The sequence below is a fragment of the Chryseobacterium sp. T20 genome (assembly GCF_047345655.1).
In the GTDB taxonomy this organism is placed as follows: Bacteria; Bacteroidota; Bacteroidia; order Flavobacteriales; family Weeksellaceae; genus Chryseobacterium.
This window is the reverse complement of record NZ_JBLFDU010000003.1, coordinates 112,877-170,547: the sequence shown is the minus strand read 5'-3', so window position 1 is coordinate 170,547 and position 57,671 is coordinate 112,877. Positions and strand designations below refer to the sequence as shown.

49 protein-coding genes, 4 tRNA genes and 1 riboswitch (1 of these 54 cut by a window edge) are annotated in these 57,671 nt (G+C 36.5%); of the genes, 31 read left to right on the top strand and 22 right to left on the bottom strand.

Annotated elements, in window-relative coordinates:
• The 19 genes from ACMA47_RS09345 to ACMA47_RS09255 form a co-directional block, all read left to right on the top strand.
• Positions 1-277, top strand: the 3' portion of a protein-coding gene (locus ACMA47_RS09345; protein ID WP_413929572.1) for a DUF6660 family protein. 47 nt of this gene lie to the left of the window's left edge; only the last 277 of its 324 coding nucleotides appear in the window; its start codon lies beyond the left edge, outside the window; it ends in the stop codon at positions 275-277.
• A gap of 147 nt (positions 278-424) precedes the next feature.
• The gene (locus tag ACMA47_RS09340) at positions 425-4,786 is read left to right on the top strand and encodes a CusA/CzcA family heavy metal efflux RND transporter (RefSeq protein ID WP_413929571.1); all 4,362 of its coding nucleotides are present in this window, start codon (positions 425-427) and stop codon (positions 4,784-4,786) included.
• Between the two features lie 82 nt (positions 4,787-4,868).
• A complete protein-coding gene (locus ACMA47_RS09335) occupies positions 4,869-6,098 on the top strand; it encodes an efflux RND transporter periplasmic adaptor subunit (RefSeq protein WP_413929570.1) in 1,230 nt (409 codons plus the stop codon).
• Between the two features lie 131 nt (positions 6,099-6,229).
• Entirely contained in the window at positions 6,230-7,111 is an 882-nt protein-coding gene (locus tag ACMA47_RS09330) for a bestrophin family protein (RefSeq protein ID WP_413929569.1), read from the top strand.
• Positions 7,112-7,127: 16 nt separating this feature from the next.
• Entirely contained in the window at positions 7,128-8,024 is an 897-nt protein-coding gene (locus tag ACMA47_RS09325; protein WP_413929568.1) for a cation diffusion facilitator family transporter, read from the top strand.
• Between the two features lie 17 nt (positions 8,025-8,041).
• A complete protein-coding gene (locus ACMA47_RS09320; protein WP_002983024.1) occupies positions 8,042-8,461 on the top strand; it encodes a Fur family transcriptional regulator in 420 nt (139 codons plus the stop codon).
• Between the two features lie 45 nt (positions 8,462-8,506).
• The gene (locus tag ACMA47_RS09315) at positions 8,507-10,489 is read left to right on the top strand and encodes a heavy metal translocating P-type ATPase (protein WP_413929567.1); all 1,983 of its coding nucleotides are present in this window, start codon (positions 8,507-8,509) and stop codon (positions 10,487-10,489) included.
• Between the two features lie 856 nt (positions 10,490-11,345).
• Complete coding sequence (locus ACMA47_RS09310) at positions 11,346-11,708, top strand: hypothetical protein (RefSeq protein WP_413929566.1); 363 nt, start codon at positions 11,346-11,348, stop codon at positions 11,706-11,708.
• Between the two features lie 210 nt (positions 11,709-11,918).
• Positions 11,919-12,194, top strand: a complete 276-nt coding sequence (locus ACMA47_RS09305; RefSeq protein ID WP_413929565.1) for a YHS domain-containing protein — start codon at positions 11,919-11,921, stop codon at positions 12,192-12,194.
• Positions 12,181-12,858 carry an SCO family protein gene (locus ACMA47_RS09300; RefSeq protein ID WP_413929564.1) on the top strand — a complete coding sequence of 226 codons (678 nt, stop codon included), beginning with the start codon at positions 12,181-12,183 and terminating at the stop codon, positions 12,856-12,858. The genes ACMA47_RS09305 and ACMA47_RS09300 overlap by 14 nt, the downstream gene beginning before the upstream one ends.
• Before the next feature lie 187 nt (positions 12,859-13,045).
• On the top strand, positions 13,046-13,720 hold the full coding sequence (locus tag ACMA47_RS09295; RefSeq protein ID WP_413929563.1) for a superoxide dismutase: 675 nt from the start codon (positions 13,046-13,048) through the stop codon (positions 13,718-13,720).
• 4 nt (positions 13,721-13,724) lie between these two features.
• Complete coding sequence (locus tag ACMA47_RS09290; protein ID WP_413929562.1) at positions 13,725-14,093, top strand: hypothetical protein; 369 nt, start codon at positions 13,725-13,727, stop codon at positions 14,091-14,093.
• A gap of 184 nt (positions 14,094-14,277) precedes the next feature.
• A complete protein-coding gene (locus ACMA47_RS09285; RefSeq protein ID WP_413929561.1) occupies positions 14,278-15,108 on the top strand; it encodes an MbnP family protein in 831 nt (276 codons plus the stop codon).
• A complete protein-coding gene (locus ACMA47_RS09280; RefSeq protein WP_413929560.1) occupies positions 15,101-16,150 on the top strand; it encodes a cytochrome-c peroxidase in 1,050 nt (349 codons plus the stop codon). The genes ACMA47_RS09285 and ACMA47_RS09280 overlap by 8 nt, the downstream gene beginning before the upstream one ends.
• 11 nt (positions 16,151-16,161) lie before the next feature.
• Positions 16,162-17,109 carry a transporter gene (locus ACMA47_RS09275; protein WP_413929559.1) on the top strand — a complete coding sequence of 316 codons (948 nt, stop codon included), beginning with the start codon at positions 16,162-16,164 and terminating at the stop codon, positions 17,107-17,109.
• Between the two features lie 92 nt (positions 17,110-17,201).
• A riboswitch (cobalamin riboswitch) is annotated at positions 17,202-17,387 on the top strand.
• Positions 17,388-17,495: 108 nt separating this feature from the next.
• Positions 17,496-19,529, top strand: coding sequence for a TonB-dependent receptor plug domain-containing protein (locus ACMA47_RS09270; protein ID WP_413929558.1), 2,034 nt, complete (start codon positions 17,496-17,498; stop codon positions 19,527-19,529).
• Positions 19,526-20,659, top strand: a complete 1,134-nt coding sequence (locus ACMA47_RS09265) for a YncE family protein (RefSeq protein WP_413929557.1) — start codon at positions 19,526-19,528, stop codon at positions 20,657-20,659. The genes ACMA47_RS09270 and ACMA47_RS09265 overlap by 4 nt, the downstream gene beginning before the upstream one ends.
• 14 nt (positions 20,660-20,673) lie before the next feature.
• On the top strand, positions 20,674-21,867 hold the full coding sequence (locus ACMA47_RS09260) for a cell surface protein (protein WP_413929556.1): 1,194 nt from the start codon (positions 20,674-20,676) through the stop codon (positions 21,865-21,867).
• 36 nt (positions 21,868-21,903) lie between these two features.
• Positions 21,904-24,162 carry a DUF5074 domain-containing protein gene (locus tag ACMA47_RS09255; RefSeq protein ID WP_413929555.1) on the top strand — a complete coding sequence of 753 codons (2,259 nt, stop codon included), beginning with the start codon at positions 21,904-21,906 and terminating at the stop codon, positions 24,160-24,162.
• A gap of 165 nt (positions 24,163-24,327) precedes the next feature.
• Here the strand turns inward: ACMA47_RS09255 and ACMA47_RS09250 are convergent, their stop codons facing one another.
• From ACMA47_RS09250 to ACMA47_RS09205, 10 genes are all read right to left on the bottom strand, one after another.
• Positions 24,328-25,116 (bottom strand): T9SS type A sorting domain-containing protein, encoded by a 789-nt coding sequence (locus tag ACMA47_RS09250; RefSeq protein ID WP_413929554.1) that lies wholly within the window; start codon positions 25,114-25,116, stop codon positions 24,328-24,330.
• A gap of 224 nt (positions 25,117-25,340) precedes the next feature.
• Positions 25,341-26,114 (bottom strand): T9SS type A sorting domain-containing protein, encoded by a 774-nt coding sequence (locus ACMA47_RS09245; protein WP_413929553.1) that lies wholly within the window; start codon positions 26,112-26,114, stop codon positions 25,341-25,343.
• A 301-nt stretch (positions 26,115-26,415) separates the two neighbouring features.
• Positions 26,416-26,487 (bottom strand) — tRNA-Glu (locus ACMA47_RS09240).
• A 63-nt stretch (positions 26,488-26,550) separates the two neighbouring features.
• Positions 26,551-26,622, bottom strand: a tRNA-Glu gene (locus ACMA47_RS09235).
• A gap of 82 nt (positions 26,623-26,704) precedes the next feature.
• A tRNA-Glu gene (locus ACMA47_RS09230) sits at positions 26,705-26,776 on the bottom strand.
• A gap of 10 nt (positions 26,777-26,786) precedes the next feature.
• Positions 26,787-27,041, bottom strand: a complete 255-nt coding sequence (gene rpsT / locus ACMA47_RS09225; protein ID WP_002983073.1) for a 30S ribosomal protein S20 — start codon at positions 27,039-27,041, stop codon at positions 26,787-26,789.
• A gap of 66 nt (positions 27,042-27,107) precedes the next feature.
• The gene (locus ACMA47_RS09220) at positions 27,108-27,428 is read right to left on the bottom strand and encodes a hypothetical protein (protein WP_034694584.1); all 321 of its coding nucleotides are present in this window, start codon (positions 27,426-27,428) and stop codon (positions 27,108-27,110) included.
• A 446-nt stretch (positions 27,429-27,874) separates the two neighbouring features.
• Positions 27,875-29,926 carry a DNA/RNA non-specific endonuclease gene (locus ACMA47_RS09215; protein ID WP_413929552.1) on the bottom strand — a complete coding sequence of 684 codons (2,052 nt, stop codon included), beginning with the start codon at positions 29,924-29,926 and terminating at the stop codon, positions 27,875-27,877.
• A gap of 438 nt (positions 29,927-30,364) precedes the next feature.
• Positions 30,365-30,439, bottom strand: a tRNA-Glu gene (locus tag ACMA47_RS09210).
• 60 nt (positions 30,440-30,499) lie between these two features.
• Positions 30,500-31,786 carry an N-acetylmuramoyl-L-alanine amidase family protein gene (locus tag ACMA47_RS09205; protein ID WP_413929551.1) on the bottom strand — a complete coding sequence of 429 codons (1,287 nt, stop codon included), beginning with the start codon at positions 31,784-31,786 and terminating at the stop codon, positions 30,500-30,502.
• A gap of 53 nt (positions 31,787-31,839) precedes the next feature.
• On the opposite strand from ACMA47_RS09205, the gene ACMA47_RS09200 reads away from it, so the two are divergent.
• The 3 genes from ACMA47_RS09200 to ACMA47_RS09190 all read left to right on the top strand — a co-directional run bounded on the left by ACMA47_RS09200 (position 31,840) and on the right by ACMA47_RS09190 (position 35,405).
• Positions 31,840-34,425, top strand: coding sequence for a putative LPS assembly protein LptD (locus ACMA47_RS09200; RefSeq protein ID WP_413929550.1), 2,586 nt, complete (start codon positions 31,840-31,842; stop codon positions 34,423-34,425).
• A gap of 144 nt (positions 34,426-34,569) precedes the next feature.
• Positions 34,570-34,950, top strand: a complete 381-nt coding sequence (locus ACMA47_RS09195; protein ID WP_034694591.1) for a RidA family protein — start codon at positions 34,570-34,572, stop codon at positions 34,948-34,950.
• Positions 34,950-35,405 (top strand): hypothetical protein, encoded by a 456-nt coding sequence (locus ACMA47_RS09190; protein ID WP_034694594.1) that lies wholly within the window; start codon positions 34,950-34,952, stop codon positions 35,403-35,405. Before ACMA47_RS09195 ends, ACMA47_RS09190 begins: the two co-directional genes overlap by 1 nt.
• A gap of 70 nt (positions 35,406-35,475) precedes the next feature.
• On the opposite strand, the gene ACMA47_RS09185 is transcribed toward ACMA47_RS09190, so the two are convergent.
• Together ACMA47_RS09185 and ACMA47_RS09180 are read right to left on the bottom strand one after the other, a co-directional pair.
• Positions 35,476-36,045, bottom strand: coding sequence for a GNAT family N-acetyltransferase (locus ACMA47_RS09185; RefSeq protein ID WP_413929549.1), 570 nt, complete (start codon positions 36,043-36,045; stop codon positions 35,476-35,478).
• 175 nt (positions 36,046-36,220) lie between these two features.
• A complete protein-coding gene (locus ACMA47_RS09180; RefSeq protein WP_413929548.1) occupies positions 36,221-37,750 on the bottom strand; it encodes a trypsin-like peptidase domain-containing protein in 1,530 nt (509 codons plus the stop codon).
• Positions 37,751-38,090: 340 nt separating this feature from the next.
• On the opposite strand from ACMA47_RS09180, the gene ACMA47_RS09175 reads away from it, so the two are divergent.
• Entirely contained in the window at positions 38,091-39,452 is a 1,362-nt protein-coding gene (locus tag ACMA47_RS09175; protein ID WP_413929547.1) for a rhodanese-related sulfurtransferase, read from the top strand.
• Between the two features lie 71 nt (positions 39,453-39,523).
• Positions 39,524-40,099, top strand: coding sequence for a 5-formyltetrahydrofolate cyclo-ligase (locus ACMA47_RS09170; RefSeq protein ID WP_413929546.1), 576 nt, complete (start codon positions 39,524-39,526; stop codon positions 40,097-40,099).
• On the opposite strand, the gene ACMA47_RS09165 is transcribed toward ACMA47_RS09170, so the two are convergent.
• Together ACMA47_RS09165 and ACMA47_RS09160 are read right to left on the bottom strand one after the other, a co-directional pair.
• Positions 40,048-40,629 carry a hypothetical protein gene (locus ACMA47_RS09165; protein WP_413929545.1) on the bottom strand — a complete coding sequence of 194 codons (582 nt, stop codon included), beginning with the start codon at positions 40,627-40,629 and terminating at the stop codon, positions 40,048-40,050. The genes ACMA47_RS09170 and ACMA47_RS09165 overlap by 52 nt on opposite strands.
• Positions 40,613-41,794 carry a hypothetical protein gene (locus tag ACMA47_RS09160; RefSeq protein ID WP_413929544.1) on the bottom strand — a complete coding sequence of 394 codons (1,182 nt, stop codon included), beginning with the start codon at positions 41,792-41,794 and terminating at the stop codon, positions 40,613-40,615. The genes ACMA47_RS09165 and ACMA47_RS09160 overlap by 17 nt, the downstream gene beginning before the upstream one ends.
• Positions 41,795-41,977: 183 nt before the next feature.
• On the opposite strand from ACMA47_RS09160, the gene ACMA47_RS09155 reads away from it, so the two are divergent.
• On the top strand, positions 41,978-42,307 hold the full coding sequence (locus ACMA47_RS09155) for a hypothetical protein (RefSeq protein ID WP_034694620.1): 330 nt from the start codon (positions 41,978-41,980) through the stop codon (positions 42,305-42,307).
• A 377-nt stretch (positions 42,308-42,684) separates the two neighbouring features.
• Here ACMA47_RS09155 and ACMA47_RS09150 read toward each other — a convergent pair whose 3' ends face one another.
• From ACMA47_RS09150 to rmuC, 4 genes are all read right to left on the bottom strand, one after another.
• Entirely contained in the window at positions 42,685-43,452 is a 768-nt protein-coding gene (locus ACMA47_RS09150; protein WP_413929543.1) for a TrmH family RNA methyltransferase, read from the bottom strand.
• Positions 43,453-43,472: 20 nt separating this feature from the next.
• Positions 43,473-44,264, bottom strand: coding sequence for a type II CAAX prenyl endopeptidase Rce1 family protein (locus ACMA47_RS09145; protein ID WP_413929542.1), 792 nt, complete (start codon positions 44,262-44,264; stop codon positions 43,473-43,475).
• 90 nt (positions 44,265-44,354) lie between these two features.
• Positions 44,355-45,194, bottom strand: coding sequence for a LytTR family transcriptional regulator DNA-binding domain-containing protein (locus ACMA47_RS09140; protein ID WP_413929541.1), 840 nt, complete (start codon positions 45,192-45,194; stop codon positions 44,355-44,357).
• 12 nt (positions 45,195-45,206) lie between these two features.
• Positions 45,207-46,712, bottom strand: a complete 1,506-nt coding sequence (rmuC, locus tag ACMA47_RS09135) for a DNA recombination protein RmuC (protein WP_413929540.1) — start codon at positions 46,710-46,712, stop codon at positions 45,207-45,209.
• A 222-nt stretch (positions 46,713-46,934) separates the two neighbouring features.
• Here rmuC and ACMA47_RS09130 point away from each other — a divergent pair, with 222 nt between their 5' ends.
• The 5 genes from ACMA47_RS09130 (at position 46,935) to ACMA47_RS09110 (ending at position 54,614) form a co-directional block, all read left to right on the top strand.
• A complete protein-coding gene (locus tag ACMA47_RS09130) occupies positions 46,935-47,609 on the top strand; it encodes a response regulator transcription factor (protein ID WP_413929539.1) in 675 nt (224 codons plus the stop codon).
• 2 nt (positions 47,610-47,611) lie between these two features.
• Positions 47,612-48,976, top strand: a complete 1,365-nt coding sequence (locus ACMA47_RS09125; RefSeq protein WP_413929538.1) for an ATP-binding protein — start codon at positions 47,612-47,614, stop codon at positions 48,974-48,976.
• 146 nt (positions 48,977-49,122) lie between these two features.
• Positions 49,123-50,397 (top strand): TolC family protein, encoded by a 1,275-nt coding sequence (locus ACMA47_RS09120; protein WP_413929537.1) that lies wholly within the window; start codon positions 49,123-49,125, stop codon positions 50,395-50,397.
• A 3-nt stretch (positions 50,398-50,400) separates the two neighbouring features.
• A complete protein-coding gene (locus ACMA47_RS09115) occupies positions 50,401-51,516 on the top strand; it encodes an efflux RND transporter periplasmic adaptor subunit (protein WP_413929536.1) in 1,116 nt (371 codons plus the stop codon).
• On the top strand, positions 51,516-54,614 hold the full coding sequence (locus ACMA47_RS09110) for an efflux RND transporter permease subunit (RefSeq protein WP_413929535.1): 3,099 nt from the start codon (positions 51,516-51,518) through the stop codon (positions 54,612-54,614). The genes ACMA47_RS09115 and ACMA47_RS09110 overlap by 1 nt, the downstream gene beginning before the upstream one ends.
• 64 nt (positions 54,615-54,678) lie before the next feature.
• On the opposite strand, the gene ACMA47_RS09105 is transcribed toward ACMA47_RS09110, so the two are convergent.
• The 3 genes from ACMA47_RS09105 to ACMA47_RS09095 form a co-directional block, all read right to left on the bottom strand.
• The gene (locus ACMA47_RS09105) at positions 54,679-55,560 is read right to left on the bottom strand and encodes a DUF4062 domain-containing protein (protein ID WP_413929534.1); all 882 of its coding nucleotides are present in this window, start codon (positions 55,558-55,560) and stop codon (positions 54,679-54,681) included.
• A gap of 60 nt (positions 55,561-55,620) precedes the next feature.
• A complete protein-coding gene (locus tag ACMA47_RS09100) occupies positions 55,621-56,376 on the bottom strand; it encodes a DUF5995 family protein (protein ID WP_413929533.1) in 756 nt (251 codons plus the stop codon).
• A gap of 72 nt (positions 56,377-56,448) precedes the next feature.
• Entirely contained in the window at positions 56,449-56,703 is a 255-nt protein-coding gene (locus tag ACMA47_RS09095; RefSeq protein ID WP_413929532.1) for a hypothetical protein, read from the bottom strand.
• Positions 56,704-56,958: 255 nt separating this feature from the next.
• Between ACMA47_RS09095 and ACMA47_RS09090 the strand changes: the two genes are divergently transcribed.
• Positions 56,959-57,126 (top strand): bacteriocin-like protein, encoded by a 168-nt coding sequence (locus tag ACMA47_RS09090; RefSeq protein WP_413929531.1) that lies wholly within the window; start codon positions 56,959-56,961, stop codon positions 57,124-57,126.
• A gap of 35 nt (positions 57,127-57,161) precedes the next feature.
• On the opposite strand, the gene ACMA47_RS09085 is transcribed toward ACMA47_RS09090, so the two are convergent.
• On the bottom strand, positions 57,162-57,632 hold the full coding sequence (locus ACMA47_RS09085) for a YciI family protein (protein ID WP_413929530.1): 471 nt from the start codon (positions 57,630-57,632) through the stop codon (positions 57,162-57,164).
• Positions 57,633-57,671 lie beyond the last annotated feature (39 nt).

Here is a 57,671-nt window from a genome sequence, read left to right as displayed (position 1 = left end):
ATTGATGCCATGTGAAGACACGTCCCATCCTCTGAATTCAGGAGATAATAAGATTACATTAAGTATTCACGGTGTTCATTCTACAGAAAAAGGAGATATCTGTTCTCCACTGTGTGCATGCAGCTGTTGTCAGATAACAGTTTCAGCATTTAAAATGGATCCTTTATTGGAAATTCCAGAGCAGATTCCCGCTTATTTTTCAAAGAAGATCCTGTTCCACAAAAACGACTTTGCCTACCAGGTTTACGACCCAATCTGGCAACCTCCTAAAATTTAATTTTATTGACTTTTAGAAAGCTTTTGCTTTCTGATTTTAAACTGTGCTTGAAACTTTGCAATACCATTGCAGAGGTTTTCAGGATATTTTTGCTGCAGTATTTTATACTGTGTGCATTCACTTTTCAATAAAAATTAAATATCAATCGTGTTAGATAAAATCATAAAATTCAGTATCAAAAACAAGGTGATCATTGGTTTGATGACATTGGTACTGATCATCTGGGGAACATGGAGTGCCACCAGATTACCAATAGATGCTGTGCCGGATATTACCAACAATCAGGTGCAGATCATTACCGTATGTCCTACACTGGCAGGGCAGGAAGTAGAGCAGTTGGTTACCTTTCCTATTGAGCAGAGTATTGCCAATGTTCCCGATATTCAGGAAACAAGAAGTATTTCAAGATTTGGACTTTCTGTGATTACAGTAGTGTTCAAAGAAAATGTAGATGTTTACTTTGCAAGACAGCTCATTAATGAACAACTGAAAAATGCTGTAGAAGAAATTCCCAAAGGGGTAGGAACTCCCGAACTGGCTCCTGTAAGTACAGGTCTTGGAGAAGTCTATCAGTATATTCTTCACCCTAAAAAAGGAAGCGAAAAGAAATACAATGCCAAAGAACTCCGTACCATGCAGGACTGGATTGTTCGAAGACAGCTGAACGGAACACCCGGAGTTGCAGAGATCAATAGTTTTGGAGGTGAATTAAAACAATATGAAGTGGCTATTGATCCCAATCGCTTAAAGGCAATGGGAACAAGTATCACTGAAATATTTACAGCGCTTGAAAAAAACAATCAGAATACAGGAGGAGCTTATATTGATAAAAAGCCCAACGCCTATTTTATCCGTGGAATTGGCCTGGTGACCTCTTTGGAAGACATTAAAAACATTGCGGTTAAAAACGAAACCGGAAGTGTTCCGATCTTTATAAAAGATGTTGCCGATGTTCGCTTAGGAAGTGCCGTTCGTTACGGAGCCTTAACTTATGATGGAAAGGTAGATGCTGTAGGTGGAGTCGTGATGATGTTGAAAGGAGCCAATAGTAATGAAGTGGTAAGCAATATCAAAGCAAAAATTCCGACCATTCAGAAATCTCTTCCCGATGACGTTATCATTGAACCGTTTCTGGACAGAACGGACCTTGTAGACAGAGCCATCAATACCGTACAGAAAAACCTCATCGAAGGAGCTCTGATCGTTATTTTCGTTCTTGTTATTTTCCTGGGAAATCTGAGAGCCGGACTTATCGTTGCTTCAGCCATTCCTCTTTCCTTGCTATTTGCATTAGGAATGATGAATGTTTTCGGAGTGAGTGCCAATCTGATGAGCCTTGGAGCGATAGACTTCGGATTGATTGTAGATGGTGCTGTTATTATTGTAGAAGCTACATTGCATTATTTAGGCGTAAGAAAATCTACCCGTGCTTTGACACAGTCTGAAATGGATGAGGAAGTATTCCTTTCTGCCTCAAAGATCAGAAGCAGTGCAGCCTTCGGAGAAATCATCATTCTTATCGTATACATCCCGATTCTTACTCTTGCAGGCGTAGAAGGAAAAATGTTTACTCCAATGGCAAAAACAGTAGGATTCGCTATTCTGGGAGCATTGATTCTTTCCCTGACCTATATTCCAATGATGAGTGCTTTGTTTTTATCTAAGAAAATATCACACAAGGAAACCTTCTCTGATAAAATGATGAACCGTCTTCAGAAGATATATCAGCCATTATTACAGAAAGCAATCAAAGTAAAATATATCATTGTATCAGCAACAGCTGTTGTTTTTCTGATCTCCGCTTTTATTTTTAAAAATATGGGTGGTGAATTTATTCCTCAGTTGCAGGAGGGAGATTTTGCCTTCCACTGTATTTTACCACAGGGAAGCTCACTCAGTCAGAGTATAGAAACCTCCATGCAGGCATCGAGAATTATCAAACAGTTTGATGAGGTGAAAATGGTCGTTGGTAAAACTGGTTCCGCTGAGGTTCCTACAGATCCAATGCCTCCTGAAGCAACCGATATGATCGTAGTATTAAAACCACAAAGCGAATGGAAAACCAAAAAAACCTACAACGAACTTGCTGATGAGATCAGTGAAAAACTGGAAACCATTCCTGGAGTGTTCTTTGAGAAAAACCAGCCTATTCAGATGCGTTTCAATGAGCTGATGACAGGAATCAGGCAGGATGTTGCCGTAAAAATCTTTGGTGAAAATCTGGATTCTTTAGCGGTATATGCGGATAAAGTTGGAAAAATCATTCAGACGGTAGATGGAGCTACGGCACCTCAGATCGAAAGAGTAAGTGGTCTTCCACAGATTAATGTTCAGTATGACAGAACGAGAATCGCCAATTATGGATTGAATATCGAAGATGTCAACAATGCCGTAAGTACAGCCTTTGCAGGAAAAGCTGCCGGACAGGTGTTTGAAAATGAAAGACGTTTTGATCTGGTTGTCCGCCTGGACAGTCTTCACAGAACAGATATTTCAGATGTGAATAATCTGATGATCACTTCTGCTACCGGAGCTCAGATTCCACTTTCGCAAGTGGCGAATATTAGCTATAAACTAGGGCCGGCACAGATCAGCCGTGAGCAGGGAAAACGTAGAATTGTGATTGGTTTCAATGTAAAGGATCGTGATGTGGAAAGTGTAGTGAAAGATATTCAGGCAAAACTGAATAATGTGAAACTTCCTTCAGGATACTACTTTACTTACGGAGGACAGTTTGAAAATCTTCAGGAAGCAAGCAAACGTCTGATGATTGCCGTTCCGGTATCATTGCTTCTGATTTTTATGCTTCTGTATTTTACTTTCCGTTCATTCAAGCAGGCTGCATTGATTTTCACAGCGATTCCTATGAGTGCCATTGGTGGTGTCTTTGCGCTGTTAATAAGAGATATGCCTTTCAGTATCAGTGCCGGAATTGGATTTATTGCCCTTTTTGGAGTAGCGGTTCTTAACGGAATTGTTTTGATCGGAACATTCAATCAGTTAGAAAAAGAAGGTGAAACCGATATTCTGAAAAGAGTATTTGAAGGAACAAAAACAAGATTAAGACCTGTATTAATGACGGCCACTGTAGCTTCATTAGGGTTTTTGCCAATGGCTATTTCCACCGGAGCCGGAGCAGAAGTACAGAAGCCTTTGGCGACAGTAGTGATTGGTGGTTTGGTAACCGCAACATTCCTAACACTATTCGTTTTGCCGATGTTGTACATTATTTTTAACACAAAGATTTTGAAAAGAAAAAATAATAATACAGGAATAATTACAGCAGTTCTTGTTGTAGGATTTATGATGCTAGGACAGACTTTTAACGCCCAATCCAGACCAATTTCTGTAGAACAGGCGGTAGAGCAGGCTGTGAATAATAATTTAACGCTACAGTCAAAAGACTTAAGTATTAAATCCGCCGAAGCATTAAGGGCAACTGCAAAAGAGCTTCCCAAATTAGATGTTACAGCACAGCTTGGACAATACAACAGTCCAAGGTTTGACCAATCGTTTGCGATCTCACAAAGCATTCCTTTTCCGACATTATTTAAAGCAAGAAAGGAATTAATCAATGAGAATATTAAAAGTAAGCAGATTGATAAGGAAATTACAGCCAATGAACTGATAAAACAGGTGCGGACTTACTATTATCAAATTGAATATCTTCAGTATAATAAAGCCCAGCTGACCAGTCTGGATAAATATTATGAAGAGTTTATCCGAATTGCAACCGTGAGATTTAAAGCAGGTGATATCAAGAAAATAGAAATCAGTACTGCAGAAACTCAGAAAGGAGAAATTGATCTGCTGCTCAGACAAAATGAAGTCTTTCTGAACAACGCCTACAAGAATTTAAAGACCTTGATGAACACTTCAGAAGATCTTGAAATTCCGTTTAACAAAGATTATGCTCCTTTAAAAGCAGAAAATGTACTCGATAGTACTGTGGTTGCCAACAATCCTACGGTAAAAGCTTTTTACCAGGAAATGGAAATTGCTGAAAAAAATAAGAAAGTTGAAAAGTCTCTCGGACTGCCTGATTTTAGTTTAGGATATACCAACCAGTCTTTGATAGGCCTTCATACCATCAATGGGCAGGAGAATTTTTATAACTCAGGAAAACGTTTTCAGTCGGCAACAGTCGGCGTAGCCATTCCATTAACATTTGGAGCTACAAAAGCAAGAATTCAGGCGCTGGAATATGAAAAACAGGTCGCTGAAACCAATGCTAAAATGCAGCAGAAACAGCTTTCTGCTCAGTTGGAAAATGCTTTCAGCCAGTATCAGCAGGATTTACAGCAGTATGATTACTATACAAGCCAGGCATTGCCTAACGCAGAGAAAATTGTAAAAGCAGCTCAGTTAGGATATAAAACAGGAGAAATTTCCTATGTAGAATATCTTTTTGCCCTGCAGACTGCCACAAATATCCAGTTGAAATATTTGGAATCCATCCAACAGGTGAACCAATCTGTAGTTACTATTAACTCCATTATAAACAAATAATATGAAATCGCTGTTCATAAAAATTTCTGCCAGATCAATGAGAATGAAGGCATACAGCATCAGACAAAATACATTTTTACTTATGAAACTCAAATATAATATCATCCCTCTCGCCCTGATCTCAATCTTACTAACAAGCTGTGGAAAAAAAGAAGCTTCGGAAGAAAAAGCTCCTGAAAAAACAGAACAGAAAGAACAGGCTCACGAAGAAGCTACACCAACAATAGCTTCCCTTACAGAAGAGCAGATGAAGTCTGTAGGAGTGGCTTTGGGAAATGTAGAAATGAAAGAGTTGACATCCACGATAAAAGCTAATGGTTTGCTAAGTGTACCCAACAGTAATAAAGCAACCATCACTTCCCTGTACGGAGGAATCATCAAAACCATCAATATTCAGGTAGGAAGTATCGTGAAAAAAGGACAGGTCATTGCCACGATTGCCAATCCGGAATATATCCAGCTTCAGGAAGATTATCTGACAACCAATAGTAGAATTACTTATGCAGAACAGGAATATAGAAGGCAAAGAGAGCTTTTTGATAATGATGCAGGTGCCAAGAAAAATCTTCAGAGTGCCGATGCAGAACTTAAAACCTTAAGAACAAAAAGAGCATCCCTGTTGAAACAGCTTCAGATGATGGGAATAAGCCCTGGGAAAGTAAGCAATGGAAATATGAAATCCGGTTTGGTTATTACAGCGCCTATCAGTGGAACGATCAGCAGTATTACCGCACAGATCGGAAGTTATGTGGATATTTCTTCTCCCGTTGCTACCGTGATTGATAACGGTTCCATTCATCTCGACCTTCAGGTATTTGAAAAAGATCTTCCTAAAATGAGAGTAGGGCAGATTGTTCATTTTAAACTGACCAACAATCCGGAAACTGAATATGATGCAAGAATTTACAGCATAGGATCTTCTTTTGAAAACGAAAGCAAAACCATCTCTATGCATTGCGAAGTGATAGGAAACAAATCCGGACTGATTGACGGAATGAATATCACCGGAATTGTAAGCCTTGATAAAAGCACAACTCCTGCAGTTCCTACAGAGGCCATTGTAGAAGCAGATGGGAAATATTTTGTATTTGTTCAGACCGATAAAAAAGTGGAAGAAGAACACGAAGAAAAAGGGAAACCTCATCCGAAAACCTTAAACTTCGAGAAAATAGAAGTGGTAAAAGGAACTTCCGATATGGGATATACCGCGATAACTCCGGTAGGAAATATTCCTGACAAGGCAAAAATAGTAGTGAAAGGCGCATTTTTCGTGAATGCAAAACTGGTGAATTCCGGAGAACACGAACATTAATGAAGGTGGCCGGAACCAGTAAAATGTCGATTTTAATCCTTAAATTAGAGCTGTTTACGTAATTTTTTATTGAATGAAAACGGCTGGAAAAGTGAAAATGATCTCACCGAATTTTAATAAATAACCCGATTATGTTATTAAACAAAAAAATATCAGTCTGGTATTTCATCCGTGAAATAAAAACCCAAATTCTGTTGATAGGAATATTTGCCATCACTATTGGTCTTTTGGATGAATTGCCATGGTTTCGCAAGATCTCTCTGCCTTTGAATATTCCGGCACTCCTGGGAACAGCAGTATCATTGCTGCTGGCATTCCGTACTTCCCAATCCTACGAAAGATGGTGGGAGGCAAGAACTGTTTGGGGTGCTGTTGTAAACGATTCCAGAACTTTTGTCAGACTAATCATTCAGTTTATGCCGGCAGGTGATGACAAAACAGTAAAAGATTTTGCGGAAAGACAGATCATCTGGACCTACGCACTTGGAGAATCATTGAGAAAACTGCCATTTTCTGAAAAGGTTCAACAGTATTTGGATCAACATCAGATCAAAGCAGCTAATATTCCCAACGCAATTCTGGACGAACATTCCAGACAGCTGAAAGAAATTGCAGTTTCCAAAGGACTAACGGATTTCCAACAGATGCAGCTCAATGATATCATCACAAGATTATGCGACAGTATGGGAAAATGTGAAAGACTGAAGAATACAGTATTTCCGCGTTCTTACAGTGTTTTAGTTCATATTCTGATCTATGTTTTTGCGGCCATTCTTCCGTTTGGACTCGATGATTCGCAGCTGGTGGTAGAAATTGCCATTACTTTCCTGGTTCCGGTGACATTCATTGCTATTGAAAAAACATCCATCATCATGCAGGATCCGTTTGAAAATAGTCCTGTAGATACACCAATGACTTCTCTGGCACAGACCATAGAAATCAATATCAGACAGATGATCGGTGAGCAAAATGTTCCCCCTAAAAAAGAAAATACATCTTATTATGAAATGTAATTAAACCATACACAATATGGAAAGTACACCAACACAAACTGTTTCTGTAGGAAGCAGACATAAAAAGAACCTCCTGATTGTTCTCTGCCTTAGCGGAACCTATCTCATTGCTGAGGTAATAGGAGGAATAATTACCAACAGTCTTGCGCTGTTGGCCGATGCAGCTCATATGTTGACCGATGTGGTAGGATTATTGTTGGCATTTATTGCCATCAAAATAGGAGAAAGAAAAGCAGATACTTCCAGAACATTTGGTTATTATCGGACAGAAATATTAGCAGCCGTAATCAACGCAGTGGTTTTATTGGCTATTTCGATCTATGTTTTGTTTGAAGCCTATCAGCGTTTTCAAAATCCACCAGAAGTACAAAGTAAATCAATGCTGATTGTAGCAGGAATCGGATTGATTGTCAATATTGTCGGAATGATGATTCTCAGAAAAGATTCAGAAGGCAGCCTCAATATGAAAGGAGCCTATTTTGAAGTCCTTTCAGATATGCTTACTTCTGTAGGAGTCATGATTGCCGGAGTGATTATGCTGACGACAGGCTGGTACTATGCCGACCCGTTGATTTCAGCAGCAATAGGACTTCTGATCTTCCCAAGAACATGGAGATTATTGAAAGAAGCCATTAATGTTCTGCTGGAAGGAACCCCTAAAGATGTGGATATTCATGCCCTTCGTCAATCATTGGAGAAAACTCCCGGAGTGAAAGATGTTCATGATCTGCATGTATGGTCACTGACTTCCAGTGTCAATGCCATGAGTGCCCATATCGTAAAAGATGCAGGATATTCTCAGAATCAATTATTAAAAATATTGACTGATACTACGATTCAAAACTTTAAAATCAGTCATACTACTTTTCAGATCGAAGAAGAAGGCTATGAAGAAAATGAAGTTCATCTGTAAAAATTTAAAAGCGTACAATGAAAAAAGATATAGAACACAAACTTATTGATAAAAATACCAAACCTACCAGTATGAGGATTTTGGTATATGATTTCTTAAGCTCTCAGGAAGCCGCTTTATCCCTTTCTGAAATAGAAAATCATTTTGATAATGCTGACAGAATCACTATCTACAGAACCTTGAAAACCTTTGAAGAAAAAGGAATTGTTCACAGCATTCAGGAAAATACAACCACGAAATACAAACTCTGCGAAGACGATTGTGATGAAAAGACACACAAAGACTGGCATCTGCATTTTTACTGTAAAATATGCAAGCAGACTACCTGCAAAGAAGATATTTCTTTCCCTGAAAATATCCAGACCAATTTCAGGATTGATGAAATAAGATTATTTGCCAAAGGAATCTGCGAAAACTGTCTTGAAAGTTTGCAATAGCATTGCATCAGTCTCATCTTTACATTTGTATAAAAATATTCAGTTATGGAAAAATGCTGTAGTACAACCCCCGAAAAACCCGATACAAAAGGACACAAACACAATCATGCAGAAGGAGACGGACATGACCATGACGGGCATGATCACTCTCATGACTCTGGAGATCAGACGGTCTTTCAGATGTTTCTGCCAGCTATTATCTCTTTTGTAATTTTATTATTGGGAATTGTTTTTGACAACTATATAAAACCGGCATGGTTTGCAGGATGGGTACGTTTAGTATGGTTCCTTGCTGCATATATTCCTGTAGGATTTCCAGTATTGAAGGATGCCTATAAAAGTATCATCAAAGGAGATGTGTTCTCAGAATTTTTTCTGATGAGTATTGCAACCATTGGTGCTTTTGCCATCGGAGAATATCCTGAAGGAGTAGCGGTAATGCTGTTTTATGCCGTAGGAGAAGTATTCCAGTCTATGGCGGTTACCAGAGCCAAAGGAAACATAAAAGCGTTATTGGATCAGCGTCCTGATGAGGTAACGATTATGGAAAATAATCAGCCCAAGACCATGAAGGCCAAAGAAGCTAAAATTGGAGACATCATTCAGTTGAAACCAGGCGAAAAACTGGCGCTGGATGGGGAATTGCTTTCAGATTCAGCTTCATTCAATACCGCAGCTTTAACGGGAGAAAGTAAACCCGATACCAAAAATAAAGGCGAGGTTGTTCTTGCAGGAATGATCAATATGAACAGTATTGCTTTAGTAAAAGTAAATACCGCCTATGAAGACAGTAAACTGAGTAAAATCCTGGAACTGGTTCAGAATGCTACGGCTCAAAAGGCCCCTACAGAATTATTCATCAGAAAATTTGCGAAAGTATACACGCCCATCGTTGTATTTCTCGCCATTGGAATCTGTTTACTGCCGTATTTCTTTGTGAGCGATTACCAGTTTAGAGACTGGTTGTACAGAGCATTGATCTTTCTTGTAATTTCTTGTCCTTGTGCCCTTGTTATTTCAATTCCATTAGGATATTTCGGAGGAATTGGTGCTGCTAGCCGAAACGGAATCTTATTCAAAGGAAGTAATTTCCTGGACAGTATTGCAGAGATTCAGAATGTGGTGATGGATAAAACAGGAACCATGACAGAAGGAGTTTTCAAAGTTCAGGAAGTAAGCATGAATCCTGAATTTAATAAAGAAGAAATTCTTCAGATGGTTAATGTTCTCGAAAGTAAAAGTACCCATCCGGTGGCAACAGCAATTCACAATTATGTTGGAGAAATCAATCACAGTATTCCTTTAGAAAATGTGGAAGAAATTGCAGGCCACGGACTGAAAGCCACGGTTAACGGAAAAGAACTTCTGGTAGGGAATTTTAAGCTGATGGATAAGTTCAACATCAGTTATGATCTTAACCACGCCAATATTGTGTACACGGTGATTGCGGTAGCGTATGATAAAAAGTTTTCAGGCTATATCACCATTGCAGATAGTATAAAAGAAGATGCAAAGCAAACCGTAGACAACCTGCATAAAATGAATGTAAAAGCTACCATGCTGAGTGGCGATAAAAGTACCGTTGTGAAATATGTAGCAGATCAGCTGGGTATTGACAATGCATTCGGAGATCTGTTGCCTGAAGACAAAGTAAATAAGGTTAAAGAAATCAAAGCCAGAAACCAAACAGTAGCTTTCGTAGGAGACGGAGTGAATGATGCGCCTGTGGTGGCTTTAAGCGATGTAGGAATTGCAATGGGAGGTTTGGGAAGTGATGCCACAATTGAAACTGCAGATGTAGTGATTCAGGATGATAAACCAAGTAAAATCCCGATGGCCATCAATATTGGAAAACAAACTAAAAAGATCGTTTGGCAGAATATTGTCCTTGCCTTTGCCGTAAAAGCTGTTGTTCTCATCCTGGGAGCTGGTGGACTGGCAACCATGTGGGAAGCGGTTTTTGCTGATGTAGGCGTAGCGTTGCTGGCTATTTTAAATGCGGTGAGAATTCAGAGAATGAAATTTTAAGAAGCAAATAATAAACACAACTCAATTATATTCAATAAAAAGCTCTGCTGAATTTCAGTAGGGCTTTTGTTTTTAATTACACATGATACCAGTGATATTATTGAAATTTATACTATGCTATTGAGACTCCTACGGAGTGACAAAGGAACTGTCTTTACTTTCCATATAAAATATGACTAAGCTATGTGATTGACAATTATAACCAATATAAAAATAATACAACCAGTTTGTCATTCCGTAGGAATCTCTACAACAAGAAATCAAGCTAGTATTACAATTTTATCAGAGATAAAATCTTTGCGTCTTAAAACAGTAAGTATTAAAAAAAATAGCGCCTTCGCGTTTCTAATATCATATATCAAAATTTAGTTTTAAAAAGGCAATAGGCTTTTTGTTGGAGAAACGCAAAGGCGCAAAGAAGATAAAAATTGTAGTGTTTTTTAGGACGCAAGAAAATCAAAGATTTTCAGCAAAGTTACTTCCGAATGATCAGCTTTATTCAATCTTATTATTAGCCGTATTAAATTTTATCGGAGATAAAATCTTTGCGTCTTAAAACGGTAAGTATTTAAAAAACTTGCGCCTTTGCGATGTCCAACAAAAACAAGACATTAAAAAAAATAAAAAGCTCTGCTAAATACAACAGCAGAGCTTTTATCAACAAGATTAAATTGTATATAAAGAACTAAATTTTTCAGATCTTCACCTACTCAAAGGTCGGAAAAATATTATAGCAGTAACAGCCACAGTTTCGTGAATTTTAAAGGTAACAGATAAAAACTTTCCAATGACATTCATCATAAGTTCATCTTAAAACAGTTTTGAAGTAGTATATTTGTAACAGAGAACAAAATCGTTGAAGGTATTCATTTCCATATTCATCATTTTTACCATTGCATTACGTCCCGTTTTGCCATTGGTAAATTATGCCGTGAATTATGATTATATAGTGAAAAACCTTTGTGAGAACAGAAATGTACCCCAATCAACCTGTAAAGGAAAGTGCTACGTGGAAAAAGAGCTGGCCAAAACAGAAAAACAGTCCAATAGCTCCCAAACCATAAAGATTGCAGGATTGGATGTTTTTATTTCTCACGATATCCTTTCCTTCTCCGCTCATTTGAATTCGGAATCACTTTCTGAAATTCCCGATTCAAGTTATTTTAATTCTCATTCTTCAGAATACTTTTCAAGAATATTCCATCCTCCGTTGGTTTAATTTTTATTATAAACTATGTTTTTAGTTTATAGAATGAAAGTTTCTAAAGCTTTCATCAGTAAACCTTCAAGATACATTCTACAATAAAAATAAACTATTGTAAGCAGTAAGGAATCCATCAATTCTTCTTGAGAAATGCTGTGTTTTTCCAGACTTGTATAATGTATCGTCACTTTATTTAACATTATTTAATTTCAATTTAATATTAAAATGAAATCTCCTATTATTTTGACTGCTCTGCTGTCAATATCACTACTGTCGTGTGCCAAAGAAGCGCCTCAGGTAAAGCACGCAAGCCACATGGACTCCTCCGGCAAGAAAATAGAAAATGTACAGATAGTGAACGAAGAAGATCCTGTCTGCCACATGAAAACTGCAGGATCTATTAACGATACAGCCGTATATAAAAACAAAACGTATGGTTTTTGCAGTGTATCCTGCAAACATGAATTCAAAAAAAGCCCTGAGAAATATGCCCAAAAATAAAAAGAACAATAATAAAAGTAAAGTGATTATACCCATCGCTTTATTTGCATTGCTTTTCCTGGGAATAGGTGTGGGAATGGGGTATTTTAAAAAGAATCTTTATACCGTAATGAAAGTTCCCGATTTTGAACTGACAGATCAGAACAGTAAAAAAATCACCAATAAAGAGATGTTGGGAAAAGTATATCTCGTAGAATTTTTCTTCAGCAAATGTCCTACCATCTGCCCGGTGATGAATACCAATATGAAAGCGATTCAGAACCAGATTAATGATCCCAATTTTGGCATTATTTCCATCAGTATTGATCCGGAAAATGATACGCCAGCAGCATTGAAAGAACATGCTCAAAGAATAGGGGCAAAATCTCCGAACTGGCACTTTCTGACCGGAGACCGTACCTATATTGGAAATCTGGCGGATCAGTTTAATATCTATGTTGGTGATAAAGAAGATGAAGGAGAAAGCCTGAACCACAGCGGAATGATTGCGCTGGTAGATCAGGAAGGAAATATCCGATGCAGATACAACAAAGAAAATATGCCTATTCTCTATTATTCAGGATTGAATTATGGAGATCCGGAAGGTAAAACGCCAATGCTGACAGGAAAATATCACCCCGACAGAGAAATTCTGATCGAGGATATTAAGAAATTATTGAAATAGAGAGGAAGGGAGCCGGATGCTAGAAGTTGGAAGTTATTCCGGACGATGAAGCTCTAGTGATTTTCGAGATAGCTATAAAAGTAAATAGGAGTTGAAGAAATGATGTTATGACATTAATGACTTCCAGCCTCGATCTCCCATCCTCCAGCCTAATAGAAAACATTGTTCAACCATAAACAAAAAAATTATGAAGATTTTGAAAATAGCTGCTCTAAGTGCAGTTTTCGCAGCTCAGTTTGCACTGGCTCAATTTAAGCAGACGCCTCTGCCTTATGCTTATAATGCTTTGGAAGGAAATATTGATGCCCAAACAATGGAAATTCACTATTCGAAGCATGGAGCAGCGTATGCAGCCAATTTGAATAAAGCCATTGCTGGAACTCCACAGGAAAAAGAAACTTTGTTTCAGATTCTTTCCAATGTTTCAAAACTGCCTGCTGCAGTGAGAAATAATGCGGGAGGTCATTACAACCATGAACTGTTCTGGACGGTTCTTACGCCTCAGAAAAACACGCAGCCTTCAGCAAAATTAGCAAAAGCCATCACTGAAACTTTCGGAAGTATGGATGCGTTTAAAGAAAAAATGGCTAAAGCCGGAGCAGATCGTTTCGGGTCGGGATGGGCATGGCTATCTGTCGATAAAAACGGAAAACTATTCGTTTCTTCTACTCCTAATCAGGATAATCCTTTAATGGATGTAGTAGAAGAAAAGGGAACTCCTATCTTCGGAATTGATGTATGGGAGCATGCTTATTATTTAAAATATCAGAATAAAAGAGCAGATTATCTGACCGCTATCTGGAATGTTACCAACTGGAAAGAGATCAGCAGAAGATATGACGAAGTAATAAGCAAGAAATAATCTGATGAAATTATTTTACAGCATACTTTTTACCTTGTATATGGTGCTAAGACCTTTAGTACCTGTGGTAGAGTATGCTGTAAATTATGATTATATTGTTAAAGTTCTCTGTATTAATAAAGACAGACCGGAGATTCACTGTAACGGAAAATGTTACCTGAGTAAAGAGTTGGCCAAAACCAATGATTCGGAATCTTCCCCCTTTCAGAAACTCAAAAACTCAGGACAGAAAGTCCTGGATACTTATATTCTGCCGGAGACTACAGAGATCAACACTACTGGAAAACTACCGTTTTTCAATTTCAATTTTACCTACGAAACAGCTTATTCTTTTCTGTTTCTTACCCATATTTTCAAACCACCGGTTTTTTAAGTTAAACGATCACGATTCAAGCACAAAAGTCACAAAAACATTGACAAATAAAAAAGCTTAAGTGTTCTTATTGTGCATAAAACTTACCACCTGATCAACTTAAGTGTAAAAACTTTTGTGCCTTTTGTGGTAAAAAATAATGCTGTTACAGCCATTCAAATTAATTCAACTTAAAAAATCAACAATGAAAATTTATAAATTTTTATCACTATTCTTTATTGCCTTTACTTTATTCTCTTTTGTAGCCTGCGAAAGCAGCAGGGATGACGAAAATCCACAGGATACTACACCAGGAAGCCTTCAGATCAAATTTGAAAACGGATTTAATAATGTAGGCGATATCGTTTTGAATCAGACCGTTCAGACCTCTTCCAACGGACAGAAACATAATTTTTCTGCCTTAAAATATGTCATCAGTAATATTGCACTGATAGACGAAAACGGAAATGAGTTTAAATACAACGAAAACAATCCTGATAAAGGTGCTTTTATCGTAGATCAGGCAGATGCTGTAGCCGGAATTATTTATCTTAATCTGGATGGTGTTCCGAAAAACAATTATAAAAAAATAAAATTCGGATTGGGAATCAGCCAAAAAGCGTACTTGCTAGGGCAGGATGGGCAAGCTGAATTCTGGACAAAAGCCAAGCAAAAAGGAATGACCTGGTCATGGGCTGCAGGTTATATTTTTGCAAAACTAGAAGGAAAATACGGGAATGATGGCCCTTCAAAAGAATTCATGAACCATACCGGAAATATGGGAAATGTTACCGCTAATGAACAGGCTGATCTATACCGTGAAATCACATTGAATCTTCCGACAACGGCAAGAGTGACGGCAAAAATTCGTCCTTCTGTTCATATTCTGGCAGACCTGAACCAGTTTTTGAGCGGTGATAAGGCACTTACTCTTACAACGGCCAATGACATGCTGATGGGTTCAAACCAACACTTGACAGATGTTACCAACAATCTTACGAAAATGTTTAAAGTAGACCACGTTCACAATGATTAATTTTTTTGTCAGAACAGTATTGGTTCTGTTTGTATTGGTATTGAGCTGTGTTTCCTGTTCCGATGAGGTGATACAGCCACTGGAGAAAGATGAAGCGTATAATTTGCAGTTCCCTTCTTATTTTCCGGAAATGACTTTTGATCAATCCATTAATCCGGTGACCAAAAACGGAGTGGAGCTGGGACGAAAATTATTCTATGAAGGAAGACTTTCAAGGAATAATACCATTTCATGCGGTTTCTGTCATATACAGGAAAATGCTTTTACCCATCATGGTCATACGGTGAGCCATGGGGTAGACGACAGAATAGGAATCAGAAATGCGCCACCGATCCAGAATATGGCTTTTTTGAAAAGATATATGTGGGACGGTGTGATTCATAACCTTAATGAACAGCCCATCAGCCCGATTACCGATGTAAATGAAATGGACAGCTCCATACCGGAAGCTATTTCGAAAATAAAAGATGATCAGAAATATAAAAAACTGTTCAGAGAAGCTTATGGAGACGAAACCATTACAGGAGAAAGAATTCTGAAAGCATTGTCGCAGTTTATGGCTTCTTTAATTTCTGCAGATTCAAAATACGACAGATTCAAACAGGGAAAAGAACAATTGACTTCAACAGAATCTCAGGGGATGGCTTTGTTCGGACAGAAATGTGCTTCATGTCATAGCGGAGGGCTGTTTACGGATGAGAGTTTCAGAAATACGGGAATGTATTACAATACAGAATTCAAGGATGCAGGGAGATACAGAGTTTCCCTTAATCAGGTAGATTGGATGAAATTCCGTGTTCCCAGTTTAAGAAATGTAGAATATACTGCACCTTATATGCACGACGGAAGATTTTACACCTTAGAGGCGGTACTCAATTTCTATTCGGATCAGGTGGAAGATAATGCTAATCTTGATCCACAGCTGAAACAGAACGGTCATATAGGAATTGCCATGAACAGCCAGGAAAAACAGTCAATCATTGCGTTCCTGAAAACATTGTCGGATAAAAGCTTTATATCCAATCCAAAATTTGCAGAATAATTTATAAAAACATGAAGAAGATTATATTGATAGTAAGCTTGATCCTGTTTAATCAGTATCAGGCGAAAACCATTAGAGACAGTGCGTATATTGCTCCCGAAACCTTTAGCAGATTCGATTTTGATGATGATTGCGATGCCTGTGGCTGTGCTGCAGGAAACGGATCTTCCGGCTTTGAATCTTTACTGAATCCACAGTTTATCGGAATCAAATACTTTGCACAGCATTATAAAGCGAAAGAGAACTTATTTGTAAAAGACCTTACTCAGGATCAGTATTTCAATACGCTGCAGCTTTGGGGGAAAATTCCACTGACTAAAAAATTGAGTGTATATGCGAGCCTGCCATTCCATTTTCATGAGAAGAAAACCATGCAGGGAGATATTAAAATCAATGGAATAGGGGATCTGAACCTGATGGGAATCTACCAGCTGATGAGTTCTAAAGATAATTTCCATCACCTGAGCGGAGGTTTGGGCGTGAAAATTCCACTGGGAAAGTTTGATGAAAAAGGAGCATCCGGAGTGAATCCAAGTTTTCAGCTGGGAACCGGAAGCTGGGATTATCAGGCTGCTTTAAATTATAAGTTTCAGAAAAATAAAGTAGCCGTATTGGTCAATACAGATTATACCATCAAAACAGAGAATAAGAAAAATTACCGTTTTGGAAACCAATGGAACTATGCTGCAACAGGTTTTTATCAGGTTGCAGGAAATGAAAAATCCATTTTTTCTGTAAAAACAGGAGTCCAGGGAGAAGTTTACGCTCAGAACAAACAGTTTGATGAGGCGTTGCCCAATACTGCTGGAAGTGCTTTGTATGGAAAATTGGGATTTGAAGCTTCTTATAAAAAACTCAGTCTTGGAAGTGAAATCATGCTTCCCATGTACACGCATCTGGCGGGAGGAGATATTGAAGCAAAATCGAGATTCAGTGTTTTCCTGAATATTGGAATTTAAAGTGACACCCTCAATAAAATGATGTTAAAGCTCCTTCGGGAGCTTTAATTGTTTATGAATCATGATTTTAATTGGGGATTAGGAATAATTATTTATCTTTGCCGAAATTTGGTGAGCCCTAAAAAGCTCTTAAAAGGGAATCCGGTGAAAATCCGGAACAGACCCGCTGCTGTAAGCTCCGCACCAAAGTTTTTGAAGAATATATCCACTGTTTTTTAATGGGAAGGATTTCAAAAATGGAGTAAGTCAGAAGACCTGCCAGAAAATAATCGTTTGACGCTTTCGTGGAATAAAGCTTAGGACATCAATGATTCTGTGCAGTGACAGCTGTGCTTTGTCGTTGTATTCTTATATCCATTAGCGTCTTCATTACCCTAAATGAGCTAATGGCGGCAAAACTAACTACTTCTGCAATTCATAAAGCTGTTTTCACAATATTGGTGATCACATCTCAACTTTTATCTTCTCAAACCAAGAAGAAGGACAGCCTTCAGGAAGAGACTATTAAAGGAATCAATCTTTATAAAAAGAATTTTAAAGAAATCCTTCCGGCACAAATCCTACAGGGTGAGCAGCTGGAGAGGCTGAACAGTCATTCAGTTGCAGATGCGCTGCGGTATTTTTCAGGAGTTCAGATTAAAGATTACGGAGGATTGGGTGGTTTGAAAACTATTAATATCCGAAGCATGGGAAGCCAGCATGTAGGGGTTTTCTATGATGGAATTCAATTAGGAAATGCCCAAAACGGACTGGTGGATCTGGGAAGATATTCTTTGGATGATCTTGAAGAAATATCCTTGTACAACGGTCAGAAAAGTGAAATTTTCCAACCGGCAAAAGACTTTGGCTCTTCGGGATCTATCTATTTACAGCCAAAAACACCTGTATTTAAAGGAAATAGGAAAACCAATCTCGTGATAAGAGCAAAAAGTGCTTCCATTGATCTCTTTAATCCTTCATTCCGATTGGAACAGAAGATTTCAGACAGGATTTCTGCCAGCTTCAGTGGTGAATTTATGCAGAGTGACGGAATTTACAGATTTCGGTATGCCAAAAAATATCCCGATGGGCAACAAGCGTATGATACCATTGCAAAGAGACAGGATTCAGATATTCGGGCAAAACGTTTTGAAACCTCTCTCAACGGAACCTTAAATAACGGAAGCTGGAATATCCGTGGCTACGGTTATATTTCAAACCGCGGAATGCCGGCACCTATTGTTAATGGTCGGTTCGGAGGAAGAGGAGCAAGGCTCTCCGATGAAAATTACTTTGTACAAGCTAATCTGAGAAAAAAACTCTTCCCGAAATTGGAAACTCAGCTGAAAGCAAAATTTGCTTACGATTATACCCATTTTATGGACACGGTTCGTTCGCAGTCTATTATTTATACTGATAATACCTATATCCAAAGGGAACTTTATCTTTCCTCTTCCAATATTTATTCCATTACTCCCAATTGGGATGTCAGCCTGAGTGGAGACTTTCAATACAATAATCTGGATGCGAATCTTGATAACTTCTCATATCCTACACGTTACACTACATTGGTGGCATTGGCGACAACCTATCAGTGGAACAGATTCAAAATTCTGGGAAGCCTTTTAGGAACTTTTACTTTTGAAGAAGTAAGAAAAAATAAAAGGCCGGGAGATGCCAGAGAGTGGACACCTGCCGTTTTTATGAGCTATCAGCCGGAAAAAATTCCTGAGCTTACCCTAAGAGCTTTCTATAAAAGAATTTTCAGACTTCCAACTTTCAATGATTTGTATTATACCAATATTGGAAATACCTACCTGAAACCGGAATTTACCAATCAATATGATGTAGGATTTACTTATCAGAAGAATTATACCAACCGTTTCTTTAAAACATTTTATGCTAAAGTAGACGGTTACTACAATAAAGTACAGGACAAAATTGTAGCTGCTCCAAACGGAAGCATGTTCCGCTGGCTGATGATGAACCTTGGATTGGTTGAAATCATTGGAGCTGATGTGAATGTGCAGACTGAAATGCAGCTTGGAAAAGTCACCCTTCGGCCATTGCTTTCCTATACCTATCAAAGCGCAAGAGATATCAGTGATCCGGAAGATACTTTCTACCGCAATCAGATTCCTTATACACCATGGCACAGTGGATCTTTCAGTCTGATGGCAGATTATAAAGACTGGAGTTTCAATTACAGTGCGATGTACGTAGGAGAAAGATATGATGTGAATCAGGATAATATTCAATACAATTATGTTCAGCCCTGGTATACGCACGATCTGTCTGTTCAGAAAAAATTCAATTGGGCGAATCATCAATTTAAAGTAAGCCTTGAGATGAATAATATTTTCAATCAATACTATGATGTTGTACTCAATTATCCGATGCCCGGAAGAAATTTTAAACTTATTCTAAACTTCACCCTATGAGAAAACTAAACTTTTATTTTTTATTTCTGGTATTAGCTTTTCTTACTTCATGCCGTACCGATGAAATTATTGTCCGTCAGGAAGTGGTTGAAGGACTTCCTTCAGAAAACACAGCAATAAAAGGTTTTTATATGCTCAATGAAGGAAACATGGGAAGTAATAAATGTACCCTGGATTTTTTTGATTATACCAAAGGAACCTATTACCGGAATATTTATGCAGAAATCAATCCCAATGTGGTAAAAGAGTTGGGAGATGTAGGAAATGATATCAAAGTGTACGGAAGCAAACTTTATATTGTTGTCAATGTTTCCAACAAAATTGAAGTGCTGGATGCTAAAACGGCCAAACGTATTACTTCTATTCCTTTACAAAACTGCAGATATTTGGCTTTCAAAGATGGGAAAGCTTATGCCAGCAGTTATGCCGGTCCTGTAGCCATTAACCCCAAAGCCCCTAAAGGAAAAGTCGTGGAAATTGATACCACTTCTCTTTCCATTCAGCGTGAAGTGGTGGTAGGATATCAACCGGAAGAAATGGAAATTGTGGGTAATCAATTGTTTGTGGCCAACTCCGGAGGTTACAAAGCTCCCGATTATGACAATACAGTTTCCGTAATCGACCTGAATACTTTTACAGAAATTAAAAAAATAAATGTTGCCATCAATCTTCACCACATTAAAAAAGATAATTACGGAGATCTCTATGTAACCTCAAGAGGAGATTATTATAATGTTCCTTCCAGTTTGTATTTAATAGATGCAGCTACGGGAACTGTGAAGAAAAATTTCAATCTCTCCGTGAGCGAAATGACGATCGTGAATGATAAACTGTATTTCTATGGGAATGAATTCAATTACAATACCCACAGTTACAAAAAAACATTTGGAATCATTGATGTAAAAACAGAACAGATCATCGCCAACAGAATTTTTGACAAAGAATATGAAGATGCCATTAAAACGCCTTACGGAATTACCGTAAACCCCATCACAGGAGATATCTATATGACAGATGCCAGAAATTATGTATCCATGGGATTTGTGTATTGCTTTGATAAAAACGGACACTTTAAATGGAAAACGGAAGGCGGAAATATCCCTGCCCACTTCGCTTTTTTATACAAATAACCAAACTTTAAGAAATGAGCAGAAATAGCTTTACTTATTTGAAAATCGGATTTCTATCCTGCTTCCTTGTAGGAGTGATAGCCTGTAAACATGATGATGAAAATGAATTTACATTTAATGGACTTGATGATTCCTATACCATTGAACGTTTAAAGGTTTTGAGTATTCCTACCAATGCCTCAGGATCGGTTACATGGAGTATTAATGATTCTATTATCTCTCAAAATTCAGAACTTGAATTCATCAGTCCTACTGCAGATGCCTATCCTTTGACTTTAAAGATTAATAATAAAGGAAGCGAGCAGGTTTTTCATTCCAAAATAATTGTTACCAAAGAAAAAACACCTTATAGTAAATATATTTCCAAAGTATTGGAGTTCCGTCCTGCTGTAGGGCAGTTCATGAACGAAATTCCGGAATATTTACCTGGAAATACTACGGCGAATATGCTTCAGAAAGCTAACGAATCGTTGGTAGGAGGTAATTCTACCATGATCAGTCTCGGTGGATATGGTGGATATGTAGTATTCGGTTTTGATCACACGATTCCTAATCTGAATGGACGTGATTTTAAAGTACTGGGAAATGCATTCTTTGGAAATGATGCCGCTGATCAACGTTCAGGATCTTGCGAACCGGGAATTATTATGGTGGCCTATGACAGAAATAAAAATGGAAAACCCGATAATGATGAATGGTATGAAATTGCAGGCAGCGAATATTTCAAAAATGCTACGGTTAAAGACTACAGCATAACCTATCATAAGCCTAACGAAAATAAAATACCTGTACCCGGAACTGAATTCTGGCAGACAGACGTGGAATATATCAAGTGGAATGACAATCTGGGAAATCAGGGGTTCAAAACAAAGAATACCTTTCATGCCCAGAGCTATTATCCTTTATGGTTTACAGATCCTTCTTACAGCTTTTCAGGGACCAGACTTGCGAATAACTTCTTCGACCAGAGTGGTGACGGATCTTATTGGGTAGGAAAATCATATGAGTTCGGATATGCAGACAACGCTCCGAATAATGATGATGCCTCCAATATCGATATTTCCTGGGCGGTAGACAGAAGTGGAAAATATGTGAAACTTCCGGGAGTAGACTTTATGAAAATATATACAGGAGTCAATCAGGAAGCAGGATGGTTGGGAGAAGTTTCTACAGAAGTGGCAGGAGCTTACGATTTACATTTCAAATAATAATTCAATAATACAATCTATTTAAATTAATAAAAAATGAAAAAGTTTTATCTTTTTATGATGCTTTTTCTGTTTGCATGCGTATCGAATGCACAGATAAAAGTTCAAGGTGTACCCAGAAATGATATTCAAGGGATCAGCAAACTTAATACCACGACTATCAGTTTTTCTGATATTCAATATTGGGTAGGATCAGGAACCAATCAGGCTGCTTTTGTAGTACAGTGGAATGACAGTAAGAATCCTGATGCCATGGTTTGGGGATTCAAATGGAATGGAAATGCTACCGGTGAAGATATGCTGAAAGCTATTGCTAAAGCAGATCACAGATTATACACATTGCTGTATCAGGGAACACAGTTTGGATCAGCTGTTGGTGGAATTGGTTTTGATCTGAACGGTCAGGGAACTAATGCACTGATCAAAAGCGGAAATACCACTTATCCGTTATATCCGGTAAATGGTTTCGTGAATACAACTGCTTATGATTTTGACAGCTACACCATTGTAGATGCGGCTAACGATCACTGGCAGTCCGGATGGACGGTTAACGGGTACTGGTCATATTGGGTAAAGAACCCTGCAGATGCTGATTTCGGATATTCTAGCGTGGGAGCTTCTTCGCGTGTATTGGAAAATGGTTCCTGGGATGTCTGGAATTTTAACGTAGGATTTAATCAAACTCCTATTTCTTCTACCATTACTCCGGTTTCTCCGTATGTTGCTTCCAATAACTTTACCAATGGATATTTCATGGTGAATGAAGAATGGTTCGGACATACTAACGGTTCTGTTAACTTCATTGATAACAATGGACAGATTAACTATCGTGTGTACAGTAACGCAAACAATAATCAAGCTTTCGGGGCAACTACACAATACGGAACAATCTATGGTGATAAATTCTATTTTGTTTCAAAACAAGCTGCTGATGGAGGAGATACTCAATATACTCCTGGAGGAAGATTGGTTGTAGCCAATGCGCAGACCATGCAGAAACTTGCAGGATTTAATAATATCGGAGGTGGTGACGGTAGATCATTTGTGGGAGTAAACGAACATAAAGGATATATCGGTACTTCTACTGGAATTGTTACTTTCAATATTGATAATTTACAGGTAGGTTCTTTAATTACCGGTACAGGTGGAAACGGACAGATCGGAAACATGATCCGTACTTCACAATATGTTTTTGCAGTGAAGCAAGGAGTAGGAATTTTAGTGATTAATCCTAATACTGATACGATAGTGAGTACAATTGCCGGAGGTTTCTACTCAGTTGCTCAGGCTAAAGACGGAAGTGTTTGGGGAATTCAGGATCAGAAACTGATCAACATTAATCCTACTACTTTTGCTACTCAGGTTTATAATATTCCTACAACGAAATATATCGGAGACTGGGGCGCATGGAATGCTGGTAAATTTTCAGCAAGTAATAAAGAGAATGCTTTATATTGGATTAATTCAATCAGCAGCTGGAGCTCAGGAACACAGATTGTAAGATTCGATGTAACAACGAAAACATTTAATGAAAACTTTGCTGCAATTCCTGGACAAACAGGTCAGTTTAAACAAATTCCTTACGGAGCAGCACTTCGTGTAAACCCTATTACCGGAGAACTGGTTCTGAATACTACAGAAAGCGGATACGGTGCGCATTACCAGAAAAACTGGATTCATACGTATGATATGACGGGTGCTCTTATCAATACAAAAACATTGAATGACTATTATTGGTTCCCTGCATTGACGGTATTTACCAATAATTCAGCTCCTGTTGTAAGTAACGTTTTACCTTCACAGGTTATAGCAGGAAATACAACTGTTATTGATCTGAAATCAATCGTTTCTGATGCTGATAATTTGGCTGTGTCAGTAGTAAAATCAATCAAATCAAACAGCAATCCTACAACCGTTTCTGCTGCGATTAATGAGAATGATGAACTGGTTCTAACGCCACTTGTTTCAGGGACATCTGATATTGTGATCAGCTTTAACTCAAACGGTAAGCTTGTAGAAAAAACACTTACAGTAAACAGTACAGCTTCCACTTTGGCAACCGCTGAGGTGAAGAAACTTGAATTTGGTATTTATCCAAATCCGGTTACTGATATTCTTACTATTAAAACACAGGAGAAAATCCAGAATGTTTCTATTTACGATCCATCAGGAAGAATTGTTAATGCTCAGCTGAACAATGGACAGATCAATGTAAGTGCACTTCCAAAAGGTATTTATATTTTAAAAGCTGTGACAGATAAAGCGGTTTATCAGCAAAAATTAATCAAAAACTAATACGAGTTTAGATCGTAATCTTGTTAAATAAAACCTCTGGTCAATGTTGATCAGAGGTTTTTATTTGTCCTTCAGTATGATTTTAGATGGGATAGGTTCATCAATGGGATATAAAAACCCGGCAAGCTTGAAAAGCTTGCCGGGTTCGATCTGTTATGTATTTTCTTATTTGATAATCACTTTTTTAGAGTATGTTTTTCCTTCTTTTGTCTGAAGTTTCATAATATATACTCCTTGTGGTTGTTTGGTTTCAAAAGAATTTGATGTCAGTTTAGAACGGAATACTTCTTTTCCTGAAGTATTGGTAAGAGTAACCTCTGAACCTTCTGCAGAAACATTTTTATCTAGAGTAAACTGTCCATCCTTGCTGTGAGCCATGAAATTGATGAAAGGATCTTTGTATTGGTAAGCATAGTATACTCTAAGTTCTCCACCAATATTCAATAATCCTGAGTTAACATTAATTTTGATACGGTCAAAAGGGATGTTCATGGTCATCTCAATTTCACCTTTGCTTGGATCGCCTGCTCCAAGGTTGATCAGTTTTGTCGCAAGACTTGTGTAATCGTTATTGGAAACATCTCCGTTAAATGTTTCAATAGATGCACCACCCAATACCTGAGCAGATAGAGGAGTTCCGTTGGAACCAATAGCAATAACAAGTTTGTTGGTATTGTTCGCAATATTGGTTGTAGGGAAGATCAATGTCTGTTCTGTTCTTGCAAGAAGACCTACTGAAACCTGTAAAGTAGAGTAGTCATTCTCGTTGCTTCCTACAGCATTTTGAGGATTTAATACACCACAACCCAGGCATACTCCAAGAACCTGATTGGTTTGGCTGCTTGCATAAGTTTTTACAATTTGTGCAGTAGACATTGCGTTGGTTAAAAATAGGAATGATGCCAGGATTGCAGCTTTCATCGTGCGTTGGCCAAATAATAAATAAGTTTTCATATGTAGAAAAATTTTGGGTTTTAGCTTTTTTGTAAATTTATAAATAAAATGATTATGTTACTTATTTTATTTCATAATTATGTGATTTGTTAATAATTTATTGATATTTGTAATTATGAATCTATTTTTATTTAATAATTATACGGTTGTATTTGTCTGAGAATGAATGAAAAAAATACGGTAGCTTTAAAAAGTCTACCGCATTTATTATATCGCTTATTGAATTATTTGATTAAAATTTTTCTGGAATATGTTTTACCTTCTTTAGTTTGTACATTCATGAGATAGACACCTTCCGGTTGTTTTGACTCAAATGTATTTGATCTCAATGTAGAACGGAATACTTCTTTTCCTGAAGTATTGAACAAAGTAACTTCTGAGCCTTCTACAGGAACATTTCCGCCAAGAGTAATTTGTCCGTTTTGACTGTGAGCCATAATATTCATTAAGGGATCCTGGTAAGCATAATAGATTCTGAAACCACCACCGAGGCTGAGAACGCCACCTGTTAATCCGATTCTTATTCCATCATAAGGTTTTGTAGGTTTGAATTCTACCGTACCTCTGTTAGGAGTTGCACCCAGTTTAAGAAGACTTACATCAATTGTTCTTCTGTCGTCATTAGATGTACCGCCATTCATGGTTTCAAGTGTTACTCCGCTTAATAACTGTACAGATAATGGAATATTGTCTGTTCCGATTCCTACTACCAACCTAGTGTCTGCTCTCAGATCTGGGAAAATCAGCGTTTGCTGGATTCCTCCCAATAGCACTGTGCCTAATACCATTGTTGAGTAGTCATCTTCATTATCCCCTATAGCATTCAATGGATTATCTATACGACATCCAAGGCAGGCTACTCCGAATACTCCTGAGCTTTGCGCATGGGCATAAATTCTGTTTTGTGCCATTGACATAGTGCTGGCGGAAAATAAAAATAAAGCCATCAATCCGGCTTTTAAAGAAGATGGGCTTCCCGAAAATAAATTGAATTTCATGTTATATATTTTAGAATGAATAGTTTTATTCAAATTTAAGGATTAATGGAAGAAGTATGAAATAATATTTCCATTATTGGTGATATTTTTAATGAAATTTAATATGACTTCACGGGCTGTGATGAAAATAACATAAGAAGTTTTGTCGGTGAGATATGTTGACTGAAAAAAAATCCCGTTTTCGCTCGCTAGAGTAGGTGTAATAACTATAGAAAGCTTAAACCTGTTGATGCTTTTGGGAAGAAATTACTGAAATAGAATATATAGAAACGAAAAAAGGACTTTCGAAAAAGTCCTTTTGTAGCCCGTAGGGGAATCGAACCCCTCTTACCAGAATGAAAATCTGAGGTCCTAACCGATAGACGAACGGGCCCTCTATCTTCCATTACCGAAGTAATGTGTTAGCTTTTGTTTTTATAAGTATCAACTCTTATTGTAGCCCGTAGGGGAATCGAACCCCTCTTACCAGAATGAAAATCTGAGGTCCTAACCGATAGACGAACGGGCCGGTTAGATTTATTTAAATATAGCTTTTTCTACGGCGATCTTTATAAAACCACCGTTGTTACAGTGGTCTTATAAGATGTAAGTAGCCCGTAGGGGAATCGAACCCCTCTTACCAGAATGAAAATCTGAGGTCCTAACCGATAGACGAACGGGCCAGCTATATTGTTACGCTAATTTATTAACGTGCTTTGTTAATTTGCTTTTCAAGTTAGCCGCTTTGTTCTTGTGGATAATATTTTTCTTAGCTAATTTATCCAATAAAGCGATAACTTTTGGCAATTGTTCTGTAGCAGCAGCTTTGTTCTCTTCATTTCTTAAAGCTTTTAAAGCTGTTCTAGCAGTCTTGTGGTAATATCTGTTACGAAGTCTTCTAGTTTCGTTTTGTCTGATTCTCTTTAGTGCTGATTTATGATTTGCCATATCGTTTAAATGTGAGTGCAAAACTATAAACTTTTTTTTAAACTACCAAATTTATTTTTAAAAATTTTAATTTTCTTCTGATAGGTACTTTCTCAGTTTATTTATTGCTTGTTCTATTTTTAAATTTTCTTGTTCTTTCTCTATTTTTTTGATCGTATTTCCCAGCATGATCAGTGCATTATTCCATTCTCCAGTGGTATTGGTGAAAGTAAGTTCGTCAATTGTTACTTCAAAAGCAACCCTTTCTCCAGTCCTGTAAAGTCTGAAACTGATTTTATCATCTCTGCCTGTAATCCCGCCTTCATTGATTTGTAGATCATAACTTTTTGGGTTAGAGTGGATTTTCTTAAAAAGCAATTTCGCTTCTTGTATTTTTAAATCCGGCATGATATAAAATTTGATAGTCTGTAGAAAACTACAAACAATGATTTATCAATAATATTTTTCATCAGTGTTTCCATATTTGTGTGACCAAGTATGGTAAAATTTTTGCAAATATAATGCTTTTGTGACATATAACATAAATGGAATGCTTTTTTCAAATAAAAGTCCCTGTCTTTTCAGTATAATGACAGTAATTATCAGACTGTCAGTATCCTAAAATTTTGATGTTACTTCATGAATATAAGTCTCAAAATTTGAAAAGTTTTCATTACTCTTAATGATTAAAAATATTTCTGAACGAGGTCTTGGTATTGAAAATCAATAGCCTAAAAGTTATTTTAAATAATAAAGAAGGGCAATTAATTGTCCTTCTTTATTGTTCTCAAAAAAAAGTTTGATGTTCAATATTTTCAGATTAAAAGTGATTTTTTTTAAGTAATACAGGGGATTTATAATTTTATATCATCTTTCCCTGTAATTTCAATAAGTTGTAGGGTTTCACGCAAATCAACTCTGTTTAAAGGATCAAATTCATTGTAGTCATTGAAAGCAATACCCGTTAGATCTGCAATTTTTTGTAATGGAACCTGATAAGTCTCAAATTGACCAAAACCATCCTCTCTGATTCCTTCTTTATTTCTAAAATCTTCAATGTTATCTGGTTGTTTTAACATATAGCCGCTTACGGAAGGTGTTCCATCTGCTTTTATCATCACGGCCACTTTCCAAAATTGTAATGGCAACAAAACACCTCTGTATGGAATGTCATCTTCACTAAATACAGGACCTGTAAAAACGGAAACTTTAATATCTTCCCGTCCCGCACTATCCAATATATAGTTTTCAAGGCTTAACCAGGTCTTTTGGTTCAGGTCTTTATGTTGTGGAGTAGAATTTGAAAAATGAAAAGTATCATCATTTGCATCTGCTGCATTTGGTCCCCAAACAGGATCCAATCTCCTAACCATATGTCCGCGATCCAGATCATTATCTGCATACACGGCTGGACCTGTTTGATATTTCTCGTCCATTCTTGGATCAATTATCCATTTTGTATTTTCTCTTTTTATAGGATCAAGACTATTCCCATCGATATTGACTGCTGTCATAATACATAGCTTTCGGCTCTTATGGATGGCTATCGAAAAATTAAAATAATGCAGAAGGTTTTTGTTGGTGTCTGTAAGGTTTAATAATGGTGCTAAATTTTTACTTTGAGATTTTAATAAGTCCTCGATTTCAATTTTGAAATTATCTGAGCTTACAAAGTTTGCGTCATATCCGTTTCTACCCTTGTAATTTGGGTTTTTTGCTTTTTCTATGAAGAAAGACTGCTCATTCGTATCTTGGTTAGTGGGAATACTGTCTGTTGTATTTTGTAAAGCCAAGTTGTCTGTAAAGCCTATGCCTATCGTGATTTCAACTGGTACGTTAAATGTAATTTTGTTGCTCATTTCGTTTAATTTTTTATTGTCAGATGGAGGTTGATGGAGATTTTGTTCTGTTAAGATTTGTGCCTCGGAAATTGAATTTGAATTATTGAATATTTCCTCAACCAAATTATTGGGAAATTTTGCCCGTATATTGTTTATGTTGCTTTTAATATCTTGCAGAATGGAACTAATTCTCACTCCTTCATTGGCAATCCAGTCTATAAGATTCTCATCCATGTTTTCTTGAAATATAGTTCCGTCCTTACACAAGTAATTACCTTGTTCGTCCTTTCGGGGGACTCCGCTATGATGCAGTGCAACAACCTGCCACTGATCATTATAAACAGGTGCGCCGGAGGAGCCTGGTGCAGTGTCTGTAAAATAGGTTATAAAGTCTGCTGTTTTAGCAATTAATTGGTTTTCCCTAATAGCAATCTGCTTGTATTGTCCTGAAGGATGTTGTATAATTGACACGTATTCTGAAACGAGTGCTTTATTCGGGTCCTCAGTAAGCTTTAAAAATCCAAAATGATAAAGTGGTTTAATCTTGCTTTTAGAATCGGGGTTTACATAGACAATTGTAAAGTCTAATCTTTCATTTGTATAAAAGAATTTACTTACATTAAAAGTAAATATATGGCTTACTGTAGGCTCGCCAAACTGGTCGTATTGAAAATTGAATTCAGCCAGACTATGTTGGGCGTCATCCTCATTTTCAAGTACATGATTGTTTGTGAGCAAGAGATTGGGAGAAATTAAAAAACCAGTTCCAAAACCTACGTTACCACCATTTATATTCTTTACGTGAATTCTGCATACAGGATTTGAGGCTAAAAAACCCAATTGTAAATAATTTATACTCATTAAATCATTTTTCTTCAAGATTCTTTCCTTTGCAAGATTGAAAGGTTCAAAGCGATTTGAAACAAGGTGATCTAATCTTTCGTTAATAATAACTTTCTCACTTAACCATGTTGGTGATTCAATTACTGCTTTAGAATGAGGAAGACTCAATTTTGAAAATCTTTTTTCAGTCTCTGCTATGAATTTTAGATTGGATAGTTTCATATGTTTTTAATTAGTTTTTTACGACTGTTTATAAGAGTGCAAATTCTCTGCTCCTATACTTTAATTTGATGCTCGGTTTTTTACAACGGTGTTCAGTTTGTACAATACTTAGACTATGTATGAGTACAAATTTCAGTTATAATCAGAATTATTTCAATTACCCTTTTTCGTGATTTTGAGGTTGAGTTTTTATTGGCTCAAAACGGTTCCTGAAATCAGAAATATAATATGGGGCAATCAAAAGTTTGCTTTGTGGATATTGGGAAAAAATGAAACTATTGCTCTAAAGAATCTTTAAAAGAGATGAAGAAATATTTTCGAAATTCACCTGTACAAAGTGTGTACAAGAGTTCTTTTAAAATCCGTGGAGATTCCGTTGACTTTTAGAATAAAAAAATCCCTGAACCTTATATTAGTTAGGGATTGATTGATGTAGTTTGGTAGCCTATAGGGGAATCGAACCCCTGTTGCAAGAATGAAAATCTTGAGTCCTGACCACTAGACGAATAGGCCAAATTTTGAGGTTGCAAAAGTAGGAATTAACTTTTAAACTTCAAAATTATTTTTTTTGATTTATTTGTAGACCTTTTGTATCACAGTATTTTTGACACCTTTAGCTTCAAGTTCCTTTTGAAGTTTTACAGCATCTTCTAATGTATATACCTTTCCATAGGTGTAGTAAAATACACCATTGTCCTTATTTCGTTCCACATCTTTTAAATTCTGGAGGATATAAGAATTGCCATTCAGCTTATCGCCTGCATACACTTCGATCGTATAGTATCCCATGCTGATTCTCTGATTCGGCATAAATCCTACAGCAAATGCATTTCTGAAACCTGCATCTTTCGCTGTTTTAAGATTAATATCTTTTACCGAAGCCATATTGGTTACAGCATAGTAATACTTGTATTGTCCGTTTTCTTTAAGAGTAAGAATATAGTTCAGACCTTTCAGGGCAGGATCATTTTCATTGTATTTCGTAGGAGAACTCATCAATAGAATTCTGAAATCGTTTTTCAAAGGAACTTCTGCCGGTTTTTCAGGTTCAGGCTTTCTGACTGCAATAGAACCTCCGGATTTTCTGTCAATAGCCTTTTTGTAATCTATAATAGCATTATAGATACTTTCAGCAATTTCACTCTGTCCTTTGTCTGAAGCAATATAGTGACTTTCTTCAGGATGGTTGATGAAACCTGTTTCTATCAGTACAGATGGCATCGCGTTCATACGGAGAACGTGAAGGTTTTTCTGAAATACACCTCTTGAGGATCTTTTATCTTTATTAACAAAGTTATCTTCTACCAATCCTCCCAGAAGAAGACTTGATTCCAGATATTTACTTTGCTGAAGTTTCAGGGCAATTAATGACTCCGGAGAATCAGGATTATAAGAACCAAAGGTTTGCTTATCTTTTTCATCCAGGAAGATCACGTCATTTTCCCTTTTGGCTACTTCAAGATTTTCGTTATTCTGGTTAGGTCCCTGTACATAAGTTTCGGTACCATAGGCTGTAGGTCTTTGGGAAGAATTACAGTGGATGGAAACAAAAAGATCTGCTTTGCTCCTGTTGGCCAGATTGGTTCTGTCAGACAGAGAAGGGTATTCGTCAATTTTACGGGTATATATTACTTTGAAATCTCTGTTTTTCTCCAACATGGCACCTACTTTTAACGTAATGGCAAGTGTAATGTCTTTTTCTGCGACTCTTCCAATGTCGGAATATGTCCTGTTGGCTCCATGATCACTTCCTCCGTGTCCCGCGTCCAGAACGATAGTAAACTTCTTTTGAGAGAAAATAAAGTTGCTGGTTAGGATAAGGAGAAATGATAAAATTATTTTAAAATTTTGTTTGTGCATCTTACAGTTATAAAAATTATATTAATTTTGGGCCTTAATTATATAGTATAAAATTGGCCAAAACCGTCTTCAAAAATATATTACAAATTTTAATTATCCTAATTTTTAACAATTTTTTAGCACAGAAAACTCCTGAAAAATTGCCTAAAAATGCGGTTAATGATACTATTTCCAAAAAGGATACCATAGTTGTAAAAAAAGAACCCTTAAATGATGTTCTTCGTACAAAAGCGGATGATCAGAGGAGAGATGTCCCTAAAAAGATGACATTCCTGAACAAAAATGCTCAGGTAAAATATCAGGATATGCAGATTGATGCAGATTATATCTCTATTGATGATAACAAAAATCTGATCTATGCGCGAGGGAAACAAGACTCTTTAGGGAAAATTGTAGAACCTGTAATTACGACGCAGGCCGGGAAAAAATACGAAACCAACGAGTTCAGCTATAATACAAAAACCAAACAGGCGATTGCTTTCAATGCAAGAACAGAAGAAAGTGAAGGGGTAATTATAGCTCAGAAGACTAAAAAATATAATGATTCCGTATTCGCAATGAGAAAAGCGGATTATACAACGGATGATTATTTCATTAAGAAAAAAGATACGGCTGCGGATTATTTTATGAGAGCTTATAATATTAAGCTGATTAAAACCAAAACAAAATCCCAGATCGTTACAGGTCCTATTCAGATGTTTATCGAGCAGGTACCTACACCGCTTTACCTTCCGTTTGCTATTTTACCGTTTTCAGATAAAAGGGCAGCCGGTATTCTGATCCCGAGTTTTGGAGAAAGAGAAGATGTAGGTTTCTTCCTGAACGGGATAGGATATTACCAACCCATTGGAGAGCACTTCGACCTTAAAGTTTTAGCAGATATTTATACAAAAGGAAGCTGGAACTTACGTCCTCAGGTGAATTACCAGAAAAAATACCGCTATTCAGGAAACTTTACTGCAGACATCGGTACTATGGTAAGAGGAATTAAAGGTTTGGATGATTATACTAAAAACAGTACGTATAGAATCAACTGGACACACTCACAGGATTCTAAGGCCAATCCTTTCCTTACATTCAGTGCTTCTGTGGATATTGTAAGTACCAAGTTCTATAATAACCCGCTGAATAACAACTATATTTTCAACCAGAATGTATTGAATACTCAGCAGAACTCTACGGTAACCCTTACCAAAAGATTCCTGAAACTTCCGATGACTATTACAGGAACGGCTTCTTATTCTCAGAACTTTGCCACAGGATTGGCAGACCTTCGTCTTCCACAGATGAACGTAGCCATCAACCAGTTCTATTTATTTAAATCAAGAACAGGAATCAGACAGGGACTTCTTGAAAATATTACGGTAAATACCGGGTTCAACCTTACCAATTTCGTAAATACTCAGGAGAATGAGTTGTTTAAAAAAGAAATGTGGGATAAAATGCAGACAGGACTTAAAAACAATATCGCATTAGCTACCAATACAACATTGGCAAAATATTTCACTTTCAGTTTAAGTGCCAATATCGACAATGCTTTGACAACAAAAACGTTGAACAGATATTATGATCCGGTAAAAAATGTAACGGTTGACGAGATTAACAAAAACTTTACAGGATACTCTACTTTCTCCACTTCTGCCAGTCTTCAGACAACGCTTTTCGGAATGATGAAATTCAAAAAAGGATCTACAGTAGAAGCGGTGAGACATATGATGACTCCAAGTTTGAGTTTTACTTATTCACCGGACTTTTCAAGTCCTAACTTCGGATATTACAGAAACTATTATAATGCAACAGGAGCGCTGACGCCATATTCTATTTTTGAAAAAGGAATTATCGGAAGCCCGTCAAGTGGTATGCAGGGAGCCTTAGGTTTCAATATCGGTAACAATATCGAGATGAAAGTAAAGTCTAAGAGTGATTCTACAGGGGTAAAGAAAATCAAAATTTTTGAATCTTTAAACCTTGCAGGAAGCTACAACTTTGCCGCTAAAGATCATCCTTGGTCTGTATTTTCAATCAACGGACAGTCTTCTTTTTTCAATAATAAACTTACTGTAAATACCAGTCTTGCACTAGAACCTTATAAAATTGATTTCTCATCAGGAGAGAATACGGGAGTGAGAACAGAACAGTTCGGTCATTTCAGTGTACAGGGATTCAACGTTCAGCTATCTTATCCTTTAAGCAGTGAGATTTTTGGAGAGAAAACAGATTATGCCAAGAAGTATTCTTCGAAGGGAGAGGTCCGAAATGAGAATTATTATTTTGATGATGATCATTATGCTCACTTTGATCAGGCGTGGACTTTAAATATCAGTGCGAATTATGCATACTCAAAAGGATTAAGCAAATTTGCCAATAAAATTGCATCCATAGGATTGGACGGTAGTATCAAGTTAACTCCTTACTGGAATATTAACGGAAGTACACATTATGACATGGTGACTAAAGAATTGGCGTATACAAGAATTGGTTTTTCAAGAGATCAGCGAAGTTTTACGATCAATTTCAACTGGGTTCCTTTCGGACAGTATAAAGTGTATGACTTCTTTATCGGTATCAAAGCCAATATCTTAAGTGACGCATTGAAGTACAAAGACAGAAGCTTTACCCAGCCTAATGCACCTTTCTAATATCAGATTGGCATTTGACAATATAAATTTTATATTTGCAAGCAAAATAAATTCTAATGAAATCACTGTTGGCAGAATTCAAAAACCAACGAATATTGCCAGATAGTGATTGTATATAACCATAGAAAAAAATAAATATCCGCTATGAAACAAATAATCAACACAGTTAATGCACCTGCAGCTATCGGACCTTATTCACAAGCTAATATGGCCAACGGAGTTTTGTATATCTCCGGACAGATTCCTGTAGATCCTGCAACTGGTAAATTGGTAGAAGGAATTGAAAAAGAAACGCACCAGGTAATGAAAAACCTTGAAGCGATTCTTACTGAAGCCGGCATGACTTTCAAAAATGTTGTAAAAGCTACTATCTTCCTTAAGAGTATGGATGATTTTGCTGTAATGAACGATATCTATGCATCTTACTTAGATTCAGAAAGCTATCCTGCGCGTGAAACAGTACAGGTTTCATGTTTGCCTAAAAATGTGGATATCGAAATTTCTATGATTGCACATCAGGATTAATGAACTTTATAAGAAATACAATTGCGGTTCTGATAGGTCTTGGTATTGCAGGACTTATTATTACTCTTGGTATAAGAGCTTTTCCGCAATGGGTAACTTTTGAGGCTTTTGCTCCGTTTGAGCACTGGCAAAGGTTTCTTTTCAGTATGAAAGATGATAAGGCATTTTTCGGCTTCCTTTTGTTTATTTCCGGATTAGGGACTACTATTGGGGGAGTGGCAACCGCTATCATTGTTAAATATGCTAAAGTAGCCTATGCTATTCTGATTGGCTTTATTATGCTTTTTATTGCCATGTTGGATGTTATTATTTTTCCATATCATCCTACATTTTATAAGATCTCCATTTTCCTTACATTCTTTCCGTTTTCCTGGATTGGAGGTAAGATTGTAGAAGTGATCTATGAAAGAAATAAAAAGAAAAGTATCGCTGATAAAATGAACAAGTCTAAATAAATAATAAAAAAACGCTGCAGATTTCTGCAGCGTTTTTTGTTGATATGAAAGGAATTAATAGATTTCCTTATTAAACATATTTCAAAAAATAAAGAGGATAGTCCAGCTCAAAGGTTTCATGGAAAATGGTAAATCCATTTTGTTGATAGAAGGTTCTATTTTCTAATGTTGTTGTTTCAACATATACGAGATCGTTTTCATATTTATTCATAGATTCCTTTAAAAGTTTTGTACCTATTCCTTTTCCTTGTTCACCGGGAACTACAGCCATTAACCATAAATGAACAAATTTTTCTTCCGGATGAAACTTTGCTAAGAGTTTTTCTCGTTGTAAAACTTTAAAGATATTTTCAATTCCAATACAATTGAACAGTAATTTTATTTCAAGCCAGATTTTTTTTAAACTGAATTGGAATTTATCTAAGTATAAAATACACCCTTTGTGATCATCACTAAGAAATATACTTCCATTTAGTATTGATAAATCAAATTGGAACTCCATTAATGCTTTCAATCTTTTATATCTGTTGCCGGAATTCTTTATAACAAAATTGATAGAATTGGGAATAAGAACGTTTATGAAAGCCTGGCATAAAATATTAACGACTTTTTCTCTATCCTTATAAGTGGCTTTTTTCATGCATTTTTTGTTTTTTCAAATATATTAAAAATAGAATTATTATATAGTGTTAACCAGTGTTTTATATGATTTTCATTAGTTTCTGGATTGAGTTTAATTATCTTATTTTTTTTCATAAAAAAACCATTCTTAAATAAGAATGGTTAGCTTTTTTAATATTAAATCAAAAATTCAATTAAGGCATTTTAAATCCTTTGGTATAAATTCTTCCGTAATCATCTACGAATTTCACCTGTACATTTCCTTGGTATTTCTCAAGGATCTTTTCAACATCTTTCTGTGAATTGACCGGTTTACCATTGACTTCAATGATGATATAGTTGTCTACGATTCCGATTTTAGCCATTTCGCTGCCCTCAGATACGTTTTTAGCAACCACACCACTGTTCAGTCCGTATTCTGTTTTGAAACGCTCTGTAAGTGGATCAAATTCAGCTCCGATTTTTTCAGTTACAGTAAGATCTGCTTTCGTTCTGGTAGAAGTACCTCCTTTCTGGTCTCTAAGCGTTACAGTAGTAGTAGCTTCTTTACCATTTCTTGAATATGTTACCTGAACTTTATCACCAGGACGTTTGCTTCCGATAGACATGGAAAGATCAGCAAAATCCGTGATATCGTAGTTGTCTACTTTAGTGATTACATCTCCTTTTTTCAATCCTGCATCTTCAGCGCCACTGTTTTCACCAAATCCTGTAACATAAATTCCGGAACCTACTTTTAGATTTGTTTTGAACTGTTTGTTGTAAGAAGTTACCAATTGATCATTCGAAAGATCTAAAGACTGAACACCTAAGAATCCTCTCTGTACAATTCCGAATTTCTTGATATCCTCAACAATTTTTCTTGCTAAGTTAGAAGGCACTGCAAATCCATATCCTTGGTAATATCCTGTAGTAGACTGAATCGCAGAGTTGATCCCGATAAGCTCTCCATTTGTATTTACCAAAGCTCCTCCTGAGTTACCCGGGTTAATAGCAGCATCCGTCTGAATGAAACTTTCAATAGGATTAGTGGCTTTTCCCTGGCTTCCTAAGATTCCGATACCTCTTCCTTTTGCAGAAACAATACCTGCTGTTACTGTTGAATTTAATCCCAATGGATTTCCTACAGCAAGAACCCATTGTCCCACGTCAATATTGTCAGAATTCGCAAAATTCAGATAAGGAAGACCTTTTTCTTCAATCTTAAGTAAAGAGATATCCGTGTTAGGGTCTGTTCCAACCAAAGTTGCGATATATGATTTTTTGTTGCTTAGTACAACTTCCAGCTTATTGGCACCTGCTACCACGTGGTTATTGGAAATGATATAACCGTCCGGAGAGATGATTACACCAGAACCCATTCCCGATGGCATATTATCAGGAGCCTGCTGCTGCTTCTGTCTCTGCTGGCCTCTTCCTCCGAAAGGATCTCCGAAGAAAAAGTCAAACAAATCCTGTTCTGAAGCTCTGCTTGCTGTTCTGCTCTGGTAGTTTTTAATGGTAACTACAGCCGGAACGGTTGTTTTAGCTGCTTTTACAAAATCATCACCTACCGCTCCCGTATTCATTCCTGCGAATGAAGTGTTAGGGGCTGCTGTTGTGAAATACGATTGATCTCCATTGTTGGAGCTATGTCCGAAATATTGTAAAGCTCCAACGGTAGTAGCTCCGGAAATGACTCCAACTACTGCAAATGGTAATAGTTTTTTTAAAGTACTCTTCATTGTATATCTTTCTTGTTTATTAATTAATTTTTCTTTTTATGTTTTTGAGTAAACAAATTTAATGTTAAATAAGTAAGCAATTAGTATGCTATGTTTCAATTTTAACTAAAATTTAACGGCTATTATATCATTTTATGCCTTATGTCATAATTGTTAATGCCATAGTTAACAAAACTTAAAAAAAAATTAATGAAAATATGGCAGATTCATCAGACAAAGTCATCGGTTTTTCACTGCCAATCGTTCATTATTTATTGTTCGTGATTTGTGTCATAAAGATACTTAATTCAAAAATTATTATCTTTGCAAAAATTTTATTCTCACTTAAAACGTTTATAGCATGCAACTGTATAACACCTTAAGCGCAGAAGAAAGAGCTCAACTTATTGATGAAGCCGGTAAAGACCGTCTTACTTTGTCTTTCTATGCGTATGCCAAAATCGAAGACCCCAAAAAATTTCGCGACGAATTATTTATAGCCTGGAATGCACTTGATGCGCTTGGCCGTATTTATGTTGCTAAAGAAGGAATCAATGCTCAGATGAGTGTTCCTGCTGATCAGTTTGAGGCTTTTCGTGATACGCTGGAAGTATATGACTTCATGAAAGGAATCCGTTTGAATGTAGCGGTAGACCAGGACAATTATTCTTTTTTAAAATTAACGATAAAAGTCAGAAACAAAATTGTTGCTGACGGTTTGAATGACGAGACTTTTGATGTTACCAATAAAGGGATTCACTTAAAAGCTCAGGAGTTCAATAATTTATTAGAAGATCCGAATACGATTGTCGTAGATTTCAGAAATCACTACGAAAGTGAAGTGGGACATTTTGAAGGAGCAATTACTCCGGATGTGGAAAACTTCAGAGAAAGTTTACCGATCATTAATGAACAGCTGCAGGATTTTAAAGAAGATAAAAACCTTTTGATGTACTGTACCGGAGGAATCCGCTGTGAAAAAGCAAGTGCTTATTTCAAACATCAGGGTTTCAAAAATGTTTATCAATTAGAAGGAGGTATCATTGAATATACACGCCAGATAAAAGAAGAAGGAATTGAAAGTAAGTTTATTGGTAAAAACTTTGTATTTGACCACCGTTTAGGGGAGAGAATTACAGACGATATTATTTCACAATGCCATCAGTGTGGAAAACCTTGTGATAACCATACGAACTGTGCTAATGATGCTTGCCACCTTCTATTCATACAATGTGACGAATGTAAAGCGGCAATGGAAAACTGCTGTTCTACGGAATGTCTGGATACCATTCATTTACCTTGGGATGAGCAGGTGAAATTAAGAAAAGGACTTCAGGTTGGAAATAAAGTATTCAGAAAAGGAAAATCAGATGCTTTGAAATTCAAAAATTCTGGAGATTTATCAGATAAACCTTTAGCAAAAGCTGAAACTAAAAATATCCGTCAAAAGATTGCTGTTAAAAAAGAATTGATTGGAAAGGCCGAGCATTACTATTCAAAATCAAAAATTGCACAGTTTTTAATTGAAAATAAAGATCTGTCAGTAGGAGATAAAATATTAATTTCAGGTCCGACAACAGGAGAACAGGAAGTTACTGTTACTGAAATCTATGCTAACGGAGGTCCTTGCGAAACGGCAAAACCAGGAGATCAGATCACTTTCGAACTTCCATTCAGAGTTCGTCTGTCTGATAAACTATACAGAATTGTGCAAAACGCATAATCCCAAATAAGCGATAAAGCTGCAAAAGCTTGTCAGGTAACAATTATTTCAGTTCAAATAACTTAATAATTATGCTAAAAGCTGAGCTTAGAAAAAAATATACTCAAAAAAGAAAAGCCTTGTCTACCGATGAGGCTTTCTTGTTATCGGAGAAGATTTTTGAAAATTTCATTCAGTATTTCAAGCCAAAAGAATCAGAGAAAGTACACATTTTCATTCCAATTCCGGCAAGAAAAGAAATTGATACCCAAATCTTCATTCAATATTTTTTAGCGCAAAACATCCGTGTTTATGTACCTAAAATTGTTGGAGATAAACTTATTAATATTGAGATCTTTGAAGATACTGTTTTTGAAACCAACAATTGGGGGATTTCAGAACCTGTTTCCAATGAAGATTCTGGCGAAAAATACTTTCATTATGTGATTACGCCTTTGTTGTATTGCGACAAAAAAGGGAATAGGGTAGGCTATGGTAAAGGATTTTATGATGGCTTGTTTCAAAGTATATCTGGGGAGACAAAAAAAATCGGAGTCAATTACTTTGACCCCGATGAATATGTGGATGATGTCTGGGAAAATGATATTCCTCTGGACTATTTGGTTACTGCTACTGAAGTACTGTCTTTCTTAAGCGGTTTGGAATAAAAATCTAAAAAGTAAAATTTAAATTCTTTTTTAAGCTTGGAAGTAGAAAGCAGGATATACTGTGCATTCTTTTCAAAACTTCCCAACGACTTATTTTTATTGTCAAAGTATTCCACATTGAACTTAGCGTAGTCTAATGTATCTTTTTTATAAAACTCTTTATAAACATTCAGGTTGCTCACCTTAGCTGTTTTTGCTTTCATGCTGTCAAGTTCTTTCAGCAATGTTTTGAAGGTAAGAGAGTCCGGTTTGTGGAAATAACTTTCCATTTGTGAATAAATCACGGTATCTATTTCTGTATTTCTGTTTCCGCTAAGATATAAGGTAGACAGATCAAGAAGTTCCTGAACTTTCTGTTTGGTGATGGAATTAATCGCCTGCATACTATCCATCTGTACGGCAGGATAGCTTTTTTCATTGTTGCTGTTTCGTAGTTTATCGAGGTCGCTCACCTCTGATGTTTTATTATTACAGGCAATAAATAAAGTCAGAAGCACGGTGAAAATTAAAAAATTACTTATTCTTTTCATCTGTGGTAGCAATTTTAAATTTGATGGATACAATCTTACCTTTGGTATCCTTTTTCATTTCTATTACATTCAGGTTTTTCAGTGAGGTTGTTGGAGTCGTTACCAGCGTGATATATTTCTGCTTATCCAATCTTTCTATTCCGTAGGTATCATTATCATATACCTGGTAGATCACCGCATTACTGCTGATTAGGTTTTCCAGCTGGTTTCTCTTCTGCTTAATGAGTGCAACCTGTTCGTCAGGATTTCCTCCTTTGATATCTTTGATAGAGAAATAATAGACAGCCATCTTATAATCATCAGGCTTTAGTTCTATTTTTTCTTCTTCAGGGGCATTTTCAAGATTTCTGTTTACTTCCAGAGGTTCGTAGAAAGGAGCACTGATTCGCATTTTTAAATTTTTATCCTTGGTAGAATAATAAAAACACTCACCCGGTTTTATTTTATACATCAATGGAGATTCATTTTCTTTCACTACCATTATTTCTAAGGTATTGATCACAGAAACTCCTCTGTCTTTATCGATGAAACAATATTTGTAAGTTTTTGAAAAAAGTACATCTTTAAAACCTAAAAGTCCGGTAATCGTAATCAAAACTGAAGTAACAAGTGCCCAGGCATTCTTTTTGAAGAAATTTTTCTTAGGCGGAACAGCTGAAATTTCAATCTCATTTGTTGTTGCTTTGTTTTGTGTAATTGGCTGATTTTCAGTATTTGATTTTTGTAAATCAGTGTTTTCCGGGGTCCTGATTTCAACTTTTTTGGGTTGAAATTCAATTTTTGGAAGTTCAGGAGCTTCAGAAACTGTTTTTTCAAGTTCATCGAGATCTTCTTCGTCAAAATTTTCATTTTCCTGAAGTAATTCACCCGCAAAAAGATGCTGTTTCTTGAAATCGTACCATGAGTTGTAACCCGCATAAATACTCAATAAATTGAGCATATCTATTCTTGGTAGTTTAGTAACCGGTGAAGTTTTAAAGTAAGTGTAAAATGACTTTTCACTGATGTTTCCTTTCGCTTTTTTTCGAAGGTCTTCCTGAAAATATATAATATCTATACCCTTCCACTTGGATATGTCATCCTGCGAAGGGGTATATTCTTTTAAGTATTGACCCTGAACATCCTTTTTTAGCTGTTCAAAGTGTAATAGATCTAAATCTGTCAATTTTTCAAAAAATAATTAAATTGTTGATTATCAGCTATGTTTTTTTGTAAAACTATTTTACAAAGGTATTACAATTATTTTTCATAGACAAATTTTCTAACTGCTCTACCTTTGTCTTGTTCAAATAACAGAACAGAAGAAAATTTTATAAAACAATATTAACAAAATTAAATTTAATTTATTATGAAAAAGTCATTATTCGTAGCTGCTATCGCTGCAATCTCTCTAGTTGCTTGTAAAAAAACTGAAGCTACTGCTACTGAAGGTACAACTGATTCTGCTGCTGCTACTGTAGCTGATTCTGCTGCTGTAGTTTCTGATTCAGCTGCTAAAGTTGTTGATTCTGCTGCAACTACTGCTGTAGAAGCTACTAAAGATGCTGCTGCTGCTACTACTGCTGCTGGTGCTGAAGTTGCTAAAGATGCTGCTAAAGGAGCTGCTGACGCTGCTAAAGGAGCTGCTGATGCTGCTAAAGGAGCTGCTGATGCTGCTAAAGATGCTGCTAAGAAATAATTCTAGCATACGCTTAACAATAAAAGAACCGTTTCACCCAGTGAAACGGTTTTTTTATGCTTAGTCATTGCGAGCCGAAGGCGAAGCAATCTCATTTTTAATAATAACCTGAGTTCGGAAATAAGGATAGCAGGTTTTAACTAAGTTGGGAAGCTGGGAGCAGGAAGAGAGAAGTCATTTTGATCATAACAATAGCTGTTCCCCAACTTTTTCATTTTTGTTTAAGGGTAATTTCATTCATTTTACAATTACTGCCAGGAATTATAAGACTAACAGTCACCTCCAGCCTCCTTCTTCCAGCTTCTTGTACACCCCTTAACCCTAACTTAGATTAATAATAGCAACTAAGAGTCGTAGAAATAAGACTCAACCAGTATCTATCCTTTCTTCTGTTTCAAAGATTCATAGCAGGTAATAGCTACTGCATTACTCAGATTCAAAGAATCAATACTTCCAGCCATAGGAATTAAGGTGTTTTTTCCTTTTCCAATCCAGAAATCACTCAATCCGGAATGTTCTGTACCGAATAATACCGCAGAACGCTGTCTGAAATCTCTCTTATAAAGGTCTTCAGCACTTTCATCCATAAGCGTAGTGTAAATATTGAAACTGTTTTTCTGCAGGAATTCCAATGTTTCTTCATTTTCAGCCTGATAGACTTCCATTCCGAAAAGACAGCCAACACTGGATCTGATCACATTAGGGTTGTAGAAATCAGTTTTTCCATCAGCAACAATCAGTGCATCGACTCCAAAAGCTTCACAACTTCTTAAAATAGCACCAAGATTTCCTGGCTTTTCTACGCCTTCAACAATAATTACCGTAGAATCTTTTTTAGGAACAAAGGTCGAAAGTGGAGTTTCTTTTGCCTGGTAGATGCCGATAATTCCTTCAGAACTTCCTCTATAAGCTATTTTTTCATAGACTTTTTCACTTACATAATGGATTTTTCCATTGGGAAGTGTTCCTTTAAAGATATTTTCAGAGATAAAGAACTCCAGCGGCTCAAAATCATACTGCATGGCTCTTTCATTTTCCTGCTGGCCTTCTACGACAAAGACCTTTGATTTTTTACGAAACCTGTTGTCAGTAAGGAGCTTAGTGACATTTTTTATTTTATCGTTTTGAAAACTTTCTATCAACATGCTGCAAAATTATGCAAAATTTATGATTGAACTTCTCTGGTTTTGATAAAAAGGTTTTTCCATGTAACCTCCATTGGAGTTTTATTTTTCCTTTTAAAATGGATGACCACTAAGATCAGGACAACTATGGATAGGAATTTATAGAGGTTTCCATAGAAATTCCCGGAAACGTTTTCTGATACATTAAAGATTTCCCAGTACAGATTCATAAAAAAATGAAGGGAAATGGCGGTCCATAAGTTGTATTCCGATTCAAAATATGCCCAGGCGAAAAATATTGATCCTAAAAATGTAATGGTAAATATTTCGGTAAGTTCTACTAAGTTCTGACTTTGATACAAATGTACCTGTGCAAACAGCAATGACCCTGATAATGCAGAGGATAAAAATCCGAGTCTGGTAAAACGGTATAGTATTCCAATAAGAAAAGCTCTGAAAATAATCTCCTCAAAAAATGCTGATGAAAGAGTATTGATAAATAGGGATTCAAAATTTATTTTAGAGATTGTTTTAAAATGAACCAGGTATCCAATGAGCATAGGAATGGTTCCGGTAAATGCTAACATAAATCCTATGGTAATGGGTTTGTTTAATGAGAACAAATCAAGGATATTTCTTAGAGGTAACAGAATTTTTAATGTGACTATCAATGGAATTAATGTTACCGAATAAGCAATTATATGGGCTATTGCTTTACTGTGAAACAAATCTTTTGAGAAAGTCTGTATGGTTTTAAAAAAGAGAAAATCGAAGAAGTAATAGGCTGTAAACCCTAGAATAAAGATGAAAAAGAAGCGGATGTTTTTACTCATAACTGTTAATTTTGAGCAAAAATGTAGCTTTAAATCAATGTTTTCAAGTTAATGTGATGAATGACAAAGAATAGTGACGAATGACAAAATTTATAGATTTTGCTGCTGTAACTGAGGAATAATTGAAGGAATGAAACTTCTTGAAACAGGAATTTCAAAATCAATTTCCGGAAGAATTAATTTATAACCCTGAGCATTTCCTTTGAGTTTTTTTACCCTTCCAAGGTTGACAATATAAGAACGGTGACATTTTTTGACAGAACCTGTTTCGATTTGTTGTAAAGCATTGGCTAAACTTATTCTGATCAATGCTTTTTGTAAGCTGTTGTTCTCTAAAAAGTAGAATGTACAATAGTTTTCCATGGACTGAACGAATAGGAAATCGTTCTCATTGATGATAAGTTCTGTATTTTGTGCCGTTATTTTTAACAGATTTTGTCGTTGTTCAGAAGCCGAAACGGGAAGATGTTGAGAAATATCGCGGGCTTTCTTTTCATGAATATTCTTTAAATAGATGTACCGTGATAAAATATAGATGATAGAAATAGGAATTCCGACAGCCAAAGTATACAGGAACATATAAAAGTAATTGACTATATCCAGCTTTACATGGCTCAAGAATAATGAATTGTAAAAGTAGGATAGAACAGAACCCATACATAGAATGAAAGTTATTTTTAGGAGCTCTGAACCAATATTCCAGTTGCTGAAACGGGAAGTCATAAGATTAGCAATAAAAAATGCCATTCCAAAAATAATGCAATAGGGGAAAAGTAGTAAAAACTTGTAAGGATGTTGAAAGTTTTCCGTTCCAAAAGGTTGAAAAATAATCAGAAACAAATAGACAGCAACTCCTGCTCCCAATGAAGAAATGAAAATTTCCTTGAAAGATTCAGACTTTGGGTATGGATATGCTGTAAATGAAAACATAAAATCCGGGATTTAGCTTTCTGCTGGTTCAATAAAATTGCCGTTGTCGATAAGACTTTGAGGCAGGTCTTTTTTATTTTTAATTCCTAATGACTTCAATTTCTGAGTCTGGATCACCAGGTTGTCATTTCCGGTATGAAGCTGCTTGTAAGCATCATTGAATACATTTTTCGCCTGATCCAGATTTCGGCCTACTTTTTCCAGATTTTCTACAAAACCTACGAATTTGTCATAAAGTCTGGCTCCACGATCAGCAATTTCAATAGAATTCTTGTTTTGATATTCGCGTTTCCATAGATCAGCAATCAGCTTAAGAGAAGTGATCAGGTTGCTTGGGTTAAGCAGAAGAATTCTTCTTTCATAAGCATAGTTCCAAAGATTCTGGTCTGCCTGCATTGCCGCAATATAAGCCGGTTCACTTGGAATAAACATCATCACAAAATCCAATGATTTTCCATAGTCATCGTATGCTTTTTGACTGAGTTGATTAATATGGTTTTTGATAGATCCAAGGTGTTGGCTCAGTTTTATGGCGTAAACATCAGCATCGGTTTCATCTACCAATTCTGTGAAAGCGGTAAGAGATACTTTGGAATCTATGATGACATTCCTTTCGTCAGGGTATTTTACAACAGCATCAGGTCGCATTTTCTTTCCGGAGAATTCTGAGAATAAAGCTTTATTGTCTTCATCACGCAATTCATGTTCCAGGAAATATTCTCTTCCTTTTACCAATCCTGATTTTTCAAGAATGCTTTCCAGAATCATCTCACCCCAGTTCCCTTGGGTTTTGCTTTCTCCTTTCAGGGCACGGGTCAGTTTTTTGGCATCTTCGGAAATCTGCTGGTTCAGTTCTGCCAGTTCCTTTACTTTTTCAGCCAGAGAGAAACGCTCTTTATTTTCCTTTTCGTAGGCTTCGTTGACTTTATTTTTTAAATCCGCGATTTTCTCCTGAAAAGGTTCAAGGATATTTTTTAAGTTATTTTGATTTAAGGCAGTAAACTTTTCAGTTTTTTCTTCTAAAATCTTATTGGCAAGGTTTTCAAACTGAAGTTTAGAATCTTCCTGAATCTTAACAATTTCTTCTTTCTGGGTGTCAAGAGATTGTTGAAGACCTTCATTTTTGGCAGAAAGTTCAGAGTTTTTAGCAAAAAGAGTCTGTTTTTCAAGAATATGAGTTTCTATCTGAGAAGTCTGTCTCTGATTGACTTGTTTCAATTCCTGAAACTGAAGATTTAAAGATGAATATTCGGCAGATATTTTAGAAAATTCATTTTTCAGGTCATCCAGCAGATCCTGTTGCAGCATATTGGCTTCTTTTTCTTTATTGATATTCTGATGAAGTTCCTGAATTTTCAGGTTTGAATTTTCAAGATCAGATTGATTTCTAATAGATAAGGTGTTCAGTGCATCATAAGAACTTCTTGAAACCATTGATGATTTCAAGGCAAAATATAATATCACAGCGCCCAGTACACCACCGGCAATCAATCCAATAATTAAATATATCATCTCCATGTTTCAAAATTATGAAAAAAGGCTGGAAGAAGGAAGAGGGATGCTGGAAGTTACTTCTTTGCAGAAAAGAGCTGACTATTTTTTAAAATTAATTTCAATATTTTTAAAAGCTGAATAAAATGGGAGACCATTGTTTTATAAAATTATATTACCTCTCTCTTCCAGCCTCCAGCTTCCTTTCTGAACAAGAATACTTATATTTATGGGAAATTTCAGAGACTTATGAATATTTTGTTGGTAGAAGATGATCAAAGAATCAGCAATTTTCTGATTAAAGGCCTTTCTGAGGCTGGCTATAATACGACTCTTGCAGATTCCGGTGAAAAGGCGCGCGAGCTTCTTCATACCTATGATTTTGATATTATTTTAATGGATATCATGCTTCCCGGATTAGACGGAATGCAACTTACACAGATTATCAGATTTAAAGGAAACTATACCCCGATTTTGGTTCTAAGTGCCCTGAACAGTCCTGATGATAAAATCAAAATGCTCGATATGGGTGCTGATGATTATTTATCCAAACCCTTCCATTTTGAAGAACTGATTTCAAGGATTAAAGCTTTAACCAGAAGAAATAAACTGAGTTACCAAAAGGAGGATCAATATTTATCATGCGGAAATATTGTGATTGATACTGATCTTCATAAAGTAACCCAGAATGACAAGGAAATAGAATTTTCCCCTACGGAATACAAACTGTTTACTTTTCTGATGGAGAATAAAAATAAAGTACTGAGCAGAACCCAGATTTTACATAAAGTATGGGGAATTGATTTTGATAATACAACGAATGTAGTGGATGTTTATATTTCCTATGTCCGTAACAAGATTGACGAGACAGAACAGAAAATTATTCATACGGTAAAAGGAACCGGATATTTGATCAAAGACTGAAAATGACACTCAGAAACAGATTTACCCTTATTTCAAGCCTGTCATTCGGCATTGTTTCTATCATCACATCTGCGGTGATATTCTTTGCGTATTATGACAGTACCAAGATTTTTTATTTTGAAAAGCTAAGAAATACGGCTCTTATCTCTGCTATTTATTATCTCGAAAAGGATGAACTCCCGAAAGACCGTCATGCCCAAATCAAAAAAGAATACAATCACCTGATTCAGAATAACAGGGTAGCGGTTTATAATCAGAATAATGAAGTGACTTTTGGACACAATCTGAATGATAAGAATATAAAATCTTCTCATTTACAGGCTGTCCGAAATAACAAAGGAATACAGTTTATGTCTGATAATCAATTCTACTACGGAATTTTTTATCCGGATAATCAGGGAGATTTTGTGGTTTTCGTGAAATCTTCCAACGATTCTTTTCAGTCGCAGATCCTGAGATTGGCTATTATCATGCTTTCCGTATTGGTAATTGGGCTTTTGGCAATCTATTTTCTGAGCAGATATCTTTCTAAAGTGGTTTATAAACCTATCTCCAACGTAGTAGAACGGATCAATAAAGTGGAGTATAATAACATTTCTACGGCAATTATTACTTCTACCAATACCAATGACGAGATTGAAGATCTGATAAAGTCCTATAATAAACTGCTGGGCAGAATCTCTGAAAATGTGCTCCTACAGCAGAACTTTATCAATTATGTTTCCCATGAATTTAAAACACCTTTAGCTGCGATTTCCGGGAATCTTGAAGTCTTTGCCCAAAAAGACCGTACACCGGAAGAATATAAGAAAGTGGCCAAAGAGTCATTGGAAAACGTGTATGAGATTGAAAATATTCTCAACAATCTTTTACTGATGTCCGGAATGACAAAGCTTGAGTCTTCTCACAAACCTATGAGAGTGGATGAGCTGATCTGGAAGATTTATGAGAAATTAGAACCAAAAGCAAAAGAAAACCATTCATCCATTAAAATACAGCTTCAGGTAACGAAACCTGCTTTGCTGGAATTTCCCGGAAATGAAACGTTGTTATATCTCGCATTGTACAATATTGTAGAAAATGCGATCAAATATTCCTTTGATAAACCTGTAGTGATTACCTTATCAGAAAAGGGCAATCAGCTGTATATTGAGGTCAAAGATGAAGGAAGAGGTATTCCGGCTGACGATCTTGTGAAAATATCTGAGACTTTCTACAGAGGAAAAAATGTAGATACTGTGAAAGGCAGTGGAATTGGCTTGTCTCTTTCAAAAAGCATTTTTGATCATCATCATATTATAATGAAAATTGATTCTGCTGTGAATGTTGGGACCAGTGTTCTTCTTGAATTTCCTGCCCATTCATAATCGTGTTATTTGTGAAAATATTTGTGTTTTTCGTGTTTTTAAATAGTTCTAATCAAACTCTAATGTTGAACTAACCGAATTTTAATTTTCTTTACAATTTCCTCTAATATTAGACAAATAGCTTTGTGGTCTTAAAATAAGAGACCTTGAAGAAGCTATTTTTTACACTATTTTATATTCATTGTTTCAGTTTCTTTTCAGCGCAGATTTCAGATACCCTGAAAATTGGCAGAAAGGAAGCTGAGACTATCTTTTTGGCTAAAAATCTGGACCTCATTGCCCAAAAACTTGAAATTTCACAAGCCGAAGCAAGAGCCGTTCAGGCTAAATACTGGCCTAATCCTACATTAAGTATCAGCGAAGTCAATCTATGGAGAACTTATGACATAGAAGAACAGCCGGCATTGATTGGAAACTGGGGAAAAAGTACTCAGATTTCTGCTGAGATAGAACAGGTGATTCAAACTGCGGGTAAAAGGCGAAAAAATATTGAGCTCCAGAAAATAGAAGTGGAAGGAGAGAAGTATGAATTGCAGGAAGTTCTGCGTGAGCTTAAAAAGACCCTCAGAAATACCATTACCGAAGTTCTTTACAATCAGGAACAGCAGAAAATCTATCAGGGGCAAATTGCCTCCATTGAGAAATTAACAAAATCCTATAATAATCAATTAAACCTCGGGAATATCAGTAAAGCTGAGTACGTCCGCTTAAAAGCACAGGAAATTGAATTCAAGAAGAAGCTGATTTCATTAAAACAGGAAATCGAAGATCAGCAGGTCGAGCTTAAAGCCTTATTGATGCTGCCTTCTCAATCTTATCTGGTGATAACAGATTCATTTGTCATACCTGAAAAACAGCTTTCTGAGTTGGAAGTGAACCAATGGATAGACAAGGCAAAAGAAAACCGCCCTGATATTATGATTTCGAAAAATAAAGAGAAACACGCGGCTAAAAATCTGGAAATTCAAAATGCCATGAAAACTCCTGATGTTGCGGTTTCTATAGGATATGACCGTGGAGGAAATATTATGAAAGACTTTATAGGATTAGGTGTTTCTATGGATCTTCCCATTTTCGACCGTAATAAAGGGAATATCCAGGAAGCAAGGCTTGAGATTGAGAAAAGCAAACTGGAAACCCGCAAAAACATGTTGAAATCTGAGAACGAAATTGTTTCTGTCTTTAGAAATTATATCAGAACACAGCAGGTTTCAGAAGAGATCGATGACAATTACGAATCTACACTGGATGGTTTGCTGGTAAGCCATGAGAAAAACTTCAGACTAAGAAATATCAGTATGCTGGAGTACATGGATTTTCTGGATACCTACATCGGAAATAAAATGATCATCCTGGACACTAAAAAAGAATTGAATCAATACTACGAAAACCTGCAGTATGTTGTAGGACAAGATTTATAAGATATGAACAAAAATATTACTAAATACACTGCTGCAGCTTATCTGTCTGCCCTCATCATTTTTACAGGCTGTGCCGGAAAACAGGAAAATAAAGAAGCTGAAAAAAGTTATTGCATCAGCAAAGAACTTAAAAAAGATATTAAACTGGCCAAAGCAGAACTGCTTCCCATAGAAGAAAGTATTACGCTTACCGGAGAAGTGGAAAGCAATTCTGATAAAACAGTTCCTTTCGTAAGCCTTGTGGACGGAGTAGTCATAGACACCTATTTCTCACTTGGTGATTATGTGAAAAAAGGACAAACGTTGGCAAGTGTAAAAAGTACAGCTGTGAACGAAATGCAGGATGATACTCAAACTTTGCAGGCTCAGCTGGCAGTTGCGAAAAGAAAACTGTCTTCCGTAGAAGCCATGTATAAAGATGATATTGCCTCTCAGAAAGATTTGCAGGAAGCGCGTTCTGAAGTAGCTATACTGCAATCCAATATTTCCAAGACGCAGAAAAATATGCAGCTGTATTCAGCGGGAGGAAATACCATTCAGATAAAAGCTCCGGCAGACGGATATGTTATTTCAAAAAATATTTCTAAAGGAATGCCTGTTACTGCAGGAGGAGATCAATTGTTTACCATTTCCAATCTGGATAAAGTATGGGTAATGGCCAATGTATATGCTACCAACATGAGACATGTCTATGTAGACCAACCCGTAGTGGTCAAAACGCTTGCTTATCCTGATGACAGCTTTTCAGGGAAAATCAACAATATTTCTCAAGTTTTTAATGAAAATGAAAGAGTGCTTAAAGCTAAAATCATTATGGGTAATAACGGGATGAAGCTGAGACCGGGAATGTCTGCAGATGTTGTATTGCCAGTAAATTCACAAAATAAAAGCGCATTGGCTATTCCTGCGAAAGCATTAATCTTTGATAACAACCAAAGCTATGTAGTGGTGTATAAAAAAGACTGTGAACTTGAGATCAGACCCGTAACAGAGATTGCTTCCAACAGCCAGTATATTTATGTAGAAGGCAATTTAAAACCAGGTGAAAATGTGATTGCTTCCAACGGACTATTGATTTATGAGAACCTGAAAAACCAATTAAATACCTCCACGAAGTAATGCGAAAATTTGTACAGAATATAGTTTCCTTCTCTTTAAAAAACTCACTGATTGTTCTTTTGGGAACTTTTCTTTTGCTGGCCGGAGGAATCTATTCCTATATGCATACGCCCATTGAAGCATTTCCGGATGTTACCAATACAAGGGTGAGAGTCATTACCCAGTGGCCGGGAAGAAGTGCTGAAGAAATAGAAAAGTTCGTCACCTTACCCATTTCCAAAGAAATGAATGCGATCCCGAATAAAACTTCGGTGCGTTCTATTTCCTTATTCGGATTGTCTGTGGTGACAGTTATTTTTGATGATCATGTGAATGATTTTTATGCACAGCAATATGCTTCCAATAAACTCGGAAATGTAGAACTTCCTGCAGGAGCAGAATACAGTATTGAGCCTCCTTCCGGAGCTACCGGTGAAATTTACAGATATATAATCAAGAGTAAACTTCCCATCAAAGAAGTAACCGCTATTCAGGATTGGGTGGTGGAAAGAGAATTGCTTGCCGTTCCCGGAGTGGCTGATGTGGTAAGCTTTGGTGGAGAAGAGAAAACCTATGAAATAAAAATTAACCCTACCGAATTACACAATTACGACCTTTCCCCCCTGGATGTATATGAAGCGGTTTCGAAGAGTAATATCAATGTAGGAGGAGATGTAGTGGCAAAAGGTGATCAGGCTTATGTAGTGCGGGGGATTGGTCTTTTGGAGAAAAAAGAAGATATTGAGAATATTCAGATCGAGGTCAAAGGTTCTACGCCTATTCTGGTGAAACACGTAGCAGAAGTAAAAGTTTCTGCGAAACCGAGATTAGGACAGGTAGGATACAACAAAGACAATGATGTTGTAGAAGGAATTGTGATCATGCTTCGTGGTGAAAACCCAAGTGAAGTCATTGCAAGACTGAAAGACAGAATAGAAGAACTGAATGGGGGAGAACTTCCCGGTGATGTTCAGATTGTTCCGATCATTGACCGTACAGAACTTGTGAATACAACGGTTCATACGGTTTCCAAAAACCTTATTGAAGGAGTTATTCTGGTTTCCATCATTGTGTTTATTTTCCTTTACAACTGGAGAACCACTTTTATTGTAGCGTCAGTGATTCCTCTGGCTTTCCTGTTTGCTATTATTATGTTGAAAATTCAGGGTCTGCCAGCCAACCTGATTTCCATGGGAGCGCTCGACTTTGGATTGCTTCTGGAAGGAACACTGGTTATTGTAGAGCATGTCTTTGTCGCCCTCGAACTTAAAGCGAAAAAGATTGGACTGCGGAGATTCAATAAAATTTCAAAACTGGGAATCATCAAGAAAAGCGCAGGAAGTGTAGCAAGTTATATTTTCTTTGCCCTGTTGATTCTGATTGTTGCGCTGATGCCGATTTTCTCTTTCCAGAAAGTGGAAGGAAAAATGTTCTCACCATTAGCATTTACACTTGGGTATGCATTATTGGGATCACTGATCTTAAGCTTGACTTATGTTCCGGCAATGTGTAAACTGTTATTGACTAAAAATATTGAAGAGAAAGAAAACTTTATTTCAAGATTCTTCAGAGTTAATATTTATAGAATCTATGAATTCAGTGATCGTCATAAAAAAGGATTTATCATTGGTTTCATTGCTTTGCTTGCTGTTTGTGGATGGAGATTCTCCAATTACGGATCTGAATTTTTACCCAAACTGAACGAAGGAGCCATCTACGTAAGAGCAACCCTTCCCAACAGTGTTAATCTGGATGAATCTGTACGATTGACTAAAGAGATGAAAGAGATTCTCATGAAGTATGATGAAGTAAAATTTGTCATGACCCAGACAGGTCGACCTAATGACGGGACAGATCCTACCGGATTTTTTAATATCGAATTCAATATTCAGCTGAAGCCGGAAAATGAATGGAAGAAAAAAATATCCAAAGAAGAACTCCTTGAAGAAATGAGAGTTTCCCTTGAGAGATTTCCGGGTATCAATTTTGGATTCAGCCAGCCGATTCAGGATAATGTGGAAGAATATGTAGCAGGAGTGAAAGCTCCGCTGGTGATTAAGATTTTTGGAAATGATCTTTTCGAACTTGAAAATTATGCCAATAAAGTAGCTAACTCCATCAGAACCGTTCCGGGAATATCGGATGTGAATGTTTTTAAGAATATCGGATTACCGGAACTGAGAATACAGCTTCACGATTCTAAAATGGCAAAATATGGAGTGTCCACAGCAGATGCCCAGGCAGTTATCGAAATGACCATCGGAGGACAGGCTGCCACCAAGTTTTATGAAGAAGAAAGAATGTTTGACGTAATGCTTAGGTTCGAAAAAGATTACAGAGATACTCCTGAAAAGATGGGGAACATTCTCATCCCGACTCAGGACAATAAAAAAGTTCCGCTGAAAGAAATTGCAACCATTGATTATCATACCGGACCATCATTTATTTACCGTGAAGGAAACAGCAGATATATCGGAGTTGGATTCAATATTGAAGGGCGTGATTTAGGAAGTACCATTCAGGAAGCCAAAGCCAAAGTAGATAAGGAAGTAAAGCTTCCGAAGAATCATAAAATGACGTGGGCCGGAGAATTTGAAAGTAAAGAAAGAGCTGCAAAACAGCTGGCTATGGTAGTACCGATTTCTTTAGTTCTTATTCTGATGCTGTTGTATTTCAACTTCGGAAACATCAAAGACACTCTGATTTCGTCTATTACATTAGCATTTGCGTTTATCGGAGGGTTTTTATCCCTTTGGTTTACGGGAACCATCTTCGGAATTTCAGCAGGAATCGGTTTTATTATTCTTTTCGGAGTGGCCACCATTGATGGTATCGTTCTGATCGGAGTGATGAAAGAGAATCTGCAAAACAGGATGTCCCTCAAAGAATCCATAGCAGAAGGAGTGAAAAGCAGAATCCGTCCGGTAGTAATGATTGCCCTGATGGGATCCATGGGACTTCTTCCGGCAGCGATGTCAAACGGAATGGGGTCGGAGATTCAGAAACCTTTAGCCATTATGATTGTAGGCGGGCTGATCGTCTGTATGCTGCTGTCATTTACAATATTACCTATCATTTTCCATTATGCCTACCGTAAAAAGCATAAGGAAGCAATATAGTTTCTTTTATTTTGTTCATTATGAGGCCGGGATCCGTGAGGAAGATCCCGGCCTTTTTTTGTTTTTAATTCTCTTCTTCTAATAAAGCTTTCAAATAAAACTTGTGGCCATCATCGGTATAAGAATAACTAGCATTTTCTATCTTATATTGAATGATTTTGTATTCTCTCAGTTTGCTAAAGATGTCTCTGATAATAGAGTTGTTGGGCTTTATATTGCGAACTAAATTAGCTCCATTGGAATATATGTAATCAAAAAGGTTAGTGCAAGTCTCATACTCTATAGGTTCTCCTGTTAAAAGCTTCTTTAATTCAGTGTAGTTTAGTCCATTATATAATGTTTCTTGTTTGTTTGGTAAAGCATTTCTTAATTCATTATTTTCTTTTGTTAATCTAGCTATCTCATCTGCAAGTAAACTTGTATTTACAGCATTATCCCCTCTAATCCAACCTATCAACTCTTTTCTATAACTAAAGTCTGATAATGTTTCGTGAATTGCAATTTTAATATCTTTATTATCATCACAATACTTAATCATTTTTGACATTACTAGTTTCTTAAATTGACCTAGTTCCTTATTGTTTTCTGATTCTAGTACAGCTTTACCAGTTTTAGATACCTTCCTATCAATGAAATTTTCTGATAATACGACTGCAAAAAGTGGTTTGTTTTGTTCTACTGCATATTCATATTCAAGTTGCGTGTAACTTTTTCCGCTGGTCATTTCGATACTACCATATCTTCCGCCGAGGATTAACATATAAACATCACTTTCATCTATCCATCTTTTTATAATTGTCATTTGACTTTCATCAGCTGCAGTAAATAATTCCATACCTGCGGGAATATTTCCTGAAGAAAGTATTGCTTCAACTGCTGCTTGGCGTTCTTCAATTAAATCTGTAAATGTTGAGGATACAAAAACCTGTAATTTTTTTTCTTTCATAGGTTCGAAATTATGGTATATAGTTGGTTTTACTTTATGGGAAACCATATTTGAATAAGTTTAAGAGTTCTTTGTAGATTCTAAAATCTCAATATTCTTTACTACATCGCTGCTTTCACATTTTTTTAGTTCTTTTAAAAGAGAAGGAGTGAGGATCTTCGGGTTCAGAATTTGGGTAGCAACTTTAGCGGCTGCGTAATCAACAATCCCAATCACAGATTCTCTCAGGAAATTCGGGGTGTTGGAAGCGATGACTGCTGTTGCCCAGGAAGTATCTCTTGCTTTGGAAATAGCAAAATCCAATACAGCATTATCTTTTCCATTAGAGAGTTTGTCTACAAGATTCACAGGATAACAGATTTTGTTTAAAGAATCCTGTACGTTCTGATTAATGGAAGCGATGACATTATTAATGTTCTCAAAATCTTTTTTTAAAGGATTTATTTTCCGGTAAGGCATAATAGAAGCAGCCGAAACACCGAGATCAAGATTGATGTGTGCATTCATCCCAAGGAATATATGCTGCAATATCAAAAGATTCTTGTTTTTAGTAGCTTCAAAAGCGGTATACCAGGAATTGGTGCATCTTTCTCCTTTGCTGTAGCTTTCCCATGCCTGAAGATACCTTTGTGCAAAAGCAATATCAAGTAATGTCATTCTGGGATTATCTTCAAATTTTTTCTGCTGAATTCCTTTCAGAACCTGTGCGGTCATGATCCGGTAAGTACAGGCAAAATATCCTGCGGGACTCTTGTTTTCCTTACACCAGATAATAATTTCATCCAGTTTTTTCAGAACTTCCTCAATGGTTTTCATGATGGTTTTTGTTTACTTAAAGATAATAAAAAAGTGAGCCGGAAAGCTCACTTTATGTATTGTTCATTCTGATTATGGGGTGATGGTTATCGGATCAGTGATGATAATCGGATCAGGAAAAGGCTCAAGAACCAGTTGTTTGCACATGGCTGCCGGTTGACAAGTTCCTCCCATGCATATAAAGTTAGTCATTGTGGTAGTGCCGTCAGGACATCTGATCATTCCTTCACCATGGCATCCTCCGGGACATTCCGCTGGATACAGTGTTCCTCCGAATACATCTTTCAGCTCTGTTCTTGAAAGTTTTGTAATGTTTAATTTTTTCATGAGTTTAATTTTTAATTATGGTATTGGTTTGTTGTAACCCGCTCACAATTAATAGAGTGAGTTGAGTTGCTGATAAGCTAAAATAATTAAATTAATTCATCAAAACAAGAAACGTAGTTTAATATTTTCGTAATAATTATTTGAAATGTAGTGGATTAAAAAATAAATTGTATATTTATTTCCAGGTAAAGAGAAATAATAAAGAGGAATCCGAAAATCTTAAAGAGTAGGAAATCAAATTAAACTAAATTAATCATGAAAAATTTAAAAAGCTTAAACAGAAAAGAGTTAAAAACTGTTTTGGGTGGTGCAGCATTAGCTTGTGAAGCACCTGTAGATGGAGGCTGTCAGGCAGGGTACATATTCTGCAGCAATCCTTACTGCTGTTATCCACCAAGAAAACCATATATCTGTTTTGATTAAGAAAAAAATCCCTCAACTGAGGGATTTCTTATTTATTAAGGATTTTCTTTTGAGATCTCATCGTGATGCTTCAGATACAAAGGTAACGCTGCTGAACCATACCAAGGGAAAATTTCATAGCTGAAAACACCAGCCTGAACCGCTGGATCGGTTTTTACCCATTGTTCAGCTTCTTCCTTAGATTTGGTGTTGAAAATAAACATGCCGCGGTAGTTTTCCTTATTCTTTTCAAGGAATGGCCCGGCAACAACAATTTTGCCTTCATCTGCCAGTTTCCCGATATTAGCCATATGACCTTTCATGAGTTCGCCCATTTTGGCTTTGTCTTCAATTTTAGCAGAACCTGTTGTCAGCATGACAATCGTATAAGGCTTCATTCCATATTTGTCAGCTCCTAAAGAAGTAGCCAGTTCCTGGTTATATTTAGGCTTTTCTGCTTTCTTTTCCTGAGCAAAAGAAAATGCTGATAGGAGAAGACCTGCAAGTAGTAATGTTCTTGATTTCATCTTGTTTTATTTTGATAAATATAATAAATCCTTATAGAT

Excerpts from the sequence above, each read along its gene's own strand:
- ACMA47_RS09115 (WP_413929536.1), top strand. The coding sequence starts at position 50,401 with ATGAACAAAAATATTACTAAATACACTGCTGCAGCTTATCTGTCTGCC.
- ACMA47_RS09300 (WP_413929564.1), top strand. The coding sequence starts at position 12,181 with ATGCCCAAAAATAAAAAGAACAATAATAAAAGTAAAGTGATTATACCC.
- ACMA47_RS09165 (WP_413929545.1), bottom strand. The coding sequence starts at position 40,629 with ATGAAAAGAATAAGTAATTTTTTAATTTTCACCGTGCTTCTGACTTTA.
- ACMA47_RS09125 (WP_413929538.1), top strand. The coding sequence starts at position 47,612 with ATGACACTCAGAAACAGATTTACCCTTATTTCAAGCCTGTCATTCGGC.
- ACMA47_RS09280 (WP_413929560.1), top strand. The coding sequence starts at position 15,101 with ATGATTAATTTTTTTGTCAGAACAGTATTGGTTCTGTTTGTATTGGTA.
- ACMA47_RS09260 (WP_413929556.1), top strand. The coding sequence starts at position 20,674 with ATGAGCAGAAATAGCTTTACTTATTTGAAAATCGGATTTCTATCCTGC.
- ACMA47_RS09095 (WP_413929532.1), bottom strand. The coding sequence starts at position 56,703 with ATGAAAAAATTAAACATTACAAAACTTTCAAGAACAGAGCTGAAAGAT.
- ACMA47_RS09255 (WP_413929555.1), top strand. The coding sequence starts at position 21,904 with ATGAAAAAGTTTTATCTTTTTATGATGCTTTTTCTGTTTGCATGCGTA.
- ACMA47_RS09315 (WP_413929567.1), top strand. The coding sequence starts at position 8,507 with ATGGAAAAATGCTGTAGTACAACCCCCGAAAAACCCGATACAAAAGGA.
- ACMA47_RS09285 (WP_413929561.1), top strand. The coding sequence starts at position 14,278 with ATGAAAATTTATAAATTTTTATCACTATTCTTTATTGCCTTTACTTTA.
- ACMA47_RS09170 (WP_413929546.1), top strand. The coding sequence starts at position 39,524 with ATGCTAAAAGCTGAGCTTAGAAAAAAATATACTCAAAAAAGAAAAGCC.
- ACMA47_RS09090 (WP_413929531.1), top strand. The coding sequence starts at position 56,959 with ATGAAAAATTTAAAAAGCTTAAACAGAAAAGAGTTAAAAACTGTTTTG.
- ACMA47_RS09290 (WP_413929562.1), top strand. The coding sequence starts at position 13,725 with ATGAAATTATTTTACAGCATACTTTTTACCTTGTATATGGTGCTAAGA.
- ACMA47_RS09145 (WP_413929542.1), bottom strand. The coding sequence starts at position 44,264 with ATGAGTAAAAACATCCGCTTCTTTTTCATCTTTATTCTAGGGTTTACA.
- ACMA47_RS09150 (WP_413929543.1), bottom strand. The coding sequence starts at position 43,452 with ATGTTGATAGAAAGTTTTCAAAACGATAAAATAAAAAATGTCACTAAG.
- ACMA47_RS09305 (WP_413929565.1), top strand. The coding sequence starts at position 11,919 with ATGAAATCTCCTATTATTTTGACTGCTCTGCTGTCAATATCACTACTG.
- ACMA47_RS09270 (WP_413929558.1), top strand. The coding sequence starts at position 17,496 with ATGGCGGCAAAACTAACTACTTCTGCAATTCATAAAGCTGTTTTCACA.
- ACMA47_RS09275 (WP_413929559.1), top strand. The coding sequence starts at position 16,162 with ATGAAGAAGATTATATTGATAGTAAGCTTGATCCTGTTTAATCAGTAT.
- ACMA47_RS09130 (WP_413929539.1), top strand. The coding sequence starts at position 46,935 with ATGAATATTTTGTTGGTAGAAGATGATCAAAGAATCAGCAATTTTCTG.
- ACMA47_RS09185 (WP_413929549.1), bottom strand. The coding sequence starts at position 36,045 with ATGAAAAAAGCCACTTATAAGGATAGAGAAAAAGTCGTTAATATTTTA.
- ACMA47_RS09205 (WP_413929551.1), bottom strand. The coding sequence starts at position 31,786 with ATGCACAAACAAAATTTTAAAATAATTTTATCATTTCTCCTTATCCTA.
- ACMA47_RS09215 (WP_413929552.1), bottom strand. The coding sequence starts at position 29,926 with ATGAAACTATCCAATCTAAAATTCATAGCAGAGACTGAAAAAAGATTT.
- rpsT (WP_002983073.1), bottom strand. The coding sequence starts at position 27,041 with ATGGCAAATCATAAATCAGCACTAAAGAGAATCAGACAAAACGAAACT.
- ACMA47_RS09140 (WP_413929541.1), bottom strand. The coding sequence starts at position 45,194 with ATGTTTTCATTTACAGCATATCCATACCCAAAGTCTGAATCTTTCAAG.
- ACMA47_RS09175 (WP_413929547.1), top strand. The coding sequence starts at position 38,091 with ATGCAACTGTATAACACCTTAAGCGCAGAAGAAAGAGCTCAACTTATT.
- rmuC (WP_413929540.1), bottom strand. The coding sequence starts at position 46,712 with ATGGAGATGATATATTTAATTATTGGATTGATTGCCGGTGGTGTACTG.
- ACMA47_RS09330 (WP_413929569.1), top strand. The coding sequence starts at position 6,230 with ATGTTATTAAACAAAAAAATATCAGTCTGGTATTTCATCCGTGAAATA.
- ACMA47_RS09155 (WP_034694620.1), top strand. The coding sequence starts at position 41,978 with ATGAAAAAGTCATTATTCGTAGCTGCTATCGCTGCAATCTCTCTAGTT.
- ACMA47_RS09100 (WP_413929533.1), bottom strand. The coding sequence starts at position 56,376 with ATGAAAACCATTGAGGAAGTTCTGAAAAAACTGGATGAAATTATTATC.
- ACMA47_RS09190 (WP_034694594.1), top strand. The coding sequence starts at position 34,950 with ATGAACTTTATAAGAAATACAATTGCGGTTCTGATAGGTCTTGGTATT.
- ACMA47_RS09085 (WP_413929530.1), bottom strand. The coding sequence starts at position 57,632 with ATGAAATCAAGAACATTACTACTTGCAGGTCTTCTCCTATCAGCATTT.
- ACMA47_RS09295 (WP_413929563.1), top strand. The coding sequence starts at position 13,046 with ATGAAGATTTTGAAAATAGCTGCTCTAAGTGCAGTTTTCGCAGCTCAG.
- ACMA47_RS09195 (WP_034694591.1), top strand. The coding sequence starts at position 34,570 with ATGAAACAAATAATCAACACAGTTAATGCACCTGCAGCTATCGGACCT.
- ACMA47_RS09245 (WP_413929553.1), bottom strand. The coding sequence starts at position 26,114 with ATGAAATTCAATTTATTTTCGGGAAGCCCATCTTCTTTAAAAGCCGGA.
- ACMA47_RS09320 (WP_002983024.1), top strand. The coding sequence starts at position 8,042 with ATGAAAAAAGATATAGAACACAAACTTATTGATAAAAATACCAAACCT.
- ACMA47_RS09250 (WP_413929554.1), bottom strand. The coding sequence starts at position 25,116 with ATGAAAACTTATTTATTATTTGGCCAACGCACGATGAAAGCTGCAATC.
- ACMA47_RS09335 (WP_413929570.1), top strand. The coding sequence starts at position 4,869 with ATGAAACTCAAATATAATATCATCCCTCTCGCCCTGATCTCAATCTTA.
- ACMA47_RS09110 (WP_413929535.1), top strand. The coding sequence starts at position 51,516 with ATGCGAAAATTTGTACAGAATATAGTTTCCTTCTCTTTAAAAAACTCA.
- ACMA47_RS09105 (WP_413929534.1), bottom strand. The coding sequence starts at position 55,560 with ATGAAAGAAAAAAAATTACAGGTTTTTGTATCCTCAACATTTACAGAT.
- ACMA47_RS09180 (WP_413929548.1), bottom strand. The coding sequence starts at position 37,750 with ATGAAGAGTACTTTAAAAAAACTATTACCATTTGCAGTAGTTGGAGTC.
- ACMA47_RS09220 (WP_034694584.1), bottom strand. The coding sequence starts at position 27,428 with ATGCCGGATTTAAAAATACAAGAAGCGAAATTGCTTTTTAAGAAAATC.
- ACMA47_RS09265 (WP_413929557.1), top strand. The coding sequence starts at position 19,526 with ATGAGAAAACTAAACTTTTATTTTTTATTTCTGGTATTAGCTTTTCTT.
- ACMA47_RS09325 (WP_413929568.1), top strand. The coding sequence starts at position 7,128 with ATGGAAAGTACACCAACACAAACTGTTTCTGTAGGAAGCAGACATAAA.